45 protein-coding genes, 1 tRNA gene and 1 pseudogene (1 of these 47 only partly in view) are annotated in these 42,580 nt (G+C 70.6%); 23 read left to right on the top strand and 24 right to left on the bottom strand.

All coding sequences use genetic code 11. From position 1 onward, the window contains the following. From galU to AB0412_RS19955, 7 genes are all read left to right on the top strand, one after another. Positions 1 to 526 carry the 3' portion of a UTP--glucose-1-phosphate uridylyltransferase GalU gene (gene galU / locus AB0412_RS19925; protein WP_366403888.1) on the top strand. It extends 386 nt beyond the left edge of the window, so 526 of the gene's 912 nt are visible here — the last part of the coding sequence; the start codon falls outside the window, past its left edge; it ends in the stop codon at positions 524 to 526. Continuing rightward, positions 523 to 1,845: a gephyrin-like molybdotransferase Glp gene (glp, locus tag AB0412_RS19930; protein WP_366403889.1), complete on the top strand. Its 1,323-nt coding sequence runs from the start codon at positions 523 to 525 to the stop codon at positions 1,843 to 1,845. Before galU ends, glp begins: the two co-directional genes overlap by 4 nt. Positions 1,846 to 1,930: 85 nt before the next feature. Then, positions 1,931 to 2,452 carry a cyclic pyranopterin monophosphate synthase MoaC gene (gene moaC, locus AB0412_RS19935; protein WP_366403890.1) on the top strand — a complete coding sequence of 174 codons (522 nt, stop codon included), beginning with the start codon at positions 1,931 to 1,933 and terminating at the stop codon, positions 2,450 to 2,452. Continuing rightward, entirely contained in the window at positions 2,449 to 2,955 is a 507-nt protein-coding gene (locus tag AB0412_RS19940) for a MogA/MoaB family molybdenum cofactor biosynthesis protein (RefSeq protein WP_366403891.1), read from the top strand. Before moaC ends, AB0412_RS19940 begins: the two co-directional genes overlap by 4 nt. Before the next feature lie 17 nt (positions 2,956 to 2,972). Next, on the top strand, positions 2,973 to 3,608 hold the full coding sequence (locus AB0412_RS19945; RefSeq protein ID WP_366403892.1) for a GNAT family protein: 636 nt from the start codon (positions 2,973 to 2,975) through the stop codon (positions 3,606 to 3,608). 172 nt (positions 3,609 to 3,780) lie between these two features. Next, the gene (gene glpR, locus AB0412_RS19950) at positions 3,781 to 5,103 is read left to right on the top strand and encodes a gephyrin-like molybdotransferase receptor GlpR (protein WP_366403893.1); all 1,323 of its coding nucleotides are present in this window, start codon (positions 3,781 to 3,783) and stop codon (positions 5,101 to 5,103) included. Between the two features lie 80 nt (positions 5,104 to 5,183). Further along, positions 5,184 to 5,257 (top strand) — tRNA-Ala (locus tag AB0412_RS19955). Between the two features lie 56 nt (positions 5,258 to 5,313). Here AB0412_RS19955 and AB0412_RS19960 read toward each other — a convergent pair. Next, the gene (locus tag AB0412_RS19960; RefSeq protein ID WP_366403894.1) at positions 5,314 to 5,805 is read right to left on the bottom strand and encodes a GNAT family N-acetyltransferase; all 492 of its coding nucleotides are present in this window, start codon (positions 5,803 to 5,805) and stop codon (positions 5,314 to 5,316) included. A gap of 69 nt (positions 5,806 to 5,874) precedes the next feature. Between AB0412_RS19960 and AB0412_RS19965 the strand changes: the two genes are divergently transcribed. Then, positions 5,875 to 6,681, top strand: coding sequence for an exodeoxyribonuclease III (locus tag AB0412_RS19965; RefSeq protein WP_366403895.1), 807 nt, complete (start codon positions 5,875 to 5,877; stop codon positions 6,679 to 6,681). Positions 6,682 to 6,854: 173 nt separating this feature from the next. On the opposite strand, the gene AB0412_RS19970 is transcribed toward AB0412_RS19965, so the two are convergent. After that, positions 6,855 to 7,490: a MerR family transcriptional regulator gene (locus AB0412_RS19970; RefSeq protein WP_366403941.1), complete on the bottom strand. Its 636-nt coding sequence runs from the start codon at positions 7,488 to 7,490 to the stop codon at positions 6,855 to 6,857. A 186-nt stretch (positions 7,491 to 7,676) separates the two neighbouring features. Between AB0412_RS19970 and AB0412_RS19975 the strand changes: the two genes are divergently transcribed. The 4 genes from AB0412_RS19975 to AB0412_RS19990 all read left to right on the top strand — a co-directional run bounded on the left by AB0412_RS19975 (position 7,677) and on the right by AB0412_RS19990 (position 11,374). Further along, positions 7,677 to 9,263: an NAD(P)/FAD-dependent oxidoreductase gene (locus AB0412_RS19975; protein ID WP_366403896.1), complete on the top strand. Its 1,587-nt coding sequence runs from the start codon at positions 7,677 to 7,679 to the stop codon at positions 9,261 to 9,263. Then, positions 9,260 to 10,204 (top strand): alpha/beta hydrolase, encoded by a 945-nt coding sequence (locus tag AB0412_RS19980; RefSeq protein WP_366403897.1) that lies wholly within the window; start codon positions 9,260 to 9,262, stop codon positions 10,202 to 10,204. Before AB0412_RS19975 ends, AB0412_RS19980 begins: the two co-directional genes overlap by 4 nt. Then, a complete protein-coding gene (locus tag AB0412_RS19985) occupies positions 10,201 to 11,091 on the top strand; it encodes an SDR family oxidoreductase (RefSeq protein ID WP_366403898.1) in 891 nt (296 codons plus the stop codon). The genes AB0412_RS19980 and AB0412_RS19985 overlap by 4 nt, the downstream gene beginning before the upstream one ends. A 76-nt stretch (positions 11,092 to 11,167) precedes the next feature. Beyond that, positions 11,168 to 11,374 carry a hypothetical protein gene (locus AB0412_RS19990; RefSeq protein WP_366403899.1) on the top strand — a complete coding sequence of 69 codons (207 nt, stop codon included), beginning with the start codon at positions 11,168 to 11,170 and terminating at the stop codon, positions 11,372 to 11,374. An 82-nt stretch (positions 11,375 to 11,456) separates the two neighbouring features. Here AB0412_RS19990 and AB0412_RS19995 read toward each other — a convergent pair whose 3' ends face one another. Further along, entirely contained in the window at positions 11,457 to 14,753 is a 3,297-nt protein-coding gene (locus tag AB0412_RS19995; protein WP_366403900.1) for a S41 family peptidase, read from the bottom strand. Between the two features lie 173 nt (positions 14,754 to 14,926). Between AB0412_RS19995 and AB0412_RS20000 the strand changes: the two genes are divergently transcribed. Together AB0412_RS20000 and AB0412_RS20005 are read left to right on the top strand one after the other, a co-directional pair. Then, the gene (locus AB0412_RS20000; RefSeq protein ID WP_366403901.1) at positions 14,927 to 15,526 is read left to right on the top strand and encodes a TetR/AcrR family transcriptional regulator; all 600 of its coding nucleotides are present in this window, start codon (positions 14,927 to 14,929) and stop codon (positions 15,524 to 15,526) included. Positions 15,527 to 15,631: 105 nt separating this feature from the next. Continuing rightward, positions 15,632 to 17,854 carry an MMPL family transporter gene (locus AB0412_RS20005; RefSeq protein WP_366403902.1) on the top strand — a complete coding sequence of 741 codons (2,223 nt, stop codon included), beginning with the start codon at positions 15,632 to 15,634 and terminating at the stop codon, positions 17,852 to 17,854. Positions 17,855 to 17,922: 68 nt separating this feature from the next. Here the strand turns inward: AB0412_RS20005 and AB0412_RS20010 are convergent, their stop codons facing one another. The 3 genes and pseudogenes from AB0412_RS20010 to AB0412_RS20020 all read right to left on the bottom strand — a co-directional run. Beyond that, positions 17,923 to 18,339, bottom strand: coding sequence for a PIN domain-containing protein (locus AB0412_RS20010; RefSeq protein WP_366403942.1), 417 nt, complete (start codon positions 18,337 to 18,339; stop codon positions 17,923 to 17,925). 2 nt (positions 18,340 to 18,341) lie between these two features. Continuing rightward, positions 18,342 to 18,590: a type II toxin-antitoxin system VapB family antitoxin gene (locus AB0412_RS20015; RefSeq protein ID WP_366403903.1), complete on the bottom strand. Its 249-nt coding sequence runs from the start codon at positions 18,588 to 18,590 to the stop codon at positions 18,342 to 18,344. A gap of 190 nt (positions 18,591 to 18,780) precedes the next feature. Then, a pseudogene (locus tag AB0412_RS20020) lies at positions 18,781 to 19,203 on the bottom strand (ATP-binding protein); the annotation flags it as partial. Positions 19,204 to 19,340: 137 nt separating this feature from the next. Here AB0412_RS20020 and AB0412_RS20025 point away from each other — a divergent pair. After that, complete coding sequence (locus tag AB0412_RS20025) at positions 19,341 to 20,186, top strand: helix-turn-helix transcriptional regulator (RefSeq protein WP_366403904.1); 846 nt, start codon at positions 19,341 to 19,343, stop codon at positions 20,184 to 20,186. Then, positions 20,183 to 20,368 (top strand): DUF397 domain-containing protein, encoded by a 186-nt coding sequence (locus tag AB0412_RS20030; protein WP_366403905.1) that lies wholly within the window; start codon positions 20,183 to 20,185, stop codon positions 20,366 to 20,368. The genes AB0412_RS20025 and AB0412_RS20030 overlap by 4 nt, the downstream gene beginning before the upstream one ends. A gap of 216 nt (positions 20,369 to 20,584) precedes the next feature. Here the strand turns inward: AB0412_RS20030 and AB0412_RS20035 are convergent, their stop codons facing one another. The 10 genes from AB0412_RS20035 to AB0412_RS20080 form a co-directional block, all read right to left on the bottom strand. Continuing rightward, positions 20,585 to 21,403 (bottom strand): M23 family metallopeptidase, encoded by an 819-nt coding sequence (locus AB0412_RS20035; protein WP_366403906.1) that lies wholly within the window; start codon positions 21,401 to 21,403, stop codon positions 20,585 to 20,587. Positions 21,404 to 21,455: 52 nt separating this feature from the next. Next, the gene (locus AB0412_RS20040; protein WP_366403907.1) at positions 21,456 to 21,743 is read right to left on the bottom strand and encodes a hypothetical protein; all 288 of its coding nucleotides are present in this window, start codon (positions 21,741 to 21,743) and stop codon (positions 21,456 to 21,458) included. Continuing rightward, on the bottom strand, positions 21,743 to 23,203 hold the full coding sequence (locus AB0412_RS20045; protein ID WP_366403908.1) for an NAD(P)/FAD-dependent oxidoreductase: 1,461 nt from the start codon (positions 23,201 to 23,203) through the stop codon (positions 21,743 to 21,745). The genes AB0412_RS20040 and AB0412_RS20045 overlap by 1 nt, the downstream gene beginning before the upstream one ends. After that, the gene (locus AB0412_RS20050; RefSeq protein WP_366403909.1) at positions 23,200 to 24,876 is read right to left on the bottom strand and encodes an ABC transporter ATP-binding protein; all 1,677 of its coding nucleotides are present in this window, start codon (positions 24,874 to 24,876) and stop codon (positions 23,200 to 23,202) included. Before AB0412_RS20050 ends, AB0412_RS20045 begins: the two co-directional genes overlap by 4 nt. A gap of 41 nt (positions 24,877 to 24,917) precedes the next feature. Continuing rightward, entirely contained in the window at positions 24,918 to 25,097 is a 180-nt protein-coding gene (locus AB0412_RS20055; protein WP_366403910.1) for a hypothetical protein, read from the bottom strand. Between the two features lie 48 nt (positions 25,098 to 25,145). Next, positions 25,146 to 25,907: a class I SAM-dependent methyltransferase gene (locus AB0412_RS20060; protein ID WP_366403911.1), complete on the bottom strand. Its 762-nt coding sequence runs from the start codon at positions 25,905 to 25,907 to the stop codon at positions 25,146 to 25,148. A 118-nt stretch (positions 25,908 to 26,025) separates the two neighbouring features. Then, positions 26,026 to 26,538, bottom strand: coding sequence for a hypothetical protein (locus AB0412_RS20065; protein WP_366403912.1), 513 nt, complete (start codon positions 26,536 to 26,538; stop codon positions 26,026 to 26,028). 68 nt (positions 26,539 to 26,606) lie between these two features. Then, positions 26,607 to 28,493, bottom strand: a complete 1,887-nt coding sequence (locus AB0412_RS20070; protein ID WP_366403913.1) for an alpha/beta fold hydrolase — start codon at positions 28,491 to 28,493, stop codon at positions 26,607 to 26,609. Between the two features lie 153 nt (positions 28,494 to 28,646). Then, the gene (locus AB0412_RS20075) at positions 28,647 to 28,841 is read right to left on the bottom strand and encodes a hypothetical protein (protein ID WP_366403914.1); all 195 of its coding nucleotides are present in this window, start codon (positions 28,839 to 28,841) and stop codon (positions 28,647 to 28,649) included. A gap of 15 nt (positions 28,842 to 28,856) precedes the next feature. Continuing rightward, on the bottom strand, positions 28,857 to 29,054 hold the full coding sequence (locus AB0412_RS20080) for a hypothetical protein (RefSeq protein ID WP_366403915.1): 198 nt from the start codon (positions 29,052 to 29,054) through the stop codon (positions 28,857 to 28,859). Between the two features lie 715 nt (positions 29,055 to 29,769). Here AB0412_RS20080 and AB0412_RS20085 point away from each other — a divergent pair. From AB0412_RS20085 to AB0412_RS20095, 3 genes are all read left to right on the top strand, one after another. Further along, complete coding sequence (locus AB0412_RS20085; protein ID WP_366403916.1) at positions 29,770 to 30,273, top strand: YbaK/EbsC family protein; 504 nt, start codon at positions 29,770 to 29,772, stop codon at positions 30,271 to 30,273. After that, positions 30,270 to 31,115, top strand: coding sequence for an EamA family transporter (locus AB0412_RS20090; RefSeq protein ID WP_366403917.1), 846 nt, complete (start codon positions 30,270 to 30,272; stop codon positions 31,113 to 31,115). The genes AB0412_RS20085 and AB0412_RS20090 overlap by 4 nt, the downstream gene beginning before the upstream one ends. A gap of 101 nt (positions 31,116 to 31,216) precedes the next feature. Beyond that, entirely contained in the window at positions 31,217 to 31,492 is a 276-nt protein-coding gene (locus AB0412_RS20095) for a DUF1876 domain-containing protein (protein ID WP_366403918.1), read from the top strand. A 4-nt stretch (positions 31,493 to 31,496) separates the two neighbouring features. On the opposite strand, the gene AB0412_RS20100 is transcribed toward AB0412_RS20095, so the two are convergent. The 6 genes from AB0412_RS20100 to AB0412_RS20125 all read right to left on the bottom strand — a co-directional run bounded on the left by AB0412_RS20100 (position 31,497) and on the right by AB0412_RS20125 (position 36,424). Continuing rightward, complete coding sequence (locus AB0412_RS20100; protein ID WP_366403943.1) at positions 31,497 to 32,693, bottom strand: serine hydrolase domain-containing protein; 1,197 nt, start codon at positions 32,691 to 32,693, stop codon at positions 31,497 to 31,499. A gap of 89 nt (positions 32,694 to 32,782) precedes the next feature. Further along, positions 32,783 to 33,241 carry an organic hydroperoxide resistance protein gene (locus AB0412_RS20105; RefSeq protein WP_366403919.1) on the bottom strand — a complete coding sequence of 153 codons (459 nt, stop codon included), beginning with the start codon at positions 33,239 to 33,241 and terminating at the stop codon, positions 32,783 to 32,785. Between the two features lie 107 nt (positions 33,242 to 33,348). Continuing rightward, on the bottom strand, positions 33,349 to 33,813 hold the full coding sequence (locus tag AB0412_RS20110; RefSeq protein WP_366403920.1) for a MarR family transcriptional regulator: 465 nt from the start codon (positions 33,811 to 33,813) through the stop codon (positions 33,349 to 33,351). A gap of 10 nt (positions 33,814 to 33,823) precedes the next feature. Beyond that, entirely contained in the window at positions 33,824 to 34,594 is a 771-nt protein-coding gene (locus tag AB0412_RS20115; protein WP_366403921.1) for an ABC transporter ATP-binding protein, read from the bottom strand. Further along, entirely contained in the window at positions 34,582 to 35,343 is a 762-nt protein-coding gene (gene cbiQ / locus AB0412_RS20120) for a cobalt ECF transporter T component CbiQ (RefSeq protein ID WP_366403922.1), read from the bottom strand. Before cbiQ ends, AB0412_RS20115 begins: the two co-directional genes overlap by 13 nt. Position 35,344: 1 nt before the next feature. Next, positions 35,345 to 36,424 carry an energy-coupling factor ABC transporter permease gene (locus AB0412_RS20125; protein ID WP_366403923.1) on the bottom strand — a complete coding sequence of 360 codons (1,080 nt, stop codon included), beginning with the start codon at positions 36,422 to 36,424 and terminating at the stop codon, positions 35,345 to 35,347. Between the two features lie 195 nt (positions 36,425 to 36,619). Here AB0412_RS20125 and AB0412_RS20130 point away from each other — a divergent pair, with 195 nt between their 5' ends. Further along, a complete protein-coding gene (locus tag AB0412_RS20130; RefSeq protein WP_366403924.1) occupies positions 36,620 to 36,976 on the top strand; it encodes an SsgA family sporulation/cell division regulator in 357 nt (118 codons plus the stop codon). A 13-nt stretch (positions 36,977 to 36,989) separates the two neighbouring features. Here the strand turns inward: AB0412_RS20130 and AB0412_RS20135 are convergent, their stop codons facing one another. Beyond that, positions 36,990 to 38,666: a penicillin-binding transpeptidase domain-containing protein gene (locus AB0412_RS20135; protein WP_366403925.1), complete on the bottom strand. Its 1,677-nt coding sequence runs from the start codon at positions 38,664 to 38,666 to the stop codon at positions 36,990 to 36,992. A 109-nt stretch (positions 38,667 to 38,775) separates the two neighbouring features. After that, entirely contained in the window at positions 38,776 to 40,410 is a 1,635-nt protein-coding gene (locus tag AB0412_RS20140) for a penicillin-binding transpeptidase domain-containing protein (RefSeq protein ID WP_366403926.1), read from the bottom strand. Positions 40,411 to 40,754: 344 nt separating this feature from the next. On the opposite strand from AB0412_RS20140, the gene AB0412_RS20145 reads away from it, so the two are divergent. From AB0412_RS20145 to AB0412_RS20155, 3 genes are all read left to right on the top strand, one after another. Continuing rightward, complete coding sequence (locus tag AB0412_RS20145) at positions 40,755 to 41,273, top strand: toxin-antitoxin system HicB family antitoxin (RefSeq protein ID WP_366403927.1); 519 nt, start codon at positions 40,755 to 40,757, stop codon at positions 41,271 to 41,273. A gap of 74 nt (positions 41,274 to 41,347) precedes the next feature. After that, a complete protein-coding gene (locus tag AB0412_RS20150; protein ID WP_366403928.1) occupies positions 41,348 to 42,196 on the top strand; it encodes a DUF4097 family beta strand repeat-containing protein in 849 nt (282 codons plus the stop codon). A gap of 68 nt (positions 42,197 to 42,264) precedes the next feature. Next, positions 42,265 to 42,580 (top strand): ATP-binding cassette domain-containing protein (locus AB0412_RS20155; RefSeq protein ID WP_366403929.1); only part of this gene is annotated, 316 nt, incomplete at its 3' end.

Here is a 42,580-nt window from a genome sequence, read left to right on the forward strand (position 1 = left end):
CTTCGCGGTCCTCCTCGGTGACGACCTGATCGACCCGCGCGACCCGCTGCTGAAGCGGATGATCGAGGTGCAGGCGCAGTACGGCGGCAGCGTCATCGCCCTCATGGAGGTGGCCCGGGAGCAGATCCACCTCTACGGCTCCGCCGCCGTCGAGACCACCGAGGACGCCGACGTCGTCCGGGTCGGCGGCCTCGTCGAGAAGCCCGACCCCGCCGACGCGCCGTCCAACCTCGCCATCATCGGCCGTTACGTCCTCGACCCGGCCGTCTTCGAGATACTGCGGCAGACCGAGCCCGGCCGTGGCGGCGAGATCCAGCTCACGGACGCGCTGCAGAAGCTCGCGGCCGACGAGAAGATCGGCGGCCCGGTGCACGGCGTCGTCTTCAAGGGCCGCCGCTATGACACCGGCGACCGCGGCGACTACCTGCGTGCCATTGTCAGACTCGCGTGCGAACGTGAAGACCTGGGCCCGGACTTCCGGACCTGGCTCCACCGTTATGTCACCGAGGAGATGCAGCAAAGTTGAGCACTGCCGCGCCCCGCACCGCAGGCCCGGACCACCTCTGGTCGGTGGACGAGCACCTGGACGACATCCTCAGCACCGTCCGCCCGCTCGAACCCATCGAACTGCACCTCCTCGACGCCCAGGGCTGCGTCCTGGTCGAGGACATCACGGTCCCGGTCTCCCTGCCCCCCTTCGACAACAGTTCGATGGACGGGTACGCGGTGCGGGTCGCGGACGTCGCGGGCGCGAGCGAGCGCTACCCGGCGGCCCTCGAGGTCGTCGGGGACGTCGCGGCAGGACAGTCGGAGCTGCTGCACGTGGGCCCCGGCCAGGCCGCCCGCATCATGACCGGCGCCCCGCTCCCGCCCGGCGCCGAGACCGTCGTCCCCGTGGAGTGGACCGACGGCGGCCTTGGAGAAGGACCGGCCGCCGGCATGCGCGCCCGCGCCCTCGCCCCCGAGTCGGCCACCGGCCAGGTGCTGGTGTACCGCCCGGCCGAGCCCCGCGCGCATGTCCGCGCGAAGGGCAGCGACGTGAAGGCGGGCGACCGCGCGCTCCAGGCCGGCACCGTGCTCGGCCCGCCGCAGATCTCCCTGCTCGCCGCGATCGGCCGCGGCACGGTGCGGGTACGCCCGCGCCCGCGCGTGGTGGTGCTCTCCACCGGCAGCGAACTCGTCCAGCCCGACGAGGAGCTGCGACCGGGTCAGATCTACGACTCCAACAGCTTCGCCCTCACCGCCGCGGCTCGCGACGCCGGCGCCATCGCCTACCGCGTGGGCGCGGTCGCGGACGACGCCGACACCCTGCGGGACGCCATCGAGGACCAGCTGGTCCGCGCCGACCTGATGGTCACCACCGGCGGCGTGAGCGTCGGGGCGTACGACGTCGTCAAGGAGGCCCTGTCGTACGCCGGTGACGAGGACGAGCCGGGCAGCGGCGTCGAGTTCCGCAAGCTCGCCATGCAGCCGGGCAAGCCGCAGGGCTTCGGCTCCATCGGCCCCGACCACACCCCGCTGCTCGCGCTCCCCGGCAACCCGGTCTCCTCCTACGTCTCCTTCGAGCTGTTCGTCCGCCCCGCCATCCGCACACTCATGGGCCTTGCCGACGTCCACCGGCCGAGAACCCGCGCGACACTGTCCGCACCGGGGCCGCTGACCTCGCCGAAGGGCCGCCGCCAGTTCCTGCGCGGCCGGTACGCCGACGGCGCCGTGACCCCGGTCGGCGGCGCCGGATCCCACCTGGTGGCCGCCCTCGCGCGGGCGAACGCGCTGATCGTCGTCCCCGAGGACGTCGAGTCCGTCCGGCCCGGCACCGACGTCGAGGTGGTCCTGCTCGGCTGAGCCCCGTCGCTTGGAGGTACCGTGTCGCGCACAGCAGGCCCGCGCGCCGCACCGCGACGGGCCCGGACCGGGAGCGCCGAGCAGCATGACAGTGCCTTCCCGGGGGAAGACCCCCGGATCCTCTGAACCATCCGAGCAGCATCACCTGACCCACATCGACGAGGCGGGCGCGGCCCGCATGGTCGACGTGTCCGGTAAGGACGTCACCGCGCGCACCGCCCGCGCCACCGGCCGTGTCCTGGTCTCGCCCCGCGTGATCGAGCTGCTGCGCGGCGAGGGCGTGCCGAAGGGCGACGCCCTGGCCACCGCGCGGATCGCGGGCATCATGGGCGCCAAACGCACCCCCGACCTGATCCCGCTGTGCCACCCGTTGTCGGTGTCCGGTGTGAAACTGGATCTGTCGGTCGCGGACGACGCGGTGGAGATCGCGGCCACCGTGAAGACCACGGACCGCACGGGCGTCGAGATGGAGGCGCTCACCGCGGTCTCGGTCGCCGCGCTCACCGTGATCGACATGGTCAAGGCGGTCGACAAGAAGGCGGTCATCACGGACGTGCGGGTGGAGGAGAAGACGGGCGGGAAGTCGGGCGACTGGAGCAGGGCATGAGCTATCGGGCGCTCGTGATCACCGCGTCCAACCGCGCCGCGGCCGGGGTCTACGAGGACAAGGGCGGCCCGCTGATCGCCGACGGCCTGAAGCGCTTCGGCTTCGCCGTCGACGGCCCGCAGGTCGTCCCCGACGGCGACCCCGTGGAGGCCGCCCTGCGCGCGGGTGCCGAGGCGGGGTACGACGTCATCGTGACCACCGGCGGCACCGGCATCTCGCCCACCGACCGCACCCCGGAGGCCACCCGGCGGGTGATCGACCACGAGGTGCCCGGCATCGCGGAGGCCATCCGCGCGTACGGCCGGGACAAGGTGCCGACGGCGGCGCTGTCCCGGGGCCTGGCCGGGGTCGCGGGCAGCACGCTGATCGTGAACCTGCCCGGCTCGAGCGGAGGCGTGAAGGACGGCCTCGCCGTACTGGAGCCCCTGTTGAAGCACGCCGTGGACCAGGTGCGCGGCGGGGACCACCCCAGACCCGGCGCGGGTAGCGGGGGTGCGAGCTGAACAGCCCCTCCTGGCCCGTGGAGCTGGTGGACGGAGACGTCGTCCTCCGGCCGATAAAGCTGCGCGACCAGCGGGCCTGGCGCGAGGTCAACCGGCGCAACCGCGACTGGCTGCGGCCCTGGGAGGCGACCATCCCGCCGCCCACGCCGTCCGGTCCGGTCGCGCACCGGCCGACCTACCGTCAGATGGTCCGCCATCTGCGGTCGGAGGCGAACGCGGGCCGGATGCTGCCGTTCGTCATCGAGTACCAGGGGCGTCTCGTCGGCCAGTTGACGGTCGCCGGGATCACCTGGGGTTCGATGTGCTCGGGGCACGTCGGCTACTGGGTGGACGAGGCGGTGGCCGGGCGCGGGGTGATGCCGACGGCGGTCGCCCTCGTCGTCGACCACTGTTTCCGCACCGTCGGACTGCACCGCATCGAGGTCTGCATTCGCCCGGAGAACGGCCCCAGCCGCAGAGTCGTCGAGAAACTCGGATTCCGCGAAGAGGGGTTGCGTCCGCGATATCTCCACATCGACGGAGCCTGGCGCGACCATCTCGTCTTCGCGCTCACGGCGGAGGAAGTCCCCGAGGGGCTCCTCAGCCGCTGGCACCGCGCACGTGCCCGCGACGAGCGGCGCGACCCGGGTATCCGGCACCATCCCGGAAATTGAATAAACGTTCGAAATTGATCGGGTGGCGACCGAGTCAAGGCGGGGAATTCCCGTCCCGGATGGTCGGCTGATCGCATCGGTCACAAGAAAAGTTCGAAATATCAGCCAGATCGTGCGACACACCGGCCCAATTGGCAGATGGCGTCATGCAAACCCCTCTACCGTGTGAGGCGTGAGCAGCAGCGGCCTCATCTACGCAGTCATCGTCGGGGCCTGGGCCGCCTACTTGGTGCCGATGTGGCTCCGTAGGCAGGACGAGCTGAACGAGGCCCGTCCGACGGAACGCTTCAGCACCGCCATCCGACTGCTGTCCGGACGGGCGGGCATGGAGCGCCGGTACGCCAAGGACCTGCGGGCGCGCTCCGCCGAGGACGGGGAGCAGGACGCCCACGACCCGGACGCGGTCACCGACTCGGTGGACGTCCGGGCCTTCGCCGTGTCCCAGACCCGCCGGGAGACCCGGGCGTCCGTACCCCAGCCGGAACCCGGCCCCGAGCCGGCGGCCGACGGGACGCGCGAGCGCACGGCCCGCGGGGTCCCCGCCGCCGAGGCGCCCCGCCCGCGGGTCCCGGCAGCCCGGCACGGATCCGCGGCCGAACGGGCGGAGCGGGCCGAACGAGCCGAGCGGGCCGAGCAGGCTGAGCGGGTCGAGCGAGCCGAACGGGCCGAGAGAGCCGCCCAGCGTGCGCAGAAGGCCCGAGCGGCGCAGGCCGCCGCAGCACGCGCCCGGCGCTCGAAGGTGCTCGCACGCCGCAGGCGCACCACCACCATGCTCTTCCTCGCGTTCACCCTGGGCGCGATCGTCGCGGCGGTCGGCGGGCTCGCGTTCCTGTGGGCGCCGGGGGTGCCCGCCGTGCTGCTCAGCGCGTACATCGCGTACCTGCGCTCCCAGGAGCGCCGCCGCTTCGCCTACCAGATGGACCGCAGACAGGCCGAGGCCGCGGCCCGGCGCCTGCGTGACCGGAGCCGCCAGCCGCGCAGGCGCGCCGCGGTGGACGAGGCGGACCCGGACGAACCGGAGGGCCCCGCGTCCGGTTCCCACCCGGCGCCCGACCAGGCCCCCGACCCCGACCTCTCGGCCCTCGCCGCCGGCCGTCGCGCCCTCGTCGAGCAGACCGACCACGCCGAGTGGGTGGACCAGCAGCGCGAGCGCCAGCGCCGCCCCGGCCAGGGCGGCGACAGCTGGGACCCGGTCCCCGTTCCGCTCCCGACGTACGTGACGGCCCCGGTCGCCCCGCGCGCCACCAGCGACGTGGACCTGGGCGCGCCGGACACGTGGAGCTCGGCCCGGTCGAGCGCGGTCGCACCGGAGGAGGCGCCGGCCTCCGCGGAGCCGTCCCGGCCGGACCCGGCGGACACCGACGACCGGCCGGACGACGGCGCCCGCAGTGACGTCCGCCGCGCGGCCTCGGCCCGCCGCGCCCGGGAGCGCGGGCGTACCCCGCTGTTCGACCAGTACGAGGACGGGGAGCACCGGCGGGCCGCCAACGAGTAGCCCGAACCCCCAGGTCGGCCCCGGCCGACAACGGATTTTTGAGCACCCCGATGGGGATGCTAAAGTTTCACTCGTTGCAAGGGCCTGTGGCGCAGTCCGGTAGCGCACCTCGTTCGCATCGAGGGGGCCAGGGGTTCAAATCCCCTCAGGTCCACCGCAGCTGAAAGCCCCCGCCGAGAAATCGGCGGGGGCTTCTTCGTGTTGGCGGGCCTACGCCGTGGGCTGCTGCAGCGGCTTGGCGTAGCAGCGGCTGTCCTCGTGGAAGCGGTAGTAGCCGAAGGGCTCGCAGGGCTCGTAGCCGCTGGAGGTGTACAGGGCTATGGCCTCCGGCTGCTTCGTGCCCGTCTCCAGGACCATGCGGAGGCGGCCGGCCGCGCGGGCGTCCTCCTCCAGGGCGGCCAGGATGCGGCGGGCCAGGCCCCGGCCGCGCATCTGCTCGATCACGTACATGCGCTTCAGCTCGGCGTCGCCGTCCCGGTTGCCCTCACCGTTGGCGTTCTGGGTCCGCCAGCCGCCGGAGGCCACGGGGGTGTCGTTCTCGTCGTAGGCGATGAGGTAGATGCCGTTCGGGGGCCGGAAGTCCGCGGGGTCCATGGGCGTGGCGTCGCCGCCGTCGCCGTATCGGACGTGGTACTCGGCCTGGACCTCGTCGTTCAGCTTGACGGCGTCGGGGTGGTCGTAGGGGACCCGGCGGATATTCATGCTGAGTACCGTATATCAATCCATGAGGTGGTGGCAGGGGCCTGTCCAGTGTGCCGGTATCGTGCCGGGGTGTTCACTGTGACCTCCGTCAATGTCAATGGGCTGCGGGCCGCCGCCAGGAAGGGCTTCGTGGAGTGGCTCGCCGGGACCTCCGCCGATGTGCTGTGCCTGCAGGAGGTGCGTGCGGAGCCGGAGCAGCTGCCCGAGGCGGTGCGGGCGCCCGAGGGCTGGCATGTCGTGCATGCGCCGGCCGCCGCAAAGGGGCGGGCCGGGGTGTCGCTGTACAGCCGGCGTGAGCCGGATCACGTACGGGTCGGGTTCGGGTCGGCCGAGTTCGACGGCAGTGGGCGCTACGTGGAGATGGACCTGCCCGGCCTCACCGTCGCCTCGCTGTATCTGCCGTCCGGGGAGGTCGGTACCGAGCGGCAGGAGGAGAAGGTCAGGTTCATGGGGGAGTTCCTCGCCCACCTCAAGGGGCTGCGCGAGCGGGCCGCCGCCGAGGGGCGGGAGGTGCTCGTCTGCGGCGACTGGAACATCGCCCACGACAAGGCCGACCTGAAGAACTGGCGGGGCAACACCAAGAACTCCGGCTTCCTGCCGGAGGAGCGGGAGTGGCTCTCGCGGGTCTACGACCCGGCCGACGGCGGCTACGTCGATGTCGTACGGGCCCTGCATCCGGACCTGGACGGGCCGTACAGCTGGTGGTCGTACCGGGGGCGGGCCTTCGACAACGACACGGGCTGGCGCATCGACTACCAGGTGGCCACTCCGGGGCTCGCCGCGCGTGCCGTCAAGGCGTACGTCGAGCGGGCGGCCACGCACGCCGAGCGCTGGTCGGACCACGCACCGGTGACCGTCGTCTACGACAGGGCCTAGGGGGTGCCCGCAAAGTCCCGCCTGCCCTGCGACGCCCGGCACGCCCTCTCGCCGCACCGGGCGGACACCCGAGTACAACCAGTACGCGGATGTCCGCCCGGCACACCGAGAGCACGCACCGGACGCCGCAGGGCCCGCCCTTCGGGCGGACGACGCGACTTTGCGGACACCCCCTAGGGGGCGCCCCCCTGGTCCTGCTTGCGCAGCCGCCGGTCCATGGCCAGGGACAGCTCCGCGTCCACCACGCTGCGGGCCAGGGGGCGCAGGCGGTGCAGGGCCTCCTCCGGGGCGTGACGCAGGATCAGGCCGGCGAAGAGATCGGCGAGGGCGTCCGCGTGGGTGCGGACCTCCTTGCCGGCGCGCAGGACCTCGGCGAGCGGGATGCCCTCGCGGACCAGCGCGGAGGAGACGTCCAGCAGGCGGCGGCTGATGTGGACGATCTCCTCGCCGTCGGTGCCGAGGTAGCCGAGGTCCATCGCCGCGGCCAGGTTCTCCGGGGTGACCTCGCCGGCGAAGCGGTCGGCGAGCTCCTCGGGGGTGAGGCGGACCGGGGTCTCGTCGGTGGGGGGCTCCATGCCGAGGAGTTCGCCGACGTCGCGGCCGTGGTCGAAGGCCTCGGCCAGCTCCGCTATGCCGTTCAGGGTGTGGCCGCGCTCCAGGAGGGCGGTGATCGTGCGCAGGCGGGCCAGGTGGTGGTCGTCGTACCAGGCGATACGGCCCTCGCGGCGCGGTGGCGGGATCAGCTTGCGTTCGCGGTAGAAGCGCAGGGTGCGCACGCTGATGCCGGCCAGTCGCGCCAGCTCCTCCATGCGGTACTCGCGCCGCTCGCCCGATCCCTCGTTGTCCTCTGCATCCTCTGCCACGTCAGCAGCCTAGGGCGTACCGCCGGTAACTTTCCTCGCGTGCCCCCTACCCATGAGTATGTCCCTGCTCTACTCTCCCCATTGCGCCAGTGTTCACTGGCAGGGTTCTGAGCGATGCGTGGAGGCTTCGGGATGGCCGAGTACGAACACGAGCATGTACGGGTCGCGGTGGTCGGGTCCGGGTTCGGCGGGCTGGGTGCCGCCGTCCGGCTGCGGCGCGAGGGGATCACCGACTTCGTCGTCCTGGAGCGGGCGAGCAGCGTCGGCGGCACCTGGCGGGACAACAGTTATCCCGGGTGCGCCTGTGACGTGCCCTCGCACCTCTACTCCTTCTCCTTCGCGCCCAACCCCGACTGGCCGCGCTCCTTCTCCGGGCAGGAGCACATCCGCGCCTACCTGGAGCACGTCACCGACACCTTCGGGCTGCGCCCCCACATCCGCTTCGACTCGGAGGTGAAGCGGATGGTGTGGGACACCGAGCGGCTGCGGTGGGAGATCGAGACCAGCAGCGGGAGCCTCAGCGCGGATGTCGTCGTCTCCGCCACCGGGCCGCTGTCCGACCCCAAGGTGCCGGACATCCCGGGGCTCGACACCTTCCCCGGCAAGGTCTTCCACTCCGCCCGCTGGGACCACGACTACGACCTGCGCGGCAAGCGGGTCGCGATGGTCGGCACGGGGGCCTCGGCCATCCAGATCGTGCCGTCCATCCAGCCCCAGGTCTCGCGGCTCACCCTCTTCCAGCGCACCCCGGCCTGGGTTCTGCCGCGCGTCGACCGGCCCATCAGCGGCGCCGAGCGCGCCCTGCACCGGGCGCTGCCCTTCACCACCCAGCTGCGCCGCGGACTGCTGTGGGGCATCAGGGAGTTGCAGGTCCAGGCGTTCACCAAGCACCCCGGCGAGCTCGGCTTCGTGGAGCAGCTGGCCAAGCGCAACATGGCCCGCGCCATCAAGGACCCGGCCCTGCGCGCCAAGCTCACCCCCGACTACCGCATCGGCTGCAAGCGGATCCTGCTGTCCAGCACGTACTATCCGGCGCTCGCGCAGCCCAACGTCGACGTGGTCGCGAGCGGGCTGAGCGAGGTGCGCGGATCGACCGTCGTGGCCGCCGACGGGACCGAGGCCGAGGTCGACGCCATCGTGTTCGGCACCGGGTTCCATGTGACCGACATGCCCATCGCCGAGCGGGTCGTCGGCGCCGAGGGCAAGACCCTCGCCGAGACCTGGGCGGGCGGCATGCAGGCCCTGCGCGGTGCGTCGGCCGCCGGATTCCCCAACTGGATGACGATCATCGGGCCCAACACGGGCCTCGGGAACTCCTCCATGATCCTCATGATCGAGTCCCAGCTGAACTACATGGCCGACTACCTCCGCCAGCTCGACGTCCTCGGTGGCCGGGCCGCCCTCGACGCCCGCCCCAGCGCCGTACGCGCCTGGAACCACCGCGTGCAGGAGCGGATGAAGCGCACGGTGTGGAACACCGGCGGCTGCACCAGCTGGTACCTCGACGAGAACGGGCGCAACACCACCATCTGGCCCGGCACGACCAGTGAGTTCCGGCGGGCGACCCGGCGGGTGGACCTCGCCGAGTACGCCGTCCTGCGCGAGCCCGCGAAGCAGCCGGCCGCCGAGCAGCCGGCCGCCGAGCAGCCGGCCGCCGAGCAGCCGGCCGCCGAGCAGCCGGCCGCCGTCCCGCAGGAGAACGCCGAGGTGACCGCGTGAGCCGGCTGACCCACGTCACCTCGGGGCCGTACGCCCCGCCGCCCGCCGCCCGTGAACTGACCGCCGTCTCCGCCGACGGCTCCCGGCTGCACGTGGAGGTGCACGGCTCCGACGACGCGCCCGCCGTGGTCCTGGCCCACGGCTGGACTTGCTCGACCGCCTTCTGGGCCGCGCAGATCCGCGAACTGGCCGCCGACCACCGTGTCATCGCCTACGACCAGCGCGGCCACGGCCGCAGTCCCGCCAGTCCCCTGTGCTCCCGCGAGGCCCTCGCCGACGACCTGGAGGCGGTGCTGGCCGCCGCCCTGGCGCCGGGCGAACGGGCCGTGATCGCCGGGCACTCCATGGGCGGTATGGCCATCATGGCGGCTTCCACCCGGCCGACGTTCCGTGAGCACGCCGCGGCCGTCCTGCTGTGCAGCACGGGCGGTTCACGGCTGGTCGCCGAGTCGACCGTGCTGCCGCTGCGCCCGGGGCGGGTGCGGACGTGGCTGACCAAGCGCGTCCTCGGCTCGCGCGCCCCGCTCGGACCGGTCACGGCCCTGTCCCGCCGCATCCTCAAGTACGGCACCATGGGCCCCGCTTCGGCCCCGCACATGGTGGACGCCTGCGCCCGCATCGTGCACGCCTGCCCCACGCGCGTGCGGTACGCCTGGTCGCAGCTGTTCGAGCCGCTCGATCTCGGCGACGCGGTGCGCGAGTTGAGAGTGCCGACCGAGGTCGTCGCCGGTGCCGCGGACCGGCTGACGCCGCCCGTGCACGCGCGGACCATCGCCGCCGCGCTGCCCGAGTGCCTCGGACTCACCGAACTTCCCGGCATCGGCCACATGACGCCGATCGAGGCGCCCGACCTGGTCACCGGGAAGATACGGGCCCTCGTCGCCGATCACATCAACCCCGTACCCGCCGAACCCCCCGTACCCGCCGAGGAGAGCGCATGAGCAGGGTCAGTCTCGAAGGTCAGGTCGCCGTCGTCACCGGAGCGGCGCGCGGGGTGGGCGAGTTGCTCGCCCGCAAGCTGTCCGCACGCGGGGTGAAGGTGGCGCTGGTGGGGCTGGAGCCGGACGCCCTCAAGCAGGTTTCCGCCCGGCTGCACAGCGAGAGCGACCACTGGTACGCCGATGTCACCGACGCCGAGGCCATGGCGCGGGTCGCCGGTGAGGTCAAGGAACGCTTCGGCAAGGTCGACATCGTGGTCGCCAACGCCGGTGTGGCGACCGGGGGTCCGTTCATCGACTCCGATCCGGAGGCCTGGCGGCGGGTGATCGAGGTCAACCTGATCGGGTCGGCGGTCACCGCGCGTGCGTTCCTGCCGCTGCTCGTCGAGTCCCGCGGCTATCTGCTGCAGATAGCCTCGCTCGCCGCGATCACGCCGGCGCCGATGATGACCGCGTACTGCGCGTCCAAGTCCGGTGTGGAGGCGTACGCGCACAGCCTGCGCGCCGAGGTCGGGTACCGCGGGGTGAAGGTCGGCGTCGGGTATCTGTCGTGGACCGACACCGACATGGTGCGCGGGGCCGATCAGGACGAGGTCATGCGGGAGTTGCGGCAGCGGCTGCCGTGGCCGTCCAACAAGACCTATCCGCTGGGTCCGGCGGTGGACCGGATCGTGGCCGGGATCGAGCGGCGCTCCAGCCATGTGTACGGGCAGTGGTGGCTGCGCGGGATGCAGGGGGTGCGCGGCTATCTGCCCGCCGTCATAGGGACGGTGGGGCAGCGCGAGATGCGGCGCTTCGCGGACCGGCTGGACGGCATGCGCATCGGCCTGGTCGGGGCGGGCGGCAACGCCGACGAGCAGCACAGGACTTCGACTACGCTCCGTAAGTGATCGACATGCGCAGGGTCACCGTCCGTGTGAATCTGGTCGAGCCAGATCCCCTCACCCCCCACGGGAGTGAACCCACATGGGTATGAAGGACCAGTTCCAGGAGAAGACCGAGCAGTTCAAGGAGCAGGCCAAGCAGCGGACCCAGCAGGGTCGGCAGGGTCAGCAGGGCCAGCCGGGCCAGCCGGGCCGCGAGCAGCAGCAGCGTGGTCGTCGTCGTGACGACGAGATGGACCCGCAGCAGCGGGAGTCCGAGGAGCGGTTCGACCGTGACTACGACGTGTAGCGGTTGGCTTTAGCCGAACGCGAGCGGGGCGCCCTTCGATTGACGGGCGCCCCGCTTTTGTGTTGCTGTTCCCGACCCCTCCTCACGAGCGGGGCGGTAGTTTCGGTCTTGATCTGTCCGGTACGTGGGAGTAGTCCGGCGGTGTTGCAGGCGGGTTGGTTTCCAGGAGGTCCAGGGCGAGGCGTACCGCGTCGTCGAGTTGGGCGTAGCGGCCCTCTGCCCAGTCCAGAGGGGTGCGGAGGGCCTCGAGGTCGGGGGTGACGCCCTTGTTCTCCACGGACCAGCCGTACGCGTCGAACCAGGCCGCGTTCATGGGGACCGTGATCACCGTGCCGTCGCCGAGGCGGTGGCGGCCGGTCATGCCGACCACGCCGCCCCAGGTGCGCTGCCCGACCACCGGGCCCAGCCGGAGCAGTTTGAAGGCGGCCGTGATCATGTCGCCGTCGGAGCTGGTCGCCTCGTCCGCGAGGGCCACCACCGGGCCGCGCGGGGCGTTGGAGGTGTACGACACCGGCTGGGCGTCGCGGGTGAGGTCCCAGCCGAGGATGGTGCGGGTCAGCTTCTCGATGACGAGTTCGCTGATGTGGCCGCCCGCGTTGCCGCGGACGTCGACGATGAGGGCCGGGCGGGACACCTCCATGCGCAGATCGCGGTTGAACTGTGCCCAGCCGGAGCCGCCCATGTCGGGGATGTGCAGATAGCCGCACCGGCCGCCGCTCAACTCCCGTACCACCTCGCGGCGTTTGGTCACCCAGTCCTGGTAGCGCAGGGGGCGTTCGTCGATCAGAGGGACGACGGCGACCCTGCGGGGCGGACCCTCGCCCTCGGCGGGCCGGAAGGTCAGCTCGACCGTCGTGCCGCCCGCGCCGGCGAGCAGCGGGTACGGGCCCGCCACCGGGTCGACCGGGCGGCCGTCGACATGGGTGAGGACCGCGCCGTCGCGGATGCCGGTGCCGGCCAGCGGGGAGCGGGCCCGGGAGTCGGAGGAGTCGCCGGGCAGGATGCGCTTGATGGTCCAGCCGCCGTCGCGGTGGACGAGGTTGGCGCCGAGCAGGCCCTGGGGGCGGCGGTAGTGCGGGGGACCCTCGTTGCGGCGGGCGGCGGTGACGTAGGCGTGGGAGGTGCCGAGTTCGCCGAGGACCTCGCGCAGCAGGTCCGCGAACTCGTCGGGGGAGGCGACGCGTTCGACCAGCGGGCGGTACTGCGCGAGAACCGCGTCCCAGTCGATGCCGCACATGCCGGGATCCCAGAAGTAGGCGCGGATCAGCCGGCCGGCCTCCTCGTACGCGCCGCGCCACTCGGCGGGCGGGTCGACCTCGTGCAGGATGCGCCGCAGGTCGATCCACACCGTGGAGTCGCTGTCACCGGCCTCGGTGGCGGGCACCGCGCGCAGGTCGCCCTCGTCGAGGACGACCAGGCGGGTCCCGTCGCCGCTGACCGCGAACAGGTCGAGGTGCTGGACGAGTTCGGACTTCTTCGCCTTGGTGATGGTGAAGTGCTCCAGCGTCGGCCGGCCGCTGGTGTCGTCCGGGTTGGCGAACGTCTCGCCGAGCGCGCCCGAGATCGGCCAGCGCAGCCACACCAGTCCGCAGCCCGCGACCGGGCGCAGCGCGGAGTACTTGGACGCGGCGACCGGGAACGGGGTGACCCTGCTCTCCAGCCCCTCGACCTCGACGGTCACCGCACCGCTCTCCTCGCCCTCCTCCGCCTCCACCGGGTCCAGGCCACCTGCGGCCGGACGGCCCTCGGGGTTCAGGGCGAAGGGAGAGGGCGTCGCCGAGGACAGCGGCACCAGATACGGGCGGCAGCCCAGCGGGAAGGACAGATCGCCGGTGTGCACGTCGTACACGGGGTCGAAACCGCGCCAGGACAGGAAGGCGAGATAGCGGCCGTCCCGGGTGAAGACGGGGTTCTCGTCCTCGAAGCGGCCGTCGGTGACGTCGACGATGAGACGGTCCTTGATGCGGGCCAGTTTGATCTGCCGCAGCGAGCGGCCGATGCCGGGGTGCGACCACGTCAGCCAGCTGCCGTCCGGGGAGAACGCCAGGTCCCGCACCGGCCCGTTGACGGAGCGGATCAGCTCGGTGACCTCGCCGTACGCCTGCTTCTCCCCGGCCGCCTCCCCGCCGGCCGTCTCCCCGCCCTCGCCCGTGTCCTCGCCGACGCCGACCAGCAGCAGCCGTCCGTCGTGCGAGGCGACCGCCAGCCGCTCGCCCTCGGGGTCGGCGACCATTTCCAGCACCCGGCCCAGCCGGCCCGAGGCCAGTCGCCGGGGAGCGCGCTGGCCGCTCGCCCTCGGCAGGGAGGCGATCTCGATGGCGTCGTCGCCCTCGGCGTCCGTCACATACGCCACCTGTCCGCTCGCGCCGAGCATCTCGGGCAGCCGCACCCGTACGCCGGGGACGTCGACGAGGGTGCGGGCCGGGCCGTCGCGGTGGGTGAGCCAGTACAGGCTGCCGCGGACGACGACGGCACTGGCCCGGCCGGTCTCGTCCACCGAGATGCCGTCCAGGTGCTGGGCGGCGGGCACCTGGTAGGGGCGCCGGCCGGCCCGCGGCCCGCTCAGCCGCACCTCCAGCCTGCGCGGCGCCGAGCCGGGGGACAGGTCGTCGACGATCCACAGGTCGCCGGCGCACTGATAGACGACACGGCGGCCGTCGGTGGAGGCGGCGCGGGCGTAGAAGGCGTCGTGGTCGGTGTGCCGGCGCAGGTCGGAGCCGTCGTACGCGCACGAGTAGAGGTTGCCGACGCCCTCGTGGTCGGAGAGGAAGGCGATCCGGCCGCCGACGAACATCGGGGACTCGAGATGCCCGTCGATGCCCTCCAGCAGCCGGTGCCCGTGGAGCCACAGCCTGCCCGTGGCGCCGCCCCGGTAGCGCTTCCAGGAGGCGGGTTCGTGCGGCGGCGTGCCGGTGAGCAGCAGCGTCCTGCGCTCGCCGTCGAGGTCGGCGACCTGGATGTCGGCCACCGGCCCCCAGGGCAGCTTGCGGCCCGGGCTGCCGTCGCAGGTGAGCTTGTAGGCCCAGGTGAAGTGCGAGAAGGGCTCGCCGTGCGAGGTGACGGCGAGGATCTCGGCGTGCCCGTCGCCGTCGGGGGGCGCCCAGCCGCAGACCTGGGTGTCGGTGCTGCCCCAGTACGACAGCCGGCGGCCCGGACCGCCGTCCACCGGGACCAGATGGACCTCGGGGTCGAGGCTGCGCCAGCTGGTGTACGCGATGTGGCGCCCGTCGGGGGAGAAGCGGGGCGGGCCGAGCTTGGTGCGGTCCACGGTGAGCCGCCAGGCCCGGCCGGGACCGTCGAGCGGGGCGAGCCAGAGGTCGTCCTCGGTCACGAAGCACAGCAGGTCGTCGTTGAGATGCGGCAGGCGCAGATAGCTCACCTCCCCATGCTTTTCCGGGTGGCGGACCCGGGCAACTCGTGTGCGCACGTGACCCAGCACACGTACGAAACGGTTTCGTTTCCCTAAGGGCTGGGGTACCTTTGTGGTGTACGAAACCGTGTCGTTCGGCAGACGGCGGCGCGGCAGGCACCCGGAGCTGAGAGGTGAGCGGGATGACGGACGTAGCGGCACCGCGCCGCAGCCGGATCACCCCCGAGCGCGAGGCCGAGCTGTACGCGGCCGTGCTCGACCTGCTCCGCGAGGTCGGCTACGACGCCCTCACGATGGACGCCGTGGCCGCCCGCACCCGGTCCAGCAAGGCCACCCTCTACCGCCAGTGGGGCGGCAAGGCCGAGCTGGTGGTGAAGGCGATGCGCAGCCAGAAGCCGGGCAGCATGGCGGACATCGACACCGGTTCGCTGCGGGGCGACCTGCACGCGATCGTCGCCCGCGAGGACGACTGCGCCATGGAACAGAACGCAGCGCTGATGCGGGCCCTGGCCATGGCCGTGCACATGAACCCGGATCTGCGCCAGGCGTTCAAGGAACTACTGGTCGAACCGGAGATGGAGGAGTTCCGGCGGATCGTCCGGCGGGCGGTCGACCGGGGCGAGGTCCGCTCCGACAACCCGGCGCTGGACTACATGGTGCACATGCTCGTCGGCGCGTTCGCCACCCGGACGCTCATCGACGACCTGCCGCCGACGCGGGAGTTCCTCACCTCGTACATCGACGCCGTGGTCCTCCCCGCCCTCGGCGTCCCCCTTCACTGACCGTCCCCCAGTCAGCCACTCCACGCACCTGACGTCACCGCTCTCGTCGTCGGGCTGATCCACCCTGCCCCGAAGAACCCACGACCTGACCGGGAGTACGCCCTCGTGGCCACTTTCCTCTACCGACTCGGCCGGTTCGCCTTCAGGCGACGGCACTTCGTAGCCCTGTTCTGGGTGGCGCTGCTGACGCTCGCGGGCGTCGGCGCGGCCGGCGCTCCCGCCGCCGGCACCACCTCCTTCTCCATCCCCGGCACCGAGGCCCAGAAGGCCTTCGACCTGCTGGAGGAACGCTTCCCCGGCGCCAGCGCCGACGGGGCGACCGCCCGCGTCGTCTTCAAGGCGCCCGCCGGCGAGAAGATGACGGACGCCGAGAACAAGGCGACCGTCACCGAGACCGTCAAGGAGCTCTCCGACGGCTCCGAGGTCGCCGCCGTCACCAACCCCTACCAGGGCGGCGGCGTCAGCCAGGACGGGACCATCGCCTACGCCTCGGTCAGCTACAAGGTCTCCGGCATGGAGCTGGCGGACTCCTCCCGCGACGCGCTGGAAGGCGCCGCCGAGGACGCCCGTGACGCCGGGCTGACCGTGGAGATCGGCGGTGACGCCCTCCAGGCCATGCCGCACACCGGAGCCGCCGAGATCATCGGCATAGGCATCGCCGCGGTCGTCCTGGTCATCACCTTCGGCTCGCTGCTCGCCGCCGGGCTGCCGCTGCTCACCGCGATCATCGGCGTGGGCATCGGGGTCGCGAGCATCACCGCGCTGGCCTCCACCCTCGACCTGGGCTCCACCACGTCGACCCTGGCCACGATGATCGGCCTCGCGGTCGGCATCGACTACGCGCTGTTCGTCGTCTCCCGCTACCGCGCGGAGCTGGCCGAGGGCCGTGAGCGCGAGGAGGCGGCCGGACGGGCCGTCGGCACGGCGGGCTCCGCCGTGGTCTTCGCCGGGCTCACGGTCGTCATCGCCCTGGTCGGCCTGTCCGTCGTCAACATCCCGATGCTGACCAAGATGGGCATCGCCGCCGCGGGCACCGTCGCCATCGCCGTCCTGATCGCCCTCACCATGATCCCGGCGCTGCTCGGCTACGCGGGCCGCCGGGTCCGCCCGGCCGGCCGGAAGAGCAAGCTGCTCGGCGGCGGGCGCGAGAAGCACAAGGAGGGCGAGGACGGCGAGCAGCGCCCGAACATGGGCACCCGCTGGGCCCGCTTCGTCGTCCGCCGCCCCGTGGCGGTGCTCCTGCTCGGTGTCGTCGGCCTCGGAGCCGCGGCCGTCCCGGCGTCCTCCCTGGAACTGGGTCTGCCCGACGACGGCTCCCAGCCGACGTCCACCACCCAGCGCCGCGCCTACGACCTGCTCTCCGAGGGCTTCGGCCCCGGCTTCAACGGCCCGCTGATGGTCGTCGTCGACGCCAAGGACAGCGACGACCCGCAGACGGTCTTCCGGCAGACCGGCGAGGACATCAAGGCCCTCGACAACGTGGTGACGGTGACCCCGGCCCAGCCCAACAAGGCCGGCGACACGGCCACGATCACGGTGATCCCGGACGCCAAGCCGTCCTCGGTGACGACCGAGGAACTCGTCCACGACATCCGTGACGCGGGGGCGGACATCAAGGCCGGCTCCGACGCGGAGGTCCTGGTCACCGGGGCCACGGCGATGAACATCGACGTGTCGCAGAAGCTCAACGACGCGCTGGTGCCGTATCTGATCCTGGTCGTCGGTCTGGCCTTCCTCCTCCTGATCGTGGTCTTCCGCTCGATCCTCGTCCCGCTGAAGGCGGCCCTCGGCTTCCTGCTGTCCGTGCTGGCGGCGCTGGGCGCGGTGGTCGCGGTCTTCCAGTGGGGCTGGCTGTCCGGCCTGATGGGCGTGGAGGAGACCGGCCCGGTCATGTCGATGATGCCGATCTTCATGGTCGGTGTGGTCTTCGGCCTCGCCATGGACTACGAGGTGTTCCTCGTGACCCGGATGCGGGAGGCCTACGTCCACGGCGAGACGCCCGGCCAGGCCGTGGTGACCGGCTTCAAGCACGGCGCCCGGGTGGTGACGGCCGCGGCGGTCATCATGATCGCGGTGTTCTCCGGCTTCATCGGCTCCAGCGAGTCGATGGTCAAGATGATCGGCTTCGGACTCGCGGTCGCCGTCTTCTTCGACGCGTTCGTCGTCCGCATGGCGATCGTCCCGGCGGTGCTGGCGCTGCTCGGCAGGAAGGCCTGGTGGCTGCCGAAGTGGCTGGACCGGATCCTGCCCAACGTCGACGTCGAGGGCGAGGGCCTGCGCACGGACGACGACAAGAAGGACGAGGACAGGGAGCTGGTCCGGGTCTGACCGGCCACTCCTGAACCAGACCAGCCGGTGAGGGCTCCGTGGGGACGGGGCGCCCTCACCGGCTTTCTTCATGCCGGCGGGGCGAACACGTTCCGCTCGGTGACGTCTGTGAGGATGCGGGCCGCGGCGCAGAAGTCGTTGTCGTCGTGCAGGACCACCAGGCCGTGGTGGGCAGCCGTTGCGCAGACCAGCCAGTCGACGGCGGAGAGGCTCCGGTGCTGCCCGCGCTGGGCGAGCCGGTGCTGCCCGGCCTCGATCCAGCGCCATGCGCCTTTCGGCACGGTGACGTCCGGATACAGGTCAGCGAACATCGCAGCCATGTGGTCGTACTCGTCGAGTGTCCGCGCAGACTGCAGGAACTCCGTGCGCTGTGCCGCGCAGGAGCCGATGGCCCCGTCCTCCAGCTCGTGCATCCAGACGTTGTTGAGCCTCTTGTCTCGCTGGAGCCGCCAGACAGCGGTCGAGTCGGCGAGATAACGGATCACGGTCAGGCGACGCCCTTCTTCGTGCGGCCCTCGTCCGGCAGGCCCTTCTCCGCCGCGTGACGACGCCAGAAGCTGTCCTCGTCCCACTCCTGGGCCATCTCGAGATACCGCAGCCGGGCCTCGGTGCGCCGCCGACGCTCGGCGTATTCCCGCAGTGCCAGGTTGACCATCTCCTTCTTGGTCTTGGCACCGGACAGCTTCATCGCCTCGGCAAGAGCCTCGTCGTCGATGTCGATCTGAGTGGCGGACATGGGTGCACCTCCCTGAGATGTGCTTCATACAAAGGTATCCCATGCTTCGTACATCCCGCCCTCTCTTGCACGTCCCTTCCTCCGCAAGCCCGGCCAGTAGTTCTTCCATGCGCTCGGAGACGTCACTCCGCCCGCTGTCACCTGCGCCCGCGGAGTGAAAGGCGCGTGGGACACCGGCTGCTGGATTCGCCATGCGCAGCTCGGCCCAGACTGTCTTGCGTGGGCACGGCCCCGGTGTCGTGCCCCAGCGGTCGGCCAGGGTGTCCACGAGCACGAGGCCCCGGCCGGACTCGGCGTCGGGTGCGGTGGTGCGGTCGAGGTGGGGCAGGCGGTCGCCGCGTGTGTCCGTGACCTCGATACGGAGGGTGCCGGCCACGACGTAGAGCGTCAGACGGAAGTCACGGCCGGCCGCGCGGCCGTGCGTCGTCGCGTTGGCGGCCAGCTCGCCGACGATCAGCTCCGCCGGTTCCAACGGCAGCCCCCAGGTGCGCAGTTGCTCCCGGGCAAGGAGCCGCGCCAGGCGGGCGCCGCGCGGAGTGGGGGACAGCAGCACGCTGAAGTTGCGGATGGTGTGGGTGAGTTCGTTTTCAGGGGCAATCATCTCGCCGTTCATGTCACTCAGAGTGCAGGCTACGACTTCTCTGGGTGAGTGATCGCTCCTGTGCGTAGTGGAACTGTCCGGGCTTTGTCTCGTGCTGTCTCGGCTGTCTCGGGGGTTGGTCAGGGTACGGCTGCACGGTGGAGGTGGGCATGAACGAGGTCGCGGACGAGGCCGGTTGGGACGTCGAGCCCGGGGACGAGATCGAGCCGCTGGTGCAGGCGGTGGGGCGGCTGCTGAAGGTGTGCCGGGAAGCGGCGGGGATACGGGCCGCCGAGTTCGCCGAGGTCATGGGGTACGGCGAGGACATGATCCGCAAGATCGAGCGGGGGCAGCGGCTTCCGAGACCGGAGTTCCTGGACCGGGCGGACGATGTGCTGGGGGCGCAGAGGCATGTCAGGGCCTTCAAGAAGGACATGGAGAAGGCTCGGTATCCGAAGAAGGTGCGGGAGCTGGCAGAGCTGGAGGGGCGGGCCGTGGAGATGTTGCTGTACGGCACTCACAACCTCCATGGCCTCTTGCAGACGCCCGAGTACGCGCGAGCCCTGTTCAGGTCGAGGCAGCCCGCGCTCAGTGAAGATGTCGTGGAGCGCGAGACTGCCGCACGCATGGCTCGGAAGGCCGTCTTCGAGCGGGTGCCCGCGCCGACGCTCAGCTTCGTCCAGGAACACGTGACGCTCGAATGGCCATACGGTGGGAAGATGGTGCTGCGCCGACAACTTGAATACCTCGTGGAAGTAGCGCAGTTGCGGAGCGTCACGCTACAGGTCATGCCGACCGACTGTGAGGAGAACGCCGGAGCGGCGGGGCTGATCCAAGTGCTGAAGTTCGCCGACGGTACGGCGATCGGACGTTCCACCGGCATGTTCAACGCCCGCCCGGTCGAGAACCCCAGGGATCTCCACCTCCTTGAACTGCGCTATGGCATGATCCGGGCGCAGGCTCTCCCGCCGAGGGAGTCGCTGGTCTTCATCGAGCGAGCACTGGGGAGACTATGAGCACCGCCGAACTCCACTGGTTCAAGAGCAATTACAGCGACAGCAGTGAACCCGGCGACTGCGTCGAAGTGGCCAGCACCCCCGCCACCATCCACATCCGCGACTCCAAGCGACCCGAGTCCGCACACCTGACCGTCGCTCACACCACGTGGGCAGACTTCCTCCCGTACGTCACGAAGTGACCGTCGGGCCGCCCGCTTCTTTGCCAGTGTCGTGCTTCCACGCCAACACGGGGGAGAAGCGTGCGGGCGGCCGGAGAGGAGCCCGGGGGGCCGGCAGGTTTGCGATGTGGGTTCGTTGAGTGGCTGGGCCGGTGTGTGCGGTGCGCGCTCCCGCCTCGCCTGCACGCCGGGTGGGGAATGGGGGGCTGGGAGGGTGAAGTCGAACCCCCGAGCGGCTCAGTGGGACTTCAGCGGAGTGAAGTAGGAGTTGTCCTCGGGCACTCCGTCGCGTTCGGCGCCGTCGTCGTCGCGGTAGCGCCACTCGAAGGGCAGGCCATGAGCGGTTTCGGAGTCCGGCCCGCTCATGAGTTGGAAATGTAGGTGGGGTTCGGAGGAGTTGCCGGAGTTGCCGCATTCGGCCAGCTGCTGGCCTGCGGACACCCGGTCCCCCACGGCAACACGGAGGGAGCCGCGCTTCAGATGGGCCAAGCCCGCGTACACGCTCTCCCCGAGTTCCAGGATGACGTAGTTGCCCCAGAGATGGCGAGGCCATCCCAGGCTGCGGACGAAGCCCTCCAGGTACAGATAGATGAAGCCCGGCAGTGAAGTACGGCAGAAGTGGTCGCGCTGACGGTCGGTAGTCGCCACGACCACACCGTCTCCCGGGGCCAGAACAGGGCTGCCAAAAGCCGGGTAGTGGTGGGGACGTTTGCCGAGCGGCCAGAGCCAGCGGAACGAGGGCGTGGCTTCCCCGGTCGGGTGGCATGCCAGATCGATGGCATACGTCTGTGCGTGGCTGTGTGTGTGGCTGGGGACCTTCGTGGCGGGACCGTTGATGGCCTGCCAGCGTCCGCTGACGGGCACATCGACCGGGATCGGTGACTGTCCTTGCGGTGGACGCTGGTTGCGCCACATTCCCCAGCGCATCAACCCGCCAAGCAGCAGAAGGGTGACCCCCGTGTACCACAACGGGCCCGGCCCCTGGCCGTTCACGAGAATGCAGAGGGCTCCGGCAGCAAGGAACAGGCCATGGCGCTTCCACAGGGAGATCGGCAAGAGTGCACCTCGTTCGTTGGATACCGCGGCGATTCGATGCTGGTTGGGGAAGTCAGTTCTCGTTGGTGGGCCCGGTGACGGTGGGCCGATAGGCCTGGCGTGCGTTGACCTCGACCGATCCGGGACCGCAGATCTGGGTGGTTCCGTGGATGACCAGCTTCGCGCGTGAGGGCAGAAGTCCCCGGCTCGGTCCACCGTTGTCCTGCCGCGACGACTGTCTCGCTCGACACTCGACGCCGCTGACGGACGGGGCTTCGTCGGCGGATGCCGGCGCCGCGGGGACCAGTGTCAGGTCGGCAGCGGCAGCGATAGCGGGCACTGTTCGGACGAGCGTGCGCATCAGATGAACTCCTGATCCGGTTTCGGGGACAGGGCGGGTGAGGTCCGTATGCCGTGGTGACGTCGAAGTGCGGAGAGGGCGGCGAGGTGGCCGCACATGCCGTGGACGGACGGGCCCGGCGGTGTTGAGGCCGAGCACAGGTACACGCCGGGCAGGGGCGTGGTGTAAGGATCCCGGCGCAGGGTCGGGCGGGCCAGGCTCTGACGCAGGGTCAGTGCGCCGGATGCGATGTGCCCGCCGACGTAGTTCGGGTTGTACGTGGCGTATTGGGCTGCCGAAAGGCCGCGAGAGGCGATGATCGTGTCCGTGAATCCGGGGGCGTATTCCTCGATACGTGCGCGGATCATCTCGACTGGGTGGCGGGTGTCTCCGTTGGGCACGTGGGCGTAGGCCCACACCGGGCGCTTATGGCCAGAGGCCCGTGTCGGGTCGGTGACCGCCGGGTCGACGACCAGCATGAACGGGTCGGGGATCTGTTGGCCTGCGGCGGTCGCGGTCTCCTGGCGGATGATGTCGGTGTGTGGGCCGCCGACGTGTACGGTGCCGGCTTGCCCCAAGAGGGGGTTGGTCCACGGGATGGGTTCGCTGACCAGGAAGTCGGCCTTGGCCGCGCCTGGGCCGTAGCGGTAGCGGCGCAAGGCGCGGCGGTACGCCGCCGGGAGCCGGTCGCCGGCAATGGTGAGGAATTCGGTGGGGCTCACGTCCAGGAGGACGAGGGGGACGTTGCCCAGTTCCGCCAGGTCCTTGACGTGGTGGCCGGTGTGAAAGGTGCCGCCATGGGCGGTGATGTCGGCGATGAGTGCGTCGGCGATGCGGATGCTTCCGCCTTCTGGCAGTGGCCAGCCGCTGGCGTGGGCGGTGTGGGCCAGGAGCAGGGCCACCGCCGCCGATGCCAGCGACGGCAGTTTCCCGACGGCGTGGGCGGCCACGCCTGTCAGCAGGGCTCTGGCCTCCACGGTGGTGAACGGCGTGCGGTTCGTGGCGAGGGCCATGATCCGGGGCGCCAGAAGCGCCGGCACACGGAGGTACCGCGGCAGGGAGCGCAGGTCGGAGAGGAACAGGTCGACGACAGCGGTGGACCGGTCTGCGAGCGGGCCCAGCAAGCGTGACCAGCGCGGCCCGTCTGCGCCGAGGTGTTCGGCGGTGCATGCGAGGCTTCGCCAGGCCGCCGCCGCGTGTCCGCCGGGCAGGGGGTGGGCGTAGGGGATGTCGGGCTGGAGCAGGCGGACGCCGCGCGTAGGCAGGTCGAAGGACCGGAAGAACGCGGACGCGGCGGCCATCGGGTGGACTGCCGAGCAGATGTCGTGGACGACAGAGCTGTCGAAGAGCGACATCGAGCGCAGGCCGCCGCCTGGGGTGTCGGCCTGTTCGTGCAGGACCACTTTGAGCCCGGCTCTGGCTAGGGTAACGGCGGCGGCGAGTCCGTTGGGGCCCGTGCCCACGATCGCGGCATCGGTCACCTCACACCTCCCCCTGCGGGGGTCATCTGTCCGCTGGCGAGGCTTTGGTACGTCGTGTCGCTCTCCATCAGTTCGCTGTGGGTGCCTGTGGCACGTAGCTTTCCGGCCTCGATGACGAGGAGGCGGTCCGCGCCGATGGTGGTGGAGAGGCGGTGGGCGATGGTGAGGACGAGGCACCGCGTGCCGATGTCGGCGATGGCCGCACGGAGCGCGGTCTCGGAGTCGGAGTCGAGGTGCGAGGTGGCTTCGTCCAGCAGGAGGACGTCCGGGCGGGTGAGGAGGGCACGGGCGATGGCAAGGCGCTGACGCTGCCCGCCGGACAATCCGATCCCTCCCTCGCCCAAAGAGGTGTCCAGGCCGTCCGGCAGAGCGCTGACGACGTCGGTGAGGTGAGCTGCGGACAGGGCTTCGTCGATATCCGCGGCCGTGGCGGCGGGGCAAGCGTAGGTGAGGTTCTCCCTGACGGTCCCGCGCATCAAGGGGGCATCCTGCTCGACGAGGCCGATCCGGGATCGTAGTTCGTCCAGGCGCATGGCTCCTATGTCCGTGCCCCCCAGGCGGATCGTGCCCTCGTCGGGCGTCTGGAAGCGCTCGATGAGCTGGAACAGAGTGGTCTTGCCTGCCCCGGAAGCACCCACGATCGCGATGACGCCGGTGGGAGGCAGCGCGAACGACACCCCGGTCAGGGCGGGAGCGGAGGTGTCGCCGTAGGAGAACGCGACGCCCTCGAACTCGACGGCGCTCGCTCCCGCAGCAGGTATCGGAGCCGAGGCGCCTTCGGTGGACTCCGTCTCGATGTGGGCCAGTTCTTTGACCCGGTCGATCGCGGCCCGGCCCTGCTGGATCTCCCCGAGTGACATGAACAGCATCACCAGAGGGGACACCAGGTAGAAGAGGTACATGATGAACGCGGTGAGGTCCTCGATGGGCAGCGCACCCGTGGCAGTGCGGGACATGCCCCAGGCGATGACTACGGCGAGGGACACCTGGGTGCCCACGTTCATGGCGGGCATCAGCATGGCCGAGAGACGAGTGACACGGATGCCGCTGAGTCGCGCGGCATCCGCCAGCTCTCCGATCCGTTCGGCTTCGCGCTCTTCGGCGCGGGAGGCCTTCACCGTTGTGAGGGCACCCAGGACCCGCAGGAGCGCCGATCCGTAGTCGCTCGTGTCCTGGCGGTTCGTCACCGCGACCTTGCGCACGGCTCGCGCCAGGGCGAGCCCGATCACCGAAGCCGCGCCGAGGCAGCCTGCAGTGGCCAGCAGCATCCGCCAGTCGAGCCAGAGCATGACGCCGACACAGCCGATGACCGTGAAGCCAGAAGTGATCATCTGGGATACGGAAGAGGACAGTGCGACGCGCGCCAGGGAGGTGTCGGCGACGGTGCGGGTGAAGATGTCGCCGTGTTCGAGCCGATGGAAGGCGCGGATACGGGCGTGCAAGAGACGCCCGGTGAGGGTGGCCCGCAGGTCGAAGACCATGTTCTCGCCGGCTCGCCCGATGAGATAGAAGTGCGTGGCGGCCAGCAGCGCGTCTGCGACGAAGAGCCCGGCAAGCAGCAGGATCGGCTGCACGGTCGGCTCGTCCACGGCCACCGCTTCGATCAAGTCACCGATGAGCAACGGTTGTAGAAGCGTCGCGGCCGTACCGAGCAAGCCCAGCAGGATTCCCACGCCGAGCAGTGTGCGGTGGCGGCGGACGACGGCAGATAAATTCACCTCCTGCTCCTGCCGAAGGCGATGGCGGCGATCACGGCGATGCTGCCGCCGAAGATGAGGCTCTTGGCCCAGGTGGCCCGGGTGAGTTCGCCGCCGTCGCGGAAGACCGTCAGCATGACCGGTACCGCAACGATGAAGGCGACGACGAAAGACACCACTCGGTTGGTTGTCACCATGATTCCCTTCCGTGGTTGTGGCGTGGACGCGGGTGGTTCAGCCCCCGCTCACGCGCCCTTCCGATAGGTGGCGAGGAACATCGGGTACTGGGATGTGTAGGAAGACAACTGCCAGTCGGCATAGCGGGCTTCGGGAGTGAGGCCGGCCGCGGTGGCATAGGCGTCGACCTCGTCCGGGGTCGTAAGGCGGGCGAGTTCGCTTCCGACGCGGGTGGTCCCGTCGGCTTCGTACCAGACGTGGGAGCACTGCCAGAGGTCGGATCCGGGGGGAAGGGTCGAGTGTGTCTGAAGGCCTGTGCCAGGTTCCGGGTACGGGGTGAACAGGGTGATCCGTGCGAGCCCCTCGTGCATCGCCTCGACGGCCGGCCGGTTGCCGGTCTCGATCACCAGTCGGCCCTCCGGGGCCAGGAGTTCCGCCGCCTGCTGCACGGCCTTCTGCTGGTCCTCTGGGGTCAGGAGCATGGACAGAATCCCGCAGACCGCGTAGACGAGTGCGTAGCCGCGATTGTCGCTGTAGGTGCGGATGTCGGCGTGGACACCTGTCACTTCCCCGCTTCCGGGATCGTCGGCCAGCAGCGCCAGCATCTCCGGTGAGGAGTCGAGGCCGACGATGCGGCCCACCTTCTGGGAGAGCGGGATGGCGATGCGGCCGGTTCCGACGCCGAATTCCAGGGTGCCCTGATCCGGATCCGGATGGAGGCGGGCGAGTGTCTCCGCTGTGGTGAGGGCGTTGGCGTCCTTGGGGAAGAGGCGGTCATACCAGGTGGCGAACTGCTTGCCGTAACCGAGGTCGTCCACGTGACCATTCATCTGCTTGTGTCCTTACCAGGCTTTGGGCGGAGGTCACCCCTGTCAGGGGCTTTGGCTGGCGACGCCCCGCGCGGTGGCAGGGCGCCGCAGCACACCGTTGTGGTGGTTGGACCCGTCGCTAGGCGGCAGCCAGGTGCTGCGGAGCCGACGCCTTCATCGGCGTGTACGGCGAAATGAAGAGGGTCTCCGGCTGCTCGCTGCGGTCGTGCCCCGCGGCGCGGACCACCGCGAACTGGAATCCCTTCACCGCCTCCTCGCCCTGCTCCTCGCGGACGGTGCGGCGGATGAACTCGACCAACAGTTGGTAGGAGGACAGCTGCTGGGCCTGCCGGACTCCGCCCTTCTGCGCCTCCTGCAGGATGGCAGTGCAGATGTCGAAGACCGCCTTCTCCGGACGACGGGAGGCGAACCAGAACGCTTGGTACAGCTTCCGAGGCGCGATCATCTCGATCTCGCGCCACTCGCTGGTCTCGCCGTCCAGATCAAGGGTCCGGTAGGTGTAGTGGAAGTCGTGGACCGCCGGGTTCGGGGCGAAGAACTTCCAGTTCGGCACCATGGAGAAGAGGTCCCTGGTGCGAGCGCGGTCGAAGACGAGGTGCGGATGCTGCGCGGCCAGTGTCGTCACCAGCATGCCCGCTCCCACCCATCGCGCGAGGGAACCGGGCCCAGTGAACGTGTCCTTGAGGAGGGCTCCAGGCTTCACCGTTCAGAACCTCCCTCGTGGGCGGCCACCGCATCGGCCTCGTCGCTTCGGCGCCCTGCCGCCAGGAACTCCGTCATGAGCTGAGCCGCCTGATGCGCATAGCGCGCCTCGGTCAGCATGGAGTCGTGATCGGCCCCCTCGATGACTTCGACCCCACCCCGCTCGCCATGACCTTGATGAGCCCGAGCCAGCTCGTTGTACAGCAAGAACTGCTCCGGGTCCTGGTCCACGGTCTGCTGCGCGGCGATGATCAGCGGGGGTGTGGTGAGCGGTTCAATGGCCCCCGTGAACTCGGTGAACTCCTTCTCGACGGCGAGCCACTCCCGCTTGCCAGCGATCCACAGCCGGGCGTCGGTGTACTGCGCGAACACCTTCTCGCGGTACGCCGGGGGCAGCCTGTCGACCCAGCCGGGCCGGCTCATCAAAATCCCGGTCCCCAGCCGGGTATAGCGGGCCACGTGGGCCAGCGTGACTCGAAGGTCCTTCGCTCCAGCACGCTGACGGTCTGAACGCTGCAGTTCCGCAGGGTGCGACGGATCGAGATAGACAAGACCCGCCAATCGCTCCGGTATGCGCTGAGCGAGTCGTCGGATCAGCTCCCCTCCCAAGGAGTGCCCGACCAGGACGACCTTGCGGTTCTCCGGTACGACGGCGCATACCAGGTCTTCCAGGTCGTCGACTGATTCTGCCAGCTCGTAGGGTGCCTTGCTGTTGCGGCGGCTCGCCGCGTAGCCCGCCCGTGCATAGGAGACGACGGCGTGCTCCGAGCCGTGCGCGAACCGTTCGGTGATCCACGCGAAGTGCTCCGATGTGGAGGCCAGTCCCGCGCAGAACACCAGGACTGGAGCGTCCGAATCCGGACCCCCTGTTTCGTACACGAGCTCGTTGCCGTGCCGGGTCACGAGCTTCCGAGATGTGGGCCAGCCCTCGAGAACGATGGCTCGGCGCTGCGCGGCGACTGTGACACTGGCGGCGACACCGCCTGCCAGCAGCAGGGCCGCGGCTTTGGCCACCCGGTCGTCACGTCCTGTGACCGAAGGGTGAGCCTTGGGCGCCGTGGTGTAGGCGACCATCGGATGCATCGCGGGAAACGCCGTCATGAACCGTCCGAGCCCCATGACGAATGCGTTGGCCACGTGAAAGCTGGCGGCCGCAGCCAGGAACGGGCGTGTGAAGCGGCCACCGGCCACGTAGACGAGCGGGAAGAGGCACTCCATCGCCAAGGTCGCGTGCTGAACGGCCTTGGAGGCCTTCGGATGGCGTTGCGTCAGGCGGTAGATCGGCTCAGAACCGTAAGTCCGTGTCCGCATCACTCCGGGAAGGGCCGTTCCATCCCGCCATTTGTCACCCACCAGCTTGACCCAGCCGGAGATAGCGTAGGACATGCTCGCTTGTACGCCGATGTACCACAGGAGGGCGTCTTGAGTTTCTGGCTTCTTTGCCAGCCGCGTCACGCCGGTCACGCTTTGCACGAGGTTCGCCACCTGGTCCGACCCGTCGGTCCCATAACGATGGCGAGCTTGCAGAAGACAGCTTGTGCCGCTCAGAAATAGGTTCCCAGCGCCGCGCCACCGGGAATTTCCCGGCAAGAGCATGCCGACACTGACTGCGGCTCGCGTCGCATGCAGGGCCAGCGTTACTTTCTTTCTGCTTACAACATTCGCGACCTTCCGGAGGGCTACGTTCCTGGCCTCCGGGGTCCTCTTCATGATCTCCCAGTCGTTCAACCCGCCGGGATCCATGTGCCTGTGCTGGTCCATGTACTCAAGAGAAGAGGACAGTGTTGTCAGCGCCGCCAACCTCTCCGATACCCCTAACGCCCTTCCTCGGGAAATCGGCACAGGGCCGAAAATTGCCGAGCCGATCTTGTTCAGGTATTTCAAGATTCCTCCTGGCTGGCCAGCGGGTCGGTTAACATAGGAAAGCTGTCGGGCCGCGATTGGCGCGCGGCCCGACAGCTTCGTCGCACCAGCGGGATTCACTCCACAGGTGCCGTTACAGGCCTGCGATCAGCACGCAGGCGTCGGGTGGGACCCTCAGCCGGCCGCGCGCCCAGCCTCGTAGGCACCGACCACCGCGGCACCTGCGGCCAACCCGCCGCCCGCGTAGGGGCACAGCGCCACGACGCTCGGAGTGAAGGCCACCGGCATCATTCGCACGACCTTGTCGCTCTCCACCTCGGACAGGGTTGGCGACGCGGCGTTGCGCGCGCTCTCTGTGATCTGGTTCATCGAGATCTCCCCGCCTCAGCCGAAGATGCGCCCGGTGACGTAGGCGCCGACGGGGATGGTGAACGCCACCGCCGCCGCCCCGATCTTGGCACCCGCCGGAATGGCTACGACGGCCGCAGGGGTGGCCATGATCGGCGTGCCGTCAGCCTTGGCCATACCATCCTTGAGAGAGGGTATCTCCTGCGCGTTCATGAAGGCTGCTATCTCAGCCATGACACTCTCCTTTTCGGCTCAATCCATTGGCTGGATGTTCCCGCAACGAAAAACAGATCCCCCGTGATGCGGTTGCCGAAATGATCGGAAGATGAGTGCCGCGCAAAAATAATCTTCGCGCACACGCCAGGCTGAAAATGCAATGCGGACAGCCGGGCGGGAACTTCCGTGAAAATAGAAAGTTACCGCACGTAGCCCCCGTGTCATTACGTCACTGCTTCAGCATGGTGATCATTGCTCGCTCCCCGTTGCGCTACCAACTATAGAAACCATCTGCTCGGAAGAGTCAAGAAGGCGATGAATGGCGCACGTCACACTGGATCAGGTGACTCCAGAGAGAGAAGCTCCGCTCCACGTAAAAGGGTCCATGTGTGGCTGAAAATCTTCACGGGCCCTTTAACGTCTTCCATCCTGTTTGACCAGGGAGTCTTTGCGGTTATCCGTTAGGAGGTGCTCCACTCGAACATGGCCTGAATCTGGTTCTGATCAACCCGTCCGATATCACCCCTGATTGCCGCGGACGCAACCTTGCGATCAAAATGGCGAAATTTGATCTGCGCGAAAAGTCCAGTCTGAAAATAGTGGCGGGCGCGTTCCTCGTTGGATCACACGCTTTCCGGGCCGCACGTCCGCTCCCGAGGGGCTACAACGGCGGACCGACGGTGCCTCGCAAACCCGGTCGCCTGTACCGTACATGCGCCGCTACGGTGCCTTCATGAGCGCGAGCAATGGCAGCATCCACGTCCACCCTCGTTTCGCCGAGGCGCTCGAGGGGCTGGGGCTCGGGGACGTGATTCCACAGGTCCGCCGGTTTCCCGACGCCACCCGCACCGCCGCCGAGGCAGCCGCCGCGATCGGCTGCGAGCTGAGCCAGATCTGCAAGTCGCTGATCTTCGCCGCGGACGGCGAGCCGGTGCTGGTGCTGATGGACGGGGCGTCCCGGGTCGACGTCGAGCGGGTCCGGCAGGAGCTCGGCGCGCAGAAGGTCACCCGGGCCAAGGCCGACGTCGTACGGGAGACGACCGGGTACGCCATCGGCGGCGTGCCCCCCTTCGGTCACCGGACGGCCACCCGCGTCCTCGCCGACCGCTCGCTGCTCGACCACGACCTCGTGTGGGCCGCGGCCGGCACCCCGTACACCGTCTTCCCGATGGAGCCCAAGACGCTGATCGCCCACGCCGGCGGCACCCTGGTGGACGTGCGCGAGCGCCACTCGTGACCCCGCTGGTCACCGCGGCGGTGCTGCTCGCCGCGGTCACCCACGCCGGCTGGAACGCCCTGGCGCACCGCATCACCGACAAACTCGCCGGCTTCGCCCTGATCTCCGGTGGCGGGCTGCTGATCGGGCTGGCGCTGACGCCGTTCGTGGCGTTCCCGGCGGCCGGCGCCTGGCCGTATCTGCTGGCCTCGGCCGCCATCCACATCGCCTACTACGCGCTGCTGATGCGGTCCTTCGAACTGGGCGACTTCGGCCAGGCCTACCCCATCGCCCGGGGCAGCGCGCCCCTGGTCGTCGCGGTCCTCGCCGCCGTGTTCGCGCACGAGGTGCCCGACGGCCGGGCCGCCGCCGGGATCGCCGTCTCCTGCGCAGGGCTGACCGGCGTGGCCCTGTGGGGCCTGCGCGGACACCGGCCCGACTGGGCGGCGATCGGGGCGGCACTGGCGACCGGACTGACGATTGCCGCGTACACGGTGGTCGACGGCCTGGGCGTACGCGCCTCCGGCTCCTCCCTCGGCTATATCGCCTGGCTCATGACGGTCCAGGGCACGGTCATCCCGGCCTACGTCCTGTGGCGCCGGCGCGGCGGAACCGCGGCCCTGCTGCGGCCCTACGCCCGCCTCGGCCTGCTCGGCGCCGCCCTGTCCGTCGCCGCGTACGCCCTCGTCCTGTGGGCCCAGACCCGCGCACCGCTGGCCGCGATCGCGGCCCTGCGCGAGTCGTCGATCATCGTCGGCGCGGTGATCGGGGCGCTGTTCTTCAAGGAGCGGTTCGGCGCGCCGCGGATCGCGGCGGCCGGGCTGCTGGTCGTCGGGATCGGGCTGATGCTGCACGCCGGCTAGGCGTTCGAGACGCCCGGGTTCGTCCTTTTCGCCGTGCACGGCGGGTGCGGAGGCGGGGTGCGAGGCGCACCCTGGAAGTAGGTCTTCCGGAGGTGATCGTCATGATGCACACCGCTGTGGGATGGCATGTCGAGCTGGAGTTCATGGAGGACGACACGCACACGCGTGCGGTCGCGATGGTCCGGTTGCCCGACGGGTCCGAGATCCGGGCGCACGGACACGCGACGCGGCACCACACCGACGCGAATCAGCCCAGGGTCGGGGAGGAGGTCGCCGGGGCCCGGGCGTTGAACGAACTGGCGATGCAGCTGCTCACCAAGGCGCACGACGAGATCGACCAGGCGTCGGGGCGGATCTCGCACCCGATCCACGTCTGAGCGTTCAGCCGCCGAGCGCGCTGCGCACCGCCCGCACCAGTGCCTGCGCCCGCGGGTCCGCCGTCACCGTCCTGCGGAAGCCGTTGGTGACATAGCCGAAGGCGATGCCGGTCTCCGGGTCGGCGAAGCCGAGGGAGCCGCCGCGGCCGGGGTGGCCGAAGGAGCCGGGCGCCAGGAAGGGCGAGGCGCTGCCGTGCAGCATGTAGCCGAGGCCGAAGCGGGTGCCCACGACCAGGACCCGGTCCGGGCCCGCCGACTCCTCGGCGCGGGCGAGATCCACGGTGGCCGCGTCCAGCAGCCGTACGCCGTCGACCGGCCCGATCAGTGACGCGTAGAAGCGGGCCAGTCCGTCCGCCGTCGCGATCCCGTTGGCGGCGGGCAGCGCCGCCGCGCGGAACGCCGGGTCGTTCTGGTCGGGGAAGGGCGTGATCGCGGCGAAGGCCCGGCGGGTGAGGGAGTCCGGGTCGGCGTACGCCTCGGTGACCGCACGCTTGGGGCGGGCACGGAGCACACCGGCGGGCTCGGGTCCGTCGACACGGCCGACCCGTCCGACCCGGTGCGCCTGCGCGTCCGGGAGCCCGACCCACAGGTCCAGGCCCAGCGGGCCGGCGATCTCGTCCGCGATCCACTCGCCGGAGCCCCGGCCCGTCACGCGCCGCACCAGCTCGTCGACCAGCCAGCCGTAGGTCAGGGCGTGGTAGCCGTGGTCCGTGCCCGGCTCCCACACGGGCGCCTGGGCGGCGACCGCCTCGGCGGCGCGCCGCGGGTCGGCGGCCTCCTGCGGGGTCAGCGGCCGGTCGAGCACGGGCAGCCCGGCGCGGTGGTTCAGCACGTGCCGGACGAGCACCTTCTCCTTGCCGTGCGCCTTGAACTCGGGCCAGTAGTGGCCGACCGGCGCGTCCAGGTCCAGCTCGCCGCGCTGGTGCAGCAGCAGGAGGACGGCGGCGGCGACGCCCTTGGTCGCCGAGCGCACGACCTGGGCGGTGTCCCGCTGCCACGGCGCGCTGCCGTCGGCGCCGTGGGTGCCGTCCGCGCCGTCCGCGCGGTCGACGTACTTCGTCCCGGCCCACAGATCGACGGCCTTGACCCCGTCCCGGTAGACGGCGACCGCCGCGCCCCGCTCCCCGAGCGCCTGGAAGTTCCGTACGAACGCGTCCCGAACGGGTTCAAAACCCTCGGCCACTGTGCCGTGCACGTCCACCACGTCGTAGGCCCCTTCCGATGCGATGCGACAGCCGCCTGTGACAGTGGGTGCAACGGCCCCCGTCCGCCTGCGATTCCTGGGCGGCGCTAGCCGAGGACAATCGTTACGTCGATGTTGCCGCGGGTGGCGTTGGAGTACGGACACACCTCGTGGGCCGCGTCCACGAGCTTCGCGGCGAGGCCCGCGTCGAGGACCGGCAGGGAGACGCTCAGGGCGACCGCGAGGCCGTAGCCGCGCTGTCTGTTGGGGCCGATGCCGACCTTCGCGGCGACCGTGGATCCGGTGAGGTCGTAGCCGGCGCGGTTGCCGACGAGGATCAGGGCGTTGTGGAAGCAGGAGCTGAATCCGGCCGCGAACAGCTGCTCCGGGTTGGTGCCGTTGCCGTCGCCGCCCAGCTCCGGGGGCATCGCGACCTTCAGGTCGATCCGGCCGTCCTGGCTGGTGACATACCCGTCCCGGCCGCCGTGGGCGGTGGCCTCGGCGACATACATGATCTTCGTCGGGCGGGTGTCGGTGTCGGTGGCGGCAGCGGTGCCGTCGGTCATGGGCTGGCCTTCCCCGAGTCATGAGCGCACAACTACATCGTGCACAAGGTACTGGCCAGTAGCTCCCGGTTCTCCATCAGGGGGTGGCAACCGCGGGTAACCCCGGATCAGCGGGCGCGCTCCGCCGCCGCCTCCGCTCTCCGCGCCAGCTGCCACAGTTCCTCGCGCAGCCGCGCGACCTCGGCGCCCTCCAGTTCGGTCGCCGCCAGCAGGGCCCCCGGCACCCGGGCCGCCCGCTCCCGCAGCTCCTCGGCGCGCCCCGTCGGCGCGACCAGCACCGACCGCTCGTCGTGCGCCGCGCGCTCCCTGCGCACCAGACCCGCGCCCTCCAGGCGCTTCAGCAGCGGCGACACCGTGCCGTAGTCGAGGCGCAGGGCCGCGGCCAGGTCCTTGACGGTCGTCTCCCCGCGCTCCCACAGCACCAGCAGCACCAGATACTGCGGATACGTCAGGCCCAGCTCGTCGAGGAGCGGGCGGTACGCGGCCGTCACCGCCCGCTGGGCGGCGTACAGCGCGAAGCACAACTGCTCGTCGAGCAGCAGTGAGCCCTCGGTCCCCTCGTCGTTCGTCACGCGCCCATTGTCACGGACGCGCCGAGCCGGTCGGCACCGAGCGCGGGTCGAAGCCGAACGGCAGCTCGAGGCGGTGGGCGCGCATCAGCTCGTCGTCGGCGAGGAGATCCGCCGTGGGACCGTCCGCCGCGATCGTGCCGTCGCTGAGGATCAGCGAGCGCGGGCAGAGCTCCAGCGCGTAGGGCAGGTCGTGGGTGACCATCAGGACGGTGACGTCCAGGGAGCGCAGGATGTCGGCCAGTTCGCGGCGGGAGGCGGGGTCCAGGTTGGACGACGGCTCGTCGAGCACCAGGATCTCCGGCTCCATGGCCAGCACGGTCGCCACGGCGACCCGGCGCCGCTGCCCGAAGGACAGATGGTGCGGAGGGCGGTCCTTGAACTCCCGCATGCCGACCAGGTCCAGCGCCCGGTCCACCCGCTCCTCCAGCTCGGGCCCCTTCATCCCGGCCGCCGCCGGACCGAACGCCACGTCCTCCCGCACGGTCGGCATGAACAGCTGGTCGTCGGGGTCCTGGAAGACGATGCCGACCCGGCGCCGGATCTCCGCCATGTGCCGCTTGCCCACGGGCAGCCCGGCCACCTTCACCGTGCCCGTGCCGCCGGTGAGGATGCCGTTGAGGTGCAGCACGAGCGTGGTCTTCCCGGCGCCGTTCGGGCCGAGCAGCGCGACCCGCTCGCCGCGGGCGATCGAGAAGTCCACACCGAACAGGGCCTGATGGCCGTCGGGATAGGCGAAGGCGAGGCCGGAGACCTCCAGCGAAGCAGTACTCACAGCACCCATCCCAGCAGACAGACGACGAGGGCGGCAGCGGGCAGGGCGAGCGCGTACGACCACTGCGCCCGGGAGGCGGTCGCCTCGTCGATCACCGGCATGGCGCCGGAGTAGCCCCGGCTGACCATCGCCAGGTGCACCCTCTCCCCCCGCTCGTAGGAGCGGATGAACAGCGCGCCCGCCGACTTCGCGAGCACCCCCCAGTGCTTCACCCCGCTCGCCTCGAAGCCGCGGGACTCACGGGCGATCCGCATGCGCCGCATCTCGTCGGTGATCACATCGCCGTAGCGGATCATGAAGGAGGCGATCTGCACCAGCAGCGGCGGCAGCCTCAGGCGCTGCAGGCCGAGCAGCAGCTCGCGCAGCTCGGTCGTGGCGGCGAGCAGCACCGAGGCGGCGACGCCCAGCGTGCCCTTGGCCAGCACGTTCCAGGCGCCCCACAGCCCGTTCACGCTCAGCGACAGCCCGAGGACGCCGATCCGCTCGCCCTCCGCCACGAACGGCAGCAGCACCGCGAAGGCGACGAAGGGCACCTCGATGAGCAGCCGCCTGAGCAGGAATCCGGCCGGGACGCGGGCCGCGTACGCGACGAGGCCGAGCAGCCCTGCGTACACCGCGAACGCCCACATGGCCTCGCGCGGCGTCGACACCACGACCACCACGAAGGCGAACACCGCGGCGAGCTTGGTGTGCGGCGGCAGCGCGTGCACGGGGGAGTGCCCGTGCCGGTACAGCCGGTGGGCGTGCCCGGCTCCCATGTCAGACGGTCGTGTTCGTGTGCGCGGGCGAGGTGGCGCCGGTCGCGTCGGGGCCGGTCCCGCCGGTCCGCCGCCTGCGCACGGCCCAGAACACGCCGGTGCCCGCGACGACCGTGACACCGACACCGATCACACCCGCGAGCCCGCCGGACAGCCGGGCGTCGTCGACGTCCTTGACGCCGTAGTCGGCGAGCGGGGAGTCGGCGTACGCGTGCTCCTCCGCCTTCTTGTCGATGCCGTGGTCGGTGGCGACCTTCTCCAGCCCGTCCGGGTCGGCGGAGGCGTAGAAGCTGACGAAACCGGCGAGGACCAGCGAGGTCACCAGGCCGGCGATCCAGACCCTGCGCGGGGAGCGGGCCGCGGCCGGCGCCGGCTCCGGCTCGGCGTCCGGGGCGTCGACCAGCTCGCCGTTCACCCGCAGCTTGAGCTTCTGCTTCAGCCCGCGCGCGCCGTGCACCAGGTCGGGGCGCACGGCGACGACGGCGCCGACGGTCAGGGCCGTGATCACGGCCTCGCCGATGCCGATCAGGATGTGCACGCCCACCATCGCGCCGGCGACCTTGCCGATCGAGACGTCGGTGGTGCCGCCGACCGCGTACAGCAGCGTGAAGACGACCGCGGAGGCCGGGACGGAGACCAGGGCGGCGACGAAGGACGCGGCGGTCACCGAGCGGCGGGTGCGCGGCAGCACCTTCACGAGCCCCCGGAACAGGGCGTACGCGACGACCGCCGTCGTGATCGCCATAGTGGTGATGTTGACGCCGAGCGCGGTCAGACCGCCGTCGGCGAAGAGGAACGCCTGCATCAGCAGGACGACGGACACGCACAGGACGCCCGTGTACGGGCCGACGAGTATCGCGGCCAGCGCGCCGCCGAGCAGATGGCCGCTGGTCCCCGCCGCGACGGGGAAGTTCAGCATCTGCACGGCGAAGATGAACGCCGCCACGAGACCGGCCAGCGGGGCCGTGCGCTCGTCGAGTTCCCTGCGCGCTCCGCGCAGGCTCACGGCGATGGCGCCGGCGGCGAGCACTCCGGCCGCTGCGGAGATGGGGGCGTCGATGAATCCGTCAGGTGCGTGCACGGGTTCGATGATGAGGGCAGTTGCAAGGTACTTGCAAGAGCGAGCCCTTGTCGTATCGCACATGTGAGATGCCTCCCGGACGGGCCACCGCAAGGCTTCCTCCGCCGGGAGGCGGAATCCGGGGATTGTGCGACGCTGGACAGGGGGCGCAAGGACAGCTTCCGCGGGGGTGGCGCACCGTAAAGGGGCCTACCGATGTCCGTAGTCGAGCAGTACGCACGCGCCCACGTCATCAGCGACGCCCCGCCGGAGGACGACCGGCCCGTCCGCGTCGTCCTGCGCTACGACCCCGAGCGGGACCCCCGCTGCGTCCGCGTCGGGCTGCCGGGAGCCGGGGTGCCCGAGTGGACCGTCGACCGTGAACTGCTGGAGCGTGGCCTCACCGCGCCGGCCGGCAGCGGCGAGGTGCGGGTGTGGCCGTGCGGCCGGGTCCAGGCCGTACTGGAGTTCCACACCGCGCAGGGCGTGTCCGTGGTGCAGTTCGAGACGAAGGCCCTGACCCGGTTCCTGCGGCGGACCTACGCCGCCGCCGCGGAACCGGTGCCGCACTGAGGCCGGGCGGTGCTCAGCCGCCGCTCTTGAGCAGGGACGCCACGATCGGCCCGGCCGTCGAGCCGCCGTGCCCGGCCGCCTGCACGACACCCGCCGCCGCCAGATCCCCGTGGTACGCGGTGAACCAGCCGTTGGGCTTCTTCTGCCCGTCGACCTCCGCCGAGCCGGTCTTGGCGCCGCTGTCACCGCCCACCCCGGCCATCGCCTCCGCCGCCGTGCCGTAGGACGCGGTGTACGCCATCAGCTCGCGCAGCTGCGCCAGCGTGTCCGCCGACATGGTGCGCGCGGCCGTCGCCAGCTTGCGCCCGTCGACCTCGGGCGAGACCAGGTAGGGCTGCCGGAACACGCCCGACTTCACGGTCGCCGCCACCGACGCCATGTTCAGCGGGTTCATCCGCACCCCGCCCTGGCCGATCAGGGACGCCGCCATGGGGGCCGCCGACTGCACGGGCACCGCGCCGTCGAAGGACGACACACCGATCTGCCAGTTGTTCATCGCCAGCCCGAACACCTGCTGGGCCTGCTTGGTCAGGTCGTCGTTCTCCAGCTCGGGCGCCTGGCTGATGAAGGCCGTGTTGCAGGAGCGGGCGAAGCTCGCCTTGAACGTGCCGTTCTTGATCTCGAACCTGTCGTCGTTCTGGAACTTCCAGCCGCCGTAGCTGAAGTACTTCGGACACGGATGCTGCTTGTCGTTCGAGGCCAGGCCCTTCTCGATCAGCAGCGAGGAGGTGATCACCTTCATCGTGGAACCGGGTGCGAGCGAGCCCTGGAAGGCGGTGTTGAAGCCGTGCGAGGAGTTCGCCACGGCCAGGATCTCGCCGGTCGAGGGGCGCAGCACGACCACCGACGCACGGTCCTTCTTCGCCACCTGCTCCTCGGCGGCGGCCTGCAACGACGGGCTCAGCGTCGTCTTCACCGTGCCGGGCGTGCCCTCGCTCAGCTCCAGCACGGTCTTGTCGGCGAGCTCGGCCTTCTTCGACGCCTTGCCGCGCACGACCCGCAGCTCCACGCCGGCCTCGCCGCCCGCCTTCTTGCCGTACTTCTCGCGCAGCCCGTCCAGGACCGACCCGAGCGACGGGTACTCGGCGGTGGTCAGCTCGCCGCCGTCCCGGTCCAGCGCCTTCACCGGCGGGGTGCCGGAGGCGCCGGTGACCAGCTTGTCGCCGTCCTTCAGCTCCGGGTGGACGACGGACGGCTGCCAGTCGACGCGCGGTTCGCCGTCCCCGGCCCGGCGGACGACGGTCAGCGCGCTGTCGTACGTCAGCGGCTCACTGAGGTCCTCGTACGTCACCGTGCCCTTCACGGAGAAGGGGACCTTGCCGCCGGAGGCGGTGCCCGGGGTGAGGGTGACGTCCTCGACGCGGGCGTCCTCGGCGTAGCTCTTGAGCAGGGCGGTGGCGGCCTTCGGGTCGTCGGTGGCGGCGGCGGCCTCGCTCACCTTGCCGTCCTGCCAGGCGGTGAGGAAGCGGCGGGCGGTGTCGGTGACCTCGGCCGGCGTGAGCGGGCCGGTCCTGACGTCCTTCGCCTGCTGGGCGGTCGACGTGCCGCGGGCGCCGTCCTCGGCGGCGGCGCCCCCGCCCAACAGCGCGTAGGCGCCGACCCCGGCGCCTGCGACGACCACGGCGATCACCCCGCCGAGCACCGCGGGTCTCGTCCTGCCTCGCTCGGCGACGCGCCTTCTGTTCCCCACTGCCTCTGGTTCCTCCACACTCATCCGCCGGGCTCACGTGTCCCTGTGGTGGCCGACGTGTAGCCAACGACGGCCACCACCCTAGAGTCCCGGCCTGTGCGCGGCCCGTTCAGCCGCCCGCTCGTAGCACGGCTGCGACAATCGGCCCGGCCGCGTCGCCGCCGTGCCCGCCCTGCTGCACCATCGCCGCCGCGGCCACATCACCCCGGAAGCCGGTGAACCAGCTGTCCGAGGTGGCGTTGCCGGCCACCTCCGCCGAGCCGGTCTTCGCACCGATGTCCCCGCCGAGCCCGGACATGGCCTGCGCGGCGGTGCCCTGGGTCGCGGTGAGCCGCATCATCTGCTTGAGCTGGGCCGCGGTGCTCGCCGGCAGCCCCTTCGCCTGCGCCAGCTGCCGGTCGTCGAGCTCCGGGGAGACCAGGTAGGGCTGGCGGAAGGTGCCGGTGATCGCGGTGGCCGTGACCGACGCCATGTTCAGCGGGTTCATCTGCACCTGCCCCTGACCGATGGCGTTCGCGGCACGGTCCGGGCCGCTCACCGCCGGGACGCTGCCGTCGAAGGAGACGATGCCGGTCTTCCAGTCGCCCCGGCCGAGCCCGAACCGCTCCTCGGCCTCCTGGGTGAGCGAGGCGTCGGTGAGCGGCTCCTCGTCGACGAGCTTGATGAAGGCGGTGTTGCACGAACGCAGGAAGCTGTTGGCGAGGGTGGCGCCGTCGTTCGGCTGCATGCCGGTCAGGTTCTTGAAGGTCTGGCTCTGCCACGTGGCCGTGGGCGGGCAGGGAGCGGGGCCGTTCATCGAGGTCACACCGTTGTCGATGAGCATCGCAGCGGTGATGATCTTCATGGTGGAGCCGGGGGCGACCTTGCCCTGGAAGGCCGCGTTGAACCCGTCCTCGCGGTGGTTGGCCACCGCCAGCACCTCACCGGTGCTCGGCTTCACGGCCACCACGGACGACTCGGCGTACTGCTTCACCGCCTTCTCGGCGGCGGCCTGCACGCCGGCGCTGAGCGTCGTGCGCAGCTTGCCGGGCTTCCCCTCGGCCAGGGTCACCAGCGGGGTGTCGGCCGCGGTCGCCGGGTCGGCGTGCCGGATCACCAGCTCGACGCCGGGCGTGCCGCCCGCCTCGGCGCCGTAGCGCTCGCGCAGGGTGTCCAGGACGGGGCCGAGCGAGGGGTACTTCTCCTTCGTCAGCACCGTGCCGTCCCGGCCCACCGCCTCGATGGGCGGCTTGGCGGACTCCTCGGTCACGAGGGTGTCGCCGTCCTTCAGCTCCGGGTGCACGACGGACGGCTGCCAGTCCACCAGCGCCCGCCCGGTGGTCTTCCCGCGCACGACAGTCAGCTCACTGTCGTAGCTCAGGGGCTTGGAGACGCCGTCGTGGCTGACGGTGGCCTTCACGCTGAACGGCACGGTGGTGCCGGTGGCCTTGCCGGGCGTGATGCGCACGTCGGAGATGTGCGCCTCCTCGCCGTAGGCGGACAGCAGCGTCCCGGCCGCCGCGGCGTTGTTCGTGTGCGCCGCCGCCTGCGTCGCCTGTCCCTGCTCCCAGGCCGCGAAGAATTTCCCGGTCGTCTCCGCGACCTCGTCCTCGTCAGGCGTCCCGGTCTTCGGCGCCGACGCGCTCGACCCGCTTCCCCCGCCGCCGCTCACCGCCGACACGATGTTGTAGGCGCCGTAGCCGGCGCCGCCGACCATCACCGTGAACACACCACCGATGACGGCGGCCTTGACCCCCTTGCCCATCGGGCGATCCCCTCCCACGTCGAACCCCCCACGTCGCTTGAACGTGTTCAGAAAGCCCGACGCGTGAGCACTTTACGCAGAGGGGGCACGGACCGGCGCGTCTGTTTCCGTTTGGTGGCCGAACAGAGATCCACAAGGCGGTGGGTGGGTCGAGGTGGCGCCAATCTGGCGCCGAGTGGTGCCAGGTGGCGCCGTGAGGTGGAGCTCGCGCGCCTGTGGTGCCGCGAGGGGCGGTGGTGATGTCATCGAATGTGTGCAGGTCAGGAGGGTGCCCCTTGACTGACGGCCGGACGTCGCCAGCCTCGGGCTTGCGTATAGCGCCACTATGGTGCCATGATGGCGTCATGGATCTCACCCCGTATGTCGACACCCTCCGCCGCGAACTCGCGGTGGCCGCCGAGGCCGGCGGTGACGAAGCCCGTGAGCTGGCCGAGCGCCTCACCGCTCCCCTGGAGTCGGCGACCCGGCTGACGCTGCTCAACGTGCTCTCCGCCGCCATGGACGAGATCACCCGCGAACTCGCCCCCGGCTCGGTCGACGTACGGCTGCGCGGGCTCGACCCCGACTTCGTGGTGACGCCGCCGCCCACCGACGCCGGTGACCTCGCGGAGCCGGTCGCACCCGTCGAGCCGCTCAAGGCGCAGGCGCCCGCCGAGGGCGACGAGGGCGGCACCGCCCGCGTCAATCTGCGGCTGCCGGCCCACCTCAAGGCGCGCGCCGAGGAGGCCGCCAGCCGCGAGGGCCTGTCGGTCAACGCGTGGCTGGTGCGGGCCGTGTCGGCCGCGGTCGACGGCGGCACCCGGCCGCGTACGACGGAGAAGGCCAGGACCATCGGACAGAGCTTCACCGGCTGGGTGCGCTGACCGCGCCCGCCGCTTCCTTCCCACCACGTCCCACCAGCGGGGACGACCCCAAGACCCAAGAGGACGGGACAGCCATGCCTTCTTTCGACACGCCCGGACCGATCTCGGTCACCGCGCACGTGGACGCCGGTTCCCTCCAGTTCACCGCGGGCGACCGCACCGACACCGTCGTCGAGGTGCGGCCCCGCGACCCGAAGAAGGACCTGGACGTGCGGACCGCCGACCAGACCGAGGTCACGTACGCGAGCGGGGTCCTGACGGTCCGGACGCCCAAGCCCAGCCTTTTCGGTCTCGGCCGCACCGGCGTCGTGGACGTGACGGTCGACCTGCCCACGGGCTCCCGCGTCGACGCCACCGGTGCGTGGTCCCAGGTGCTCGGCGAGGGCCGGCTCGGCGAGGTCGACGTGAAGACCTCGAGCGGTGACGTCCGCCTCGACGCGACCGGTCCGCTGAAGCTGACCGCCGCGCACGGCTCCATCACCGTGGACCGCGTCGAGGGCCCGGCCGAGATCACCACCAGCTCCGGCAGCCTGCGCGTCGGCGTCGTCGACGGCCCGGCTGTCCTGAAGAACTCCCACGGCACCACGATCGTCGGCGCCGCGACCGGCGAACTGCGCGTGAACGGTGTCAACGGCGACGTCGACATCGCGCGTGCCGAGGACTCGGTCACGGCCACCAATGTGCACGGTGCGCTGCGCGTGGGCGAAGTGGTCCGCGGCACCGTCCAGTTGGAGACGAACCACGGTGGCGTCGAGGTCGGCGTCCGCGAGGGCACGGCCGCGTGGCTCGACGTCAGCTCGGGTCGCGGTCAGGTGCGCAACACGCTCACCGCGTCCGAGGCCCCGGGGGACAGCGAGGAGACCGTCAAGATCCGCGCCCGAACCCGCTACGGCAACATCGACATCCGCCGCGCCAGGGCCTGAGCGCCCTTCTCCTCCATCCCCCACTCCTCATTCACTTCAGCCTTTCGGACTTCGATTGGGAGGGCACCATGCCTTCATCTGTCATGCCCACGTCCAGAAATGGGAACGGTGACGGTCGTCCGTCGTCCCCGGCCGCCATCTCCGCCGTCGGTCTGCGCAAGTCCTACGGCGACAAGCTGGTCCTCGACGGCATCGACCTGCGCATCCCGGCCGGGTCGGTGTTCGCCCTGCTGGGCCCGAACGGGGCGGGCAAGACGACCGCGGTGAAGATCCTCTCCACGTTGATCACGGCGGACGGCGGTCAGGCGCAGGTCGCCGGCCACGACCTGGCCCGTGAGGCGCAGGCGGTCCGGGCCGCGATCGGGGTCACCGGCCAGTTCTCGG

The sequence above is a fragment of the Streptomyces sp. NPDC052012 genome (assembly GCF_040689265.1).
Taxonomy (GTDB): domain Bacteria; phylum Actinomycetota; class Actinomycetes; order Streptomycetales; family Streptomycetaceae; genus Streptomyces.

What these genes read in the sequence shown, in the direction of transcription:
- moaC (WP_366403890.1), top strand. Translation starts at nt 1,931, where the DNA reads ATGACAGTGCCTTCCCGGGGGAAGACCCCCGGATCCTCTGAACCATCC.
- AB0412_RS19940 (WP_366403891.1), top strand. Translation starts at nt 2,449, where the DNA reads ATGAGCTATCGGGCGCTCGTGATCACCGCGTCCAACCGCGCCGCGGCC.
- AB0412_RS19960 (WP_366403894.1), bottom strand. Translation starts at nt 5,805, where the DNA reads ATGAATATCCGCCGGGTCCCCTACGACCACCCCGACGCCGTCAAGCTG.
- AB0412_RS19970 (WP_366403941.1), bottom strand. Translation starts at nt 7,490, where the DNA reads ATGGAGGAGCTGGCGCGACTGGCCGGCATCAGCGTGCGCACCCTGCGC.
- AB0412_RS19975 (WP_366403896.1), top strand. Translation starts at nt 7,677, where the DNA reads ATGGCCGAGTACGAACACGAGCATGTACGGGTCGCGGTGGTCGGGTCC.
- AB0412_RS19985 (WP_366403898.1), top strand. Translation starts at nt 10,201, where the DNA reads ATGAGCAGGGTCAGTCTCGAAGGTCAGGTCGCCGTCGTCACCGGAGCG.
- AB0412_RS19990 (WP_366403899.1), top strand. Translation starts at nt 11,168, where the DNA reads ATGGGTATGAAGGACCAGTTCCAGGAGAAGACCGAGCAGTTCAAGGAG.
- AB0412_RS20000 (WP_366403901.1), top strand. Translation starts at nt 14,927, where the DNA reads ATGACGGACGTAGCGGCACCGCGCCGCAGCCGGATCACCCCCGAGCGC.
- AB0412_RS20015 (WP_366403903.1), bottom strand. Translation starts at nt 18,590, where the DNA reads ATGTCCGCCACTCAGATCGACATCGACGACGAGGCTCTTGCCGAGGCG.
- AB0412_RS20025 (WP_366403904.1), top strand. Translation starts at nt 19,341, where the DNA reads ATGAACGAGGTCGCGGACGAGGCCGGTTGGGACGTCGAGCCCGGGGAC.
- AB0412_RS20030 (WP_366403905.1), top strand. Translation starts at nt 20,183, where the DNA reads ATGAGCACCGCCGAACTCCACTGGTTCAAGAGCAATTACAGCGACAGC.
- AB0412_RS20040 (WP_366403907.1), bottom strand. Translation starts at nt 21,743, where the DNA reads ATGCGCACGCTCGTCCGAACAGTGCCCGCTATCGCTGCCGCTGCCGAC.
- AB0412_RS20055 (WP_366403910.1), bottom strand. Translation starts at nt 25,097, where the DNA reads ATGGTGACAACCAACCGAGTGGTGTCTTTCGTCGTCGCCTTCATCGTT.
- AB0412_RS20060 (WP_366403911.1), bottom strand. Translation starts at nt 25,907, where the DNA reads ATGAATGGTCACGTGGACGACCTCGGTTACGGCAAGCAGTTCGCCACC.
- AB0412_RS20065 (WP_366403912.1), bottom strand. Translation starts at nt 26,538, where the DNA reads ATGCTGGTGACGACACTGGCCGCGCAGCATCCGCACCTCGTCTTCGAC.
- AB0412_RS20075 (WP_366403914.1), bottom strand. Translation starts at nt 28,841, where the DNA reads ATGAACCAGATCACAGAGAGCGCGCGCAACGCCGCGTCGCCAACCCTG.
- AB0412_RS20080 (WP_366403915.1), bottom strand. Translation starts at nt 29,054, where the DNA reads ATGGCTGAGATAGCAGCCTTCATGAACGCGCAGGAGATACCCTCTCTC.
- AB0412_RS20085 (WP_366403916.1), top strand. Translation starts at nt 29,770, where the DNA reads ATGAGCGCGAGCAATGGCAGCATCCACGTCCACCCTCGTTTCGCCGAG.
- AB0412_RS20095 (WP_366403918.1), top strand. Translation starts at nt 31,217, where the DNA reads ATGATGCACACCGCTGTGGGATGGCATGTCGAGCTGGAGTTCATGGAG.
- AB0412_RS20105 (WP_366403919.1), bottom strand. Translation starts at nt 33,241, where the DNA reads ATGACCGACGGCACCGCTGCCGCCACCGACACCGACACCCGCCCGACG.
- AB0412_RS20115 (WP_366403921.1), bottom strand. Translation starts at nt 34,594, where the DNA reads ATGGGTGCTGTGAGTACTGCTTCGCTGGAGGTCTCCGGCCTCGCCTTC.
- cbiQ (WP_366403922.1), bottom strand. Translation starts at nt 35,343, where the DNA reads ATGGGAGCCGGGCACGCCCACCGGCTGTACCGGCACGGGCACTCCCCC.
- AB0412_RS20130 (WP_366403924.1), top strand. Translation starts at nt 36,620, where the DNA reads ATGTCCGTAGTCGAGCAGTACGCACGCGCCCACGTCATCAGCGACGCC.
- AB0412_RS20140 (WP_366403926.1), bottom strand. Translation starts at nt 40,410, where the DNA reads ATGGGCAAGGGGGTCAAGGCCGCCGTCATCGGTGGTGTGTTCACGGTG.
- AB0412_RS20145 (WP_366403927.1), top strand. Translation starts at nt 40,755, where the DNA reads ATGGATCTCACCCCGTATGTCGACACCCTCCGCCGCGAACTCGCGGTG.
- AB0412_RS20150 (WP_366403928.1), top strand. Translation starts at nt 41,348, where the DNA reads ATGCCTTCTTTCGACACGCCCGGACCGATCTCGGTCACCGCGCACGTG.